Here is a 57671-nt window from a genome sequence, read left to right as displayed (position 1 = left end):
TCGCTCCCCCAGGGCGCGCTGGTCGGCACGCCCTACTACATGTCTCCCGAGGCCTGGGCGGGCGAGGACCTGACGGCCCGCAGTGACGTGTACTCGCTCGGCGTCGTCCTCTACGAACTCTGCGTGGGCCGTGGCCCCTTCCGGGACGTCGTCTGGCGCGAACTCCCGCATGTGGTCCGCACCCAGGACGCGCTCCCCCTGGCGGACGTCGCCCCCCACGTCGACGTCGCCTTCGCCGGGGTCATCGACCGCTGCCTGCGCCGCGAGCCCTCCGAACGCTTCGCCTCCGCCGCGTTGCTCCTGGAGGCCCTTGAGGCCCTGTCGCGCGAGGACGCCCCCACCCACGTGCCCGAGGGCAATCCCTACCGGGGCCTGCGCGCCTTCGAGGCCGAGCATCGCGCCCTCTTCTTCGGCCGCCGCCGCGAGTGCCGCGCCGTGCTGGAGCGGCTGCGCGCCGAGTCCTTCCTGCTCATCACCGGCGACTCCGGCGTGGGCAAGTCCTCCCTGTGTCTGGCCGGCATCCTCCCCTCCGTGGCCGAGGGCGGACTCGAGGATGGACGGCGCTGGCACTCCGTCCGACTGGTGCCGGGCCGCAAGCCCGTCGCCGCGCTGGCCGCGGCGCTCGCGCCCCTCCTGGCCGTGGACGAGGAGCCCCTGGCCGAGGCACTCCGCTCCGAGCCCTCGTGTCTGGTGCGCAGACTCCGGGCGCGCCTGGGTGCCCGCGAGGGACTGCTCGTCTACGTGGACCAGCTCGAGGAACTGGCGACCCTGGCCGAGCCCCTGGAGGCGGCGCTGGCGGGACAGGCCCTGGGCGGGCTCGCGGAGGGCGCCAGTGGCGTGCGCCTGCTGGCCTCCAGTCGCAGCGACTTCCTCACCCGGCTCACGTCCGTGCCGGGCCTGGGCGCGGAAGTCCCTCGCGCGCTGTACCTGCTGCGCGCCCTCACGTCCGAGGAGACACGGGAGGCTGTCACCGGCCCCGCGCGCGTGAAGGGCGTGCGCTTCGAGTCGGAGGCGCTGGTGGACTCGCTCGTCACGGCCGCGGCCGAGGGTGGGCTCCCGCTGCTCCAGTTCGCGCTCGCGGAGCTGTGGGAGGCCCGCGACGCGAAGGCCCAGGTGATTGCCCAGGCCGCGCTGGACTCGCTGGGCGGCGTCGCGGGCGCGCTGGCGAAGCACGCGGACGCGGCGGTGGAACGATTGCTGCCGGACCAGCGCGTGGCGGCGCGGGGCGTGCTGCTGCGCCTGGTCACCGCCGACGGAACCCGGGCGCGCAAGACGGACCGGGAGCTCGCGGGAGAAGACGTGCGCTACCGCGCGGCGCTGGAGGCGCTCGTCCGGGCCCGACTGCTGGTGGCGCGCGAGGCACCAGAGGGGACTTCCTACGAACTGGCCCACGAGGCCCTGCTCTCCGGTTGGAACTCGCTGGCCCGCTGGCTCGCGGAGGCCGCCGAGCGTCGCGAGGTCCAGGCCCTGCTGGAGACCGCCGCGGCGCACTGGGAGAAACACAACCACTCGCGCGAGCTGCTGTGGGGGCCTCGCCAGCTCGCCGAGGCGGCGGTGCTCGACTCGGGTGAGCTGACGCGCCGCGAGCAGGACTTCCTGCGCGCCTCGCGCCGCACCCTTGTGCGCAGCCGCGGCGTCCGCCATGCCCTGGCTGCGGGCTTCATCCTGTCACTCGGCCTGGTGTACGGCGGGCTGAAGCTGCGCGAGCGTTGGAGCCTGGAGCGTCAGGTGCGCGCGGAACTGGACGAGGCCCGGCACTCCCTGGAGACGGTGGTGGAGACGAAGGACCTGCTCCACTCCGAGCGCGCCGAGGCCTTCCGTCTCTACGGCAGTGGCCAGAAGCTCGACGCGGACCGGCTGTGGAGCAAGAGCGTCGCCCGCGCCGCGCAGTTGCGGCATCGCTTCGATGGTGTCTCGGGACGGCTGGAGCGGGCCCTGGCCCTGGCGCCGGAGCGGCCGGACGTGCGCGACGCGCTCGCGGACTTCCTGTTCGAGCGCGCGCTGTGGGCCGAGCAGGACGGCGAGTCCGCGGCGCTGCCCACGCTCCTGCAACGCCTGCGGCTCTATGACACACAAGGCGAGCGCTGGAGGCGGTGGACCGCGCCCGCGCGCCTCACCCTGGATGTCGCCGCGCGCGATGTGGAGGTGGAGCTGCGTCCCGTGACGCGGGATGCGCTCGGCAACGAGCAGCCAGGGCCTGCGCTGCCGTTGGAGTCGGAGCCCTGGATGGACGTCTCCGTCCCACCCGGGCCGTACCAGCTCACGCTGCGCGCGTCACACCACGAGCCGGTGACGCAGCCCTTGTTGTTGCGACGCGGAGAGGCTCGGCGGCTGGAGCTGCGGCTGCCGCGCGCGGGCTCGATTCCCGCGGGCTACGTCTTCGTGCCACCGGGTGAGGTGCGCTTTGGCAGCGCCGCCGATGCCAGCGTCCGTGAGTTCTTCAACGCGGTGCCACAGCACGCGGTGCAGGTGCCGGGCTTCCTCATCGCCCGCCACGAGGTGACGTACGCCGACTGGCTCACCTTCCTCGAGTCGATGTCACCCGAGCTGCGCGCCTCGCGCCTGCCTCACGTGGGCACGGGCGGGTATGCGGGGCACCTCTCGCTCGACCGGGTGGACGACGTCTGGCGACTGCGCTTCCAGCCGGGCAATGTGCCGTACGAAGCGCGTGCGGGAGAGCCGGTGCGCTACGCGAATCGCGCGCGGCGGGGCGAGCAGGACTGGCTGCGCTTCCCGGTGAGCGGCATCTCCTTCGCGGACGCGGAGACGTACGTGTCCTGGCTGTCGTTCAGTGCCCGCGTTCCTGGCGCGCGGCTGTGCTCGGAGCTGGAGTGGGAGCGCGCCGCGCGGGGTGTGGATGGACGCGAGTTCCCGCACGGCGACAGGCTGGGCCCAGACGACGCCAACATCGACGCCACATACGGCAAGCAGCCCGGAGGCTTCGGCCCGGACGAGGTGGGCAGTCATCCCGCGTCGCGCAGCCCCTTCGGTGTGGACGACATGGCTGGCAATGTCTGGGAGTGGACGCGCTCGTGGCTGGAGCCGGGGCGCGCGGTGGCTCGGGGTGGGAGCTTCGCCTTCGCGGCCACCTCCGCGCGCGCGACGAACCGGGAGCTGCCGGAGCCCTCGCTGCGCGACGTGACGATGGGCCTGCGCGTGTGCGCGGACCTGCCCACATCATCACCTTGAGGGATGCTCGGTCGGTCGCTGGGGGAGCACCCTGGCTACCGGACGATGGAACCGCCTGTCAGTCCTGCCCCTGACTGCTTGCTGCCTCCGTTCGGACGATGCGTGTGTCCTGGAATCATCAGTCCGGCTTGCAAGCGGACAGGCTCCTGCGAACCTTGTGTCCAGTCGAGCTGGGCCGGGGAGGTTCGGGGCATGGTGGCGAGGCGGATGGTGGGGGCGATGGTCATCGCCTGTGGGTTGGTGGGGTGTGGGAGCGCCGTGGACGACCGGGAGCCCGAGACGCTGGGAACCCAGGTGGCCGAGCTGTCCGCGCCCAACGGGCGCAACCTGAATGGCCGCAATCTCAACGGGCGCAACCTCAATGGCTCCGAGCTGGGGCAGATGCTGGTGGGGGTGCGCTTCATGGGGGCCGTGCGCGCGGACCTGGGCGCGCTGACGCGGACGTGGCTGGACGGCAGCGTGCTCCGCGGCGAGTCCCATGACGGCACGGTGATGTCCGGGATGGACTTCCTCGGCACGCACTTCGTCGGGGAACTCGGGAGCGGCGACACCGTCGCCCTGCGCGTGGACGACATCCAGCCGGGCACGGGCGCGAGCGAGGACGTCTGGGTCTATCGCGTCTCGTACTACTCCCTGGCGGACAACACGTGGAAGCCCGCGTGTCAGGCCGAGGATGGCTCCGCGCTCGGGGCCATCCCCGTGGAAGGGCGCTGGGACTATCGCCAGGGTGTCGCTGGCGGCGGCGCGAAAATCGAGGACACGCAGGCCTTCACCTTCGCGTGCGAGGGCGCGGCCATCGCCAAGTGCGTCCGCTTTGGCTACCGCCCCTGGGCCTCCACGGTGATGGGGCGAAGCCTGGCTCCCTTGCACCAGGCCTGCACGCGCATGGTTCGCGCGGACTTCTGCGGCGACGGCACTTCGTACACGGTGGATGGGAGCTGGGTGAACCTGTACGACGCCTCGGGCGTGCAGCAGGACTCCGAGGGCTGGAGCGTGGAGGCGGAGTGGGACGCCTCGGGCGCGCGCTGTCGCACGCCGACGACGCGGGCCCGCGAGCGCCAGGTGGCGTGCTCCTCGGGGACGATTCTGCCGACGTGTGGCCTGCCGACGAACTTCCTGCTCGGCACGCTGCTGATGAGCGAAATCCCGGCCGCGGCGACGCAGGGCCCCGTCCTCCTGGCGACTCCGGAGCCGAGCGCCTGGTGAGCCCGGCTGCTGGCCATGTGCATGAGCGGGCGTCCTGCCTGCCTCTGTCTCCTGGGGCGAGGAGCGGAGGCGGGCGACTTCCGGCGGCAAGGGGCCGACACCACGTTTAGCCGGCCCGCCGGGGGCAGGGGAGGGACCGGCGGAGGACGGAGACGCGCGGTGAGACGAGCCCAACGGACGAGACGGATGGCGGCTGGCGGGACGTGGTGCCTGCTGCTGGCGGCGGCTTGTGTGGTGGCCGGCTGCAAGAAGAGCTCGGGCGAGCCAGCGCAGCCCGAGGTGCCCACGGTGACATTGGGGCAGGAGAACGTGGCGCTCGCACAGCCGAGCGAGCTGCGCTCCGGCCCTGGAATCTCGGGCACGCTCCAGGCCCGCACCGCGGCGGATGTTCGCGCACAGGTGGCTGGCACGGTCCTCGATATCGAGGCCCAGCAGGGGCAGGTGGTGAAGAAGGGCCAGGCGCTCGCGCGCATCGACGATGCGACGTTGAGGGCCCAGGTCATCGCCACGCGCACGGCGGTGTCCACTGCGCGCAATGCCTTGCAAGTGGCCGAGGCCGAGGTGGAGCGCAGCGCGAAGCTGGCCAAGGCCGGCGTCATCACCCAGCGCGAGTTCGAGCGGGCGCAGTTGTCGGTGGCGCAGGCGAAGGGGCAGCTCGCGGAGGCGCGCTCCCGTCAATCGCTGGCACAGGAGCAACTGGGGCGCACGCGGGTGGTGGCGCCCTTCGTGGGCGTGGTGAGCGAGCGGCAGGTGAGCGAGGGTGACGTCGTGCAGTTGGGCTCGCCGCTGTTCACCGTGGTGGACCCGCGCACGTTGCGCCTGGAGGCGTCGGTGCCGGCCGCGAATCTGGACCAGGTGAAGGTGCGCACGCCGGTGGAGTTCAAGGTCACCGGCTACGGAGACCGCTCGTTCACGGGACAGGTGGAGCGCATCAATCCGGTGGTGGACCCGAACACGGGGCAGGTGCGCATCTACGTGGCGATTCCCAATACGGACCTCCAGCTCCTCGCGGGGCTGTTCGCCGAAGGGCGCGTGGCCGCGCGGGCCGTGCGAGGGCTGTCGGTTCCGCTGGGCGCGGTGGATGACTCCGAGGGAAAGCCCACGGTGCTGCGCGTGCGAGACGAGCGTGTGGAGCGCGTGCCCATCACGCTGGGGCTGCGCGATGAAGTCGAGAAGCGGGTGGAGGTGCGCCAGGGGTTGCAGGAGGGAGACGTGGTGCTGCTCGGCTCCGCGCGCGACGAGGTGAGCGAGGGCGCGCGCGTGAAGGTGGACGCGCCACGTCCGGGAGCGCCGGTAGCAGGAGACGAAGGCCCTGGTGTCGGTGGTGGCGGCGCCGAGTCCGACACTCGCCAGGGCGGAAATGAAACCGCGCCCGCACGTCCCTCCCCGTCACCGAGCGAGTCCTCGGAGGGCGCGACGCCACGCGCGCCCTGAGTTCGCTGCGTCCCTTCGACTCCTTCCGGGAGAAACCCCGTGTTCATCTCCGACTTCGCCATCAAGCGTCCCATCGTGACCATCACCGCGATGGTGACGCTGGTCATCTTCGGCATCGTCGCCTTGTGGCAACTGGAGACGGATGAGTTCCCGGACGTCCAGGCGCCGGTCATCGCCGTCAGCATCGTCTACCCAGGTGCCGCACCCGACACGGTGGAGCGCGAAATCGTCGAGCCCATCGAGGACGCCATCTTCGCCATCAGTGGCGTGGACCCGAAGGAGACGACCGCCACCGCCACGGACGGCCTGGCCACCTTCACGGTGTTCTTCGAGTTCGAGAAGGACATCCAGGAGGCCTCGCAGGACATCCGCGATGCCATCTCCAGCAAACGCGCCGACCTGCCTCGGGAGATGGAGGAGCCCGTCCTCACGCGGTTCGACCCTGCGGACGCGCCCATCGTCTCGCTGACCCTCACGTCGGAGCGACTCGATGTCGCCGGGCTGTCCCGCGTGGCGGACCCGCTGGTGGTGGGCGAGCTGCGCTCGGTGCCCGGCGTGGCGCAGGCCGACGTCGTCGGCGGCGTGGAGCGGGAGATGACCGTGCAGCTCAAGCCCGAGGCGCTCCAGGCCGCGCGCATCTCCCTGGCGGAAGTCGTGACCGCGCTCCAGGCGCAGAATCTGGCCGCGCCGGTGGGCCGCATCAACTCGAAGCTCGAAGAGGAGTCCATCCGTCTCAAGGGACGCCTGGAGAGCCCCGAGGCCTTTCGCGACATGGTGGTCACCACGCGCAACGGTCAGGTCATCCGACTGGGGCAGTTGGCGGACGTCTTCGTGGGCTCGGAGGAGCCTCGCACGCTGGCGCTCTATGACGGCGCGCAAGCGGTGGGCATCGAAGTGCTGAAGACGAAGGGTTACAGCACCACCGAGGTGGCGGACGCGGTGCGCGAGCGCGTTGCGGCACTGCAGAAAAAGCTCCCGGCGGACGTGAAGCTGGCCATCGTCCGCGACGCGGGTGTGCGGGTGGAGAGCGCGGTGGAGAACGTGCAGTCGGCGCTGGTGGAAGGCGCGCTGCTCACCGTGCTCGTGGTGTTCATCTTCCTCAACTCGTGGCGCTCCACCGTCATCACGGGGCTGGCGCTGCCGGTGAGCGCGCTGGCGGCGTTCATCAGCGTCTGGGCCTTCGGCTTCACGCTCAACACGATGTCGCTGCTCGGCCTGACGCTGGCCATCGGCATCCTCATCGATGACGCCATCGTGGTGCGCGAGAACATCGTCCGCCACATCGAGATGGGGAAGGACCACTACACCGCGTCGAAGGAGGGCACTTCGGAAATCGGGCTCGCGGTGTCGGCGACCACGTTCTCCATCGTCGCCGTCTTCGTGCCCGTCGCCTTCATGTACGGCGTGGCCGGACAGTGGTTCAAGCCCTTCGCACTCACCATCGCCTGCGCGGTGCTGGTGTCGCTGTTCGTGTCCTTCTCCCTGGACCCGATGCTGAGCGCGTACTGGGCGGACCCGCAGGTGGAGAAGGGCGCGCGGCGCGGTTTCATTTCCCGCGTCCTCGCCCGCTTCAACACGTGGTTCGACCGGCAGGCGGACCGCTACAAGGGCGTCATCGCCTGGGCGCTGGACCATCGGCTCGCCATGGTGCTCGTGGCGGTGTGCTCGCTCGTGGGCGCGTTGGTGCTCCAGGGAACGGTGGGTGGCGCGGGCTTCGTGCCGGTGAGTGACCGCTCGGAAGTGGAGTTGCTGGTGGAGACGCCGCCGGGCTCCAGCCTGGAGTACACGCGCCGCAAGGTGGAGGAGGTGGCGCGCGTCGCCAGAGCCCATCCGGAGGTCGCCTATACCTACAGCACCATCGGCGTGCCGCTCCCGCTGAGCGCGCCCGGTGTGGACCAGGCGCTCGTGTACGTGCGGCTCACGCCCAAGGCGGACCGCGACGTGAGTCAGGATGCGCTGGGCAGCACGTTGCGCAAGGAGCTGGCGAGCGTGGGCGGGGCGAAGGTGTCTGTCTTCACGTCGGGCTTTGGCGGCGCCTTCAAGCAGATTCAGCTGGAGCTGAGCGGGCCCGACCAGAAGAAGCTCACTGAACTCGCGCAACAGGTGCAGCGCGAGGTGGAGCAGGTGCCCGGCGCGGTGGACGTGGGGCTCTCCACGCGGGGACAGAAGCCGGAGCTGGAGGTGGACCTGAACCGGGGCCTCGCGGGGCAGCTCGGGGTGACGGTGGGGCAGGTGGCCCAGGTGCTGCGGCCGGCCTTCGCGGGACTGGACGTGGGGGACTGGGTGGACCCGATTGGTGAGACTCGCGACGTCATGGTGCGGCTGGCACCCGAGGCGCGTGACAACCCGGACGACCTGGCGCGAATCCCCATCCGGGTGGGCGCGGCGCCGGGTGGCGCACCCCAGCTCGTGCCGCTGGGGCAGGTGGCGGACATCCGGCAGGCGCTCGGCCCCGCGCAAATCACGCACCTCAACCGGGAGCGGGTCATCAACGTGCAGGCGAACGTGCAGGACCGCTCGTTGACGGAGGTGATGCGAGACATCCAGGAGCGGGTGGGCGCGGTGCGGCTCCCCGCGGGCTACACGCTGACGACGGGCGGTGAGTCCGCCGACCAGGAGGAGGTCTTCTCGCGGGTGTTCCTCGCGTTGGGCGTCGCGGTGCTGTTGATGTACCTCATCCTGGTCATCCAGTTCGGCTCGTTCCTGGACCCGCTGGCCATTCTCATCTCGCTCCCGCTGTCCCTCATCGGCGTGGTGCTGGCGCTGCTCATCACCGGGGACACGCTCAACATCATGAGCCTCATCGGCGTCATCCTGCTGATGGGCATCGTCGCGAAGAACGCCATCCTGCTCATCGACTTCGCGAAGTGGTCCCACGAGAAGGGGATGCCCTTGCGCGAGGCGCTCATCGAGGCGGGCCGCATCCGCTTGCGCCCCATCATCATGACGACCTTCGCGCTGGTGGCGGGCATGATTCCCGTGGCCATCGGCGCGGGCGAGGGTGGTGACTTCCGCGCTCCGCTGGGCCGCGCGGTGATTGGCGGCACGATTACGTCCACGTTGCTGACGCTGCTGGTGATTCCGACGGTGTACGAAATCCTGGTGGATGGGCGGACGTGGATGGGCCGCAAGCTGCGCAAGGTCTTCCACTTCCGAGCACCCGGAACCGGGCACCCCACGGGCGGAGGCGGCGAGCCCCGTCCGGCGCCGCAGTCCCGACAGAAGTGACACCGGGCTGCGGGGAGTGTCCGAGAAGCTTCGCGGAGTGTCCGCCTCGGACGGATGTTGAACGTCGGCCCGAGAAGCGGGTTGGCGTGTCCCTCGGAGGAACCTAGGGTCGGTCGCCATCCACCATGTCCCGAGCCTTGCTGCCTGAAGACCATCGTCGACTCGTCACCCAAGCCCTGGCCGCACTCGATGTCCGCAACCTGGTCCTGAGCATCCACGACCCCAGCTTCCCCAGTCTTCCGCACGAGGACACGGGCCGAGGCTCGCCCTATTCGGAGGGCGCGGCCCGCTTCCTGGACACCGCGCACACGCTGGGCTTCACGGGCATCCAGTTGGGGCCCCAGGGGCAGACGTCGGAGTCGAACGCCTCGCCGTATGACGGCACGCTCTTCTCTCGCAACGTGCTCAACGTGGCGCTCGCGGAGCTGGAGGACGAGGCTTGGGGGGCGTTGCTCCCACGAGGACGTGTGGCCGCGCTCGCGGAGGCCCGCTCACGGTCCTCGAGTCCCGGAGAGCGCTACCGGCGGGCCTTCCGCGCGCAGCTCGAGGCGCTCGATGAGGCGTGGACGTCGTTTCGTCACCAGAGCGCCAGTCCCAACGCTTCCGCCGCCGTGCGCGAAGTGTCCGCGCGCTTCAACACCTTCCGTCAGCGACACCGCGCGTGGCTGCTGCGCGACGCGCTCTTCGACGTGCTGTGCGCGGAGAAAGGTGTCCTGGACTGGAGGCCGTGGGCGGACTCGTTGGATGGACGGTTGTGGAGTCCTCGACCGGGCGCCGAAGGTGTCGCTGCCGCGCGGGTGCAGGCGCTGGAGGCACAGTACGCGGAGACCCTGGAGCGCTATGCCTTCTTCCAGTTCCTGGTGCATGCACAGCATGAAGTGCTGCGCGAGCGCACGGCGTCGTTGAGCCTGAAGCTCTACGGCGACCTGCAGATTGGCTTCTCACCGCGCGATGCGTGGGCGTGGCAGGGCTTGTTCCTGCGGTCGTATCTGATGGGCGCTCCGCCGAGTCGCACCAATCCGGAGGGCCAGCCGTGGAACTATCCGGTGTTGGACCCGGAGCAGTACTTCGCGGAGGGCGGTGAAGGTCCCTTGCTGGGCTTCCGGCCCGGAGCGGTGCTGCGCTTCATGGATGCGCGCATGGACAAGATGCTCGCGGAGTACGACGGGCTGCGGCTGGACCATCCCCATGGGTTGGTGTGTCCGTGGGTCTATCGCGCGGGGGAGTGGGACGCGTTGGGGGCGGTGCAGCACGGCGCGCGCCTCTTCTCCTCGCCGGACCTCACGGACCACCTGGAGCTGGCGCGCTACGCGCTGGTGAGCCCCCAGCAGTTGGACCGTTCGCTGCCGAGGTACGCGGATGGCGAGGTGAAGTCGCTCACGCCCGAGCAGGTGCAGCGCTTCAGCGTCCTCTTCGACACGGTGGTCGCGGCGGCGCGGCGCAACGGCCGGGATTTGGGCGACCTGCTGGGCGAGGTGCTGAGCACGTTGCCGTATCCGTTGGGGCGGGTGATGGCGCGTTATGGGCTGGGCCGCTTCCGCGTCACGCAGAAGGCGGACCTGCGCAATCCTGCGGACGTATATCGCAGCGAGAACGTGGCGCCCGAGGACTGGATGATGGTGGGCAACCACGACACGAAGTCGCTGTGGCGTCTGGTGGGGGACTGGCAGTGGCGCGGCACGCTGCGGGCGCAGGCGGATTATCTGGCGACCCGACTGTGTCCCGAGCCCGAGCGGCGAGAGGACTTCGCACGAGCGCTGGCGGCGGACCCGGGGAAGCTCGCGCAGGCGAAGCTGGCGGACCTGTTCGCCAGTCGCGCGCGCAATGTCATGGTGTTCTTCACGGACTTGCTGGGGATACCGGAGACGTACAACGAGCCGGGCACGGTGGATGAGCGCAACTGGTCGCTGCGCGCGCCGACGGACTGGATGCGGGAGTATCGCGAGCGCCTGCGAGGCGACGCCGCGATGAACCTCCCCGGCGTGCTGGCCCTGGCGCTGCGAGCAGGAGGGGAGCCCGCGCGGGAGAAACACCGTGAGCTGCTCGCGGGGCTCGACCGGCTCGCGGAGGAGCTGAGGGAAGGCCGGTAGCGCGTGTGCCCCGACTGCGCCCGCGCGGCATGAAGTGACGCCTCCGCGAGCGCCCCGACGGCGCCCGCGCGGCATGACGTGACGCCTCCACGAGCGCCCCGACGGCGCCCGCGCGGCATGACGTGACGCCTCCACGAGCGCCCCGACGGCGCACGCGCGGCATGACGTGACGCCTCCGCGAGCGCCCGGGGCTGGCATTGCGCACGTGCGACCGACGGGCAGCGAACCGTGACGTGCCCCCATCATGTGGAGGGCGCCAGCATCGCGCACGTGCGACCGATGGGCCGCGAACCGCGACGTGCCCCATGGGTGTGAAGGGGCTGGCATCGCGCACGTGCGACCGGCGGGCCGCGAAGCGAGGTGTGTCCCACGCTCGCTTCACGTCCGCCCTCAAGTGCTAGTGAAGCGGGACTCCCTGCCCCGCTTCACATCCCCGCTCAGTGCTGCACGTCCACCACGAGGCGCGTGGGCTCGCGCAGCTCCAGGACGCGGAACGCCTGGACGCTCTTGTTGCCCAGCACCCACGTCACCTCGCCTTCGAAATCACAGGTGCGCTCCAGCTCCAGGAGCACGGGCAGCGCCGGCTTCAGCTCGCGCGTGGCCACCGTCGGCTGGCCCGCATCGGTATGTGCTCGCGCGGGAGTGAAGGTCACCTGGAGCTGCCCCTTGCCCGCGAGCGACGCCGGGTCTCCCGAACCACACTGCACCACCGGCTCCTTCGCGTACCCCACGCGGTAGCCGGGCAGCTGCGTCCCCTCGAACTCGAACACCACGCGGTCGAAGTCTGGATGCGCGCCCGCGCGCACCGAGCGCAGTGTGGCCTGGGGTGCATCCTGCCGCTTCATGTCCACGACCCCGGAGGTCCACTCGCGATTCTTCGGGTCCTCGGGCGTGTACCCACCACCACTCGGCGGCGTCTTGCCGGGTGCTTCCTTTCCAGGAGGCTCCGTCGGTTCGGTGGGCTCTCCGGAGGGAACGGGAAGCTCCTCGTCCTGAGCGCCACCGCGGACAGGCACCCCCGTGCTCCCCGTCGTCACGACATGCACGGGAGGCTTCGCGGCGGCCTCGCCCTCGCGAGGAAGCGTCCCCTCGGGCGGGCTCGAGGGCAGGGCGGGGGTGTCATCGGGAGGAGGCAGCTCGGCCGCGGGATGGGGCGGCGCTTCCTCTTTCTTCGAGCAACCGGTGGCCACGAGGCACCCGGCGAGCCACAGCGACGACAGCCATCGTCCGGCACGCTTCATCGTTCCTCCCCTGTCGGCCCACAGTGGCCGTGAGGAACTCCCTCTCTCACGACAGGAGGCGCGGTGCCAGCCTCCCGCCAGGGACTCGATGACGAGAAGACGACAGACCCTCCGCCCGCGCACTCGGGGCGAAGGGTCCTTGGACTCCCGGGACTTCAGTCTGCCGAAGGCGTCGCGCGCACGAAGGCGCCCAGGTCCGCGTCGCGCAGGAAGTGGACCAGCACGCCGTCAATCTTCCGCGTGCCGTTCTCCACCACGGTGGGCTTGAGGAAGAAGAGGTTGTTCCAGTTGAAGTCATACAGCGCCTGCTCGGCGGCGTCGGACCAGCTCCCATCCATGCGGCCGTGGTAGTAGCCGAGCTTGCGCAGCACGCGCTTCACGTCGCTCGCCGTATCGGCATCCAGCGTCACCCGGTCCGCGGGAAACACATCCGCGAGCGTGCCCTGGTAGCGATTCAGCTCCACGCCCAGCTCCTGCAAGGCCCGGGTGCTGCCGTGGACGACCGCCTCCGCGAGCACGTGGGTATAGAACGCGGTCTCGATGGTGGAGTTCCAGACGCGGATGACGCCCGAGCGCTCTCCATTGCGGTCCCCACCCACGCGCGCCCCAGCCTTGAGCGAGGCATACAGTCGCTGCGGCAGACTGCCCCGCGCCTGACGAAAGCCGTCCGCCATGGCCCGGCACATGTCGGGGGTGCTCATGTTGTTGGCCTGCACCACGAACGTGTCGCCCTTGACGGAGCAGGTGTGCTCGCTGTTCTCCGAGCCCGAGCGCTGGCCCACCGTCACGCTGCCATCCGGGTGGAGCTTCACCGCGGCGAGCTGGCGGATGGTGGCATACGGGTCCGAGGCCAGCACCGTGTCGATGGCCTCCTGGGGCGCGGTGCCCGAGTCGATGCGCGCGATGACCGCCTGCGCGTCATCCACCGAGGGCAGCGCCATGGTGGCCACCGCCACGTCCGAGCGGCCGTAGGGCACCAGTCCGCTGACGCCGCTGGGGAAGGAGATGACGGCCATGCCGCACGACTTCTCCACCGGGTCACACGCCACGACGGCGCGCGTGCCGAAGATGCTCGGGTTGAAGGGGCGGTCCGCCGCGGACGCCTGGGTGGAGCCAAGCAACACGGACGCAGCGACGAGCAGGCCACGCTTGAACGGCTTCATGCACGTACCTCGGGGCAGGGCTCCGCCGGGGCCGAGCAACCATCTCTCGACGCGGATGAGACCCTTCATGTCTGGGGTTGGGTGTGCGCGATGAGACACCGAGGCGCGGGTCCGGCCCGCTCCTCGGAACTTCTGGCTCCATGAACGCCACGTCGCTTCAAGGCATATCGGGAAGACTCGGAGACCCGTGCCGGCCGTCAAGCTCCGGATTCAGGGTGAGGACCGACGGCCCGAGGAGGGCCCGCTGGCCCGGGTGCCCCGCGTATCTCGCTTCCGGGAAAATTGTAGCTGTGGCACTCCCCCCAGAAGTTTCAGACGCGCCCCACAAGGGCCCGGGTGGCGGGTATGGTCCGCGCCCGGCCGCAGCCCGCGTCCCCCCCTTACGCGCACGAACCGGAGACAGATTCCCCATGGCTCTCGACCTCACCTCCCTCCCACGTCCCTCGCGGGACGACGCCTCCATTGGCACGATGGCGCGGGGCCTCGTTGGCAGCGAGATTCTCCGCATCGCCGCGGAAGTCCGTGAGCTCGTCGCCAAGGGCCGCAAGGTGTGCAACCTCACCGTGGGCGACTTCAGCCCGCGCGAGTTCCCCATCCCCGACGGCCTGCGCCAGGGCATCGCCACCGCGCTCCAGGCGGGCGAGACGAACTATCCGCCCTCCGACGGCGTGCTGGACCTACGCCAGGCGGTGCAGCGCTTCTATGAGCGCGCCCTGGGCCTGAAGTATCCGCTGGAGGGCATCGTCATCGCGGGCGGCGCCCGGCCCATCATCTACGGCACCTACCGCGCCGTGCTCGATGACGGGGAGACCGTGGTCTACCCGGTGCCGTCGTGGAACAACAACCACTACGTCCACATGATGAACGCCAAGGGCGTCGTCGTGACGACGGACCCGTCGCACGGCTTCATGCCCACGCTGGAGCAGCTCGCGCCGCACCTGGGCACCGCGCGCCTGTTGTGCCTGTGCAGCCCGCTCAACCCCACGGGCACCATGATTTCGTCCGACGTGCTGGGCGCCATCTGCGAGCGCGTCGTCGCGGAGAACCGCCAGCGCGAGAAGCAGGGCAGGAAGCCGCTCATCCTGATGTACGACCAGATTTACTGGGTGCTGAGCTTCGGCGCGGTGAAGCACGTGACGCCGGTGGAGCTGGTGCCGGAAGTCGCCCCGTACACCGTGTTCGTGGACGGCATCTCCAAGGCGTTCGCCGCGACGGGCGTGCGCGTGGGCTGGGGCGTGGGCCCGCCGGCCATCATCGCTCGCATGCGCGACGTGCTCGGCCACGTCGGGGCGTGGGCGCCCAAGGCGGAGCAGGTCGCGGTGGCCCGCTACCTGGATGACGTGCCCGCCACCGAGTCCTTCCTGACGGAGATGCGCCAGCGCGTGGACGCGCGCCTGGAGGCGCTGCACACGGGCCTGACGCGCATGCGCGACGCGGGGCTGCCGGTGCGGCACATCGCGCCCCAGGGCGCCATCTACCTGTCCGTCCAGTTCGACCTGGTGGGCAAGGGCGGCCTGAAGACGAATGACGACATCCGCAAGCTGCTCCTGGAGAAGGCCAGCTTCGCGGTGGTGCCCTTCCAGGCGTTCGGCCTGAGCGAGGACACCGGCTGGTTCCGCCTGTCCGTGGGCGCGACGTCGGTGGCGGAAATCCAGGAGGCCCTGCCCCGCGTGGAGGCCGCCCTGCGCGAGGTGCTCGCCGCGAAGTAGTCGCCGTCGGTGCCGGGCCCCGCGCGGCGTCCTGGATGGGCGCGGGGTTCGGGAATACACGGAAAGGGCTGGAGTTCAGCCGGGTACTTCGTGCCAATGCTCAAGCGATTCGTGGATGTACGTGACGAGGAAGTTCGCGCGGTCCTCGGGTCCTTCGTCTATTTCTTCACGCTGATGTGCGGCTACGCCATCCTCCGTCCCATCCGCAACGAGATGGGGACGGCGGGCAGCGTCAAGGGCCTGCCGTGGCTCTTCACCGCCACGTTCATCGTCATGCTGCTGGCGGTGCCGGCCTTCTCCGCGCTGGTGGCGCGCTGGCCCCGGCGGGTGGTGCTGCCGCGCATCTACCGCTTCTTCCTCGTCAGCCTCCTGGCCTTCTTCGTGCTGCTGAAGCTGGACGTGGCGAGGGAGCCGGTGGCGCGGGTCTTCTACATCTGGCTGAGCGTCTACAACCTGTTCGTGGTCTCCATCTTCTGGAGCTTCATGGCGGACGTGTTCGCCGGCGAGCAGGGCAAGCGGCTGTTCGGCTTCATCGCCGCGGGTGGCACCACGGGCATGCTGGTGGGGCCCTTTCTGGTGGGGCGACTGGCGGAGCCGGTGGGGCCGGTGAACCTCATCCTCGTGTCCGCGGTGCTGCTGGAGGTGAGCGCGCAGTGCGTGCGCTGGCTGAGCCGCTGGGCCCGGGACGTCCAGCATCAGCCCCTGTCGGCGGAAGCGCCCGTGGGTGGCGGGGTGCTGGCCGGGCTGCGGCTCCTGGTGGCGTCGCCCCTCCTGCTCGCGCTCGGGCTCCAGGTGTTGCTCTACGCGGCCACGTCCACCTTCCTGTACTTCCAGGAGGTGAAGCTGGTGGCGGAGGTGGGCAAGGACGCGGCCTCGCGCACCGCGCTGTTCGGCGACATCGACTTCTACGTGCAGCTGTTGACGCTGGCGCTCCAGACGCTTGTCACCGGGCGCATCATCTCCAGACTGGGATTGGGCGCGGCGCTGGCGGTGGCGCCGGTGCTCACGGGGCTGGGCTTCCTGGGGCTGGCGGCGGTGCCGGTGCTCGGGGTGCTCGTGGCGTTCAAGGCGCTGCGGGGTGCCAGCCACTACGCGCTGGAGCGGCCCTCGCGCGAAATCCTCTTCACCACGGTGGACCGGGAGGCGCGCTACAAGTCCAAGAGCTTCATCGACACGGTGGTGTACCGGGGCAGCGACACGGTGAGCGCGTGGTTGCAGGGTGGGCTGACCGCTCTGGGCCTGGGCATGACGGGGTTGTCATTGGCGGCGGTGCCCCTGGCGGGGCTGTGGCTCGGTGTGTCGCTGTACCTGGGGCGGGAGCAGCGGCGACTGTCCCGGGAGGCCGGGGGTGCGCTCGCGCCCGTCGCCGCCGATAATGCCGCCGCCCGCTGAAGTGTGCCTCGCAGTGCTTCCTCGTCGCTCCTCGGGATGGTCGCGGGGAGCGGGGGTTGAGACGAACCTCGCAGCAGGAGACGACACGACATGAAGCTGTCTCGCAGAGACCTGATTCAAGGCGCTGTGACGGTGGGCTCGCTGTGGGCCCTGGGGTGTGCGACGTCGGGCTCGTCGGGTGGCGCGTCCGGTGAGTCGGACTCCCAGGAGAAGGGGGCCTCGGGCGCGAAGGCGAGCAAGCCCTTGAGCATCCTCATCCTGGGCGGCACGAAGTTCCTGGGTCCGGCGCTGGTGGAGTCCGCGCAGGCGCGAGGCCACACCGTCACGCTGTTCAACCGAGGCAAGACGAATCCGGGCCTCTTCCCGAACGTGGAGAAGCTGCAGGGGGACCGGGACCCGACGAAGGCGGAGGGTCTCAAGGCGCTGGAGGGCCGCAAGTGGGACGCGGTGGTGGACACGTCGGGTTACGTGCCGCGCATCGTGAAGGCCTCGGCGGAGTTGCTCGCGCCCAACGTGGGGCACTACACCTTCGTGTCCACCATCTCCGTCTACAAGGACGCGTCGAAGCCCGGCCTCACGGAGACGGCGCCCGTCGCCACGGTGGCGGACGTGACGACGGAGGACGTGGACACGCACTACGGCGCCCTGAAGGCGCTGTGCGAGCAGGCCGCGGAGAAGGCGATGCCCGGCCGCACGTTCAACGTCCGTCCCGGCCTCATCGTCGGGCCGGATGACCCGACGGACCGCTTCACGTACTGGCCGGTGCGAGTGGCGCGAGGGGGCGAGGTGCTCGCGCCCGGCACGGGGCATGACACCACCCAGTTCATCGACGCGAGGGATTTGGCCGCGTTCATCATCCTGGGGGTGGAGCAGAAGCTGTCGGGGCCCTACACCGCGACGGGGCCCTCGAAGCCCCTGGTGATGCGCGACTTCCTGGAGCGCAGCAAGAAGGCGCTGAACAGCGACGCGCGCTTCGTCTGGGCGCATCCGTCCTTCCTGGAGAAGCACAAGGTGGAGCCCTTCGGTGACATGCCGGTCTGGGTGTCGCCCACGGGCGAGGACGCGGGCCTGTTGCGGGTGAACATCGACAAGGCGTTGGCGGCGGGGCTCACCTTCCGCCCGCTGGAGGAGACGGTCCGCGACACGGTGGCCTGGTTCAACGCGGAGCCGCCCGAGCGTCAGGCGAAGCTGCGGTCGGGCATCAAGCCGGAGCGGGAGAAGGAAGTGCTCGCCGCGTGGCACCAGGAGCACGACAAGGGCAACGCCCACGCGGGTTGAGGTGTGTCAGGCGCGGATGACGGTGACGCGCCGACCCGAGGGCGTCCGGGCCTGTTCGGCCCGGGTGCGCTCGGCGATGGAGGGCTGGTTCGAGCGGCGGTCGAAGAGCATCAGCCAGCCGTCATCCAGTCCCAGGCCCTGGAGATAGCCGTCGAGCTGCTCCAGGCCCTCGGTCAGCGGGTCGGACTCGCGGTCCCTCCAAACCTTGATTTCAATGGCGAGGGTGTCCGGCCCATGGCGCACGCACAGGTCCATGCGCCCGCGACCGATGGCGTACTCGCGCTCAATCGTGCCGCCCCCATTCACCACCCGGTGGAGGAAGGCCATGAGCACCAGATGTGGGGCGACCTCGTGGTAGGGCGCGGTGGCCAGCAACGGCTCGCCATGTTGGCGCCAGAATGCGAGGAAGGCGTCTCGCAGCTGTTCGACGTCCAGTCGCCCATCGGGCTTCAACCAGGAGGGCTGGATGGAGGGGAGCGTGTCGCGCGTGCCTGACGCCAGCGAGCGGACGAGAATCTCGCGGTAGATGGGATTGGCCACCTCGAGCGTGCCGGACTCATTCCGGCGCAGCAGCCCCAGGTCGACGGCGAAGCGGCGGTCATCCTCGGGGACGTCGCCCAGGAGCTGCCCCGCGAGCATCGGCTCGAGGATGGCTCGGATGCGAGGCTCGCGCAGCCGCGCCGCGAGGCTGTCCAGGTGGGTCTCCTGGCGGTAGATGAGGATGGCCTTGGCTCGCTCCATGTCCTCGCGGCGGATGGGCTGGGACAGCTCGGGCACCAGCTCCTCGACCGCGACCTTGGCCAGGGCGTTGACGAGCCACGGCTGGCCTTGCGTGAGTTCGAAGGCGAGCGCGAGGGCTTCGGGCTCGAAGCGCTGACCCGTGTCCGTGGTGTGCTGGGAGTAGAGCTCCGTGACTTCATCCTCGGTGAAGTCGCGCAGGGTGAGCGAGCGCACCTTGATGTTGAACGGGCTGGAGGTCGCCAACCTGTCTCCGTCGTCGGAGGACACCTTGTAGTCGCGCACGTCCCGCAGCCCGATGAGTGCCATGGCGGAGGGGAAGTGCCCGGGACGGTTGCGGTGGCCGTCCCGGAGTTGTCGGAGTACGGAGACCAGCACGCCATCACGGAGTGCATCGACTTCATCCAGGAACGTGACGAGCGGCTTGTCGGTGGCCTCGGACCAGGCCGCGAGCGCGGTGGCGACGCGGTTGCCGGGCGGTGCCTCGGGAAACTCTGGAGGCTGGGACGCGGGAGGAAGCTGGGCGCGCGTGGCGAGTCGCCAACTGGAGAGGATGGCGGCCTCCGCCGCGCCGGTGTCCTGTGGGAAACCCGCCCCGGCCTCCATGCTGACGAGGGCCGCCACGTAGCGTCCCTCCGACGTGAGCTCTCGGGCGAACGACAGGAGCGCCGTGGTCTTGCCCACCTGTCGTGGCGCGTGGACGACGAAGTAGCCCTGCTGCTCGACGAGCCGCCGCACTTCGGGCAGCCTCCGCATGGCTGGCAGCATGTAATGGTGGTCCGGATTGCACGGACCGGCGGTGTTGAACCAGCGGGGCATGTCCGGAAGGTACTACGCCTCCTTCGCTGGGGGAGGCATGGACTTGGAGGGGCCTCGATGACGTCCACGTTCCACGGGCACGGCGTCGCCGTGCTGCTCTCGTTGTCGCTCGTGGCCTGTGGCGGCAAGGACATCCGTCCCGAGGGTCCCAGCGAGCCCTCCGCCTGTGCTCCGCTGAACCTGGAGCGGAACGTGGACCTGGAGGGATTCCACACGGACCGCTACACGTGGCGCGATGGAGGCTGCGCGCCGCGCTCGGCCTTCCTGGTGCGCAACGACTCCGCGGACCCCGCGGGTTGGCACGGTGGCTACGTCCGTCGCTACGTCTACGAAGCGGACGGCGCCGCGCGCACCTGTGACGGCGCCAATGACGGTGTCCCCGGCTGGGGCATGGTGACGTGTCACCTCCGCGCCGGCACCACCTGGGGCAACTGGACGGAGGGAGTGACGGGCACCGGCCGCACCCTCTTCGCGGGACGTCACCACGCGCTGCACGAGTTCCGCTGGCCCTTGCCGCTCGGTGGCCACGTCGTCCAGGTGACGGTGCACTATCTCTTCGCCACCGGCAGGGACCATCCGCTCTACGCCATCACCCACGACGTCTCGAGCGTCCCGCCGGATGCGCTGGAGGCCGACGTGCGCTCGCCCTATGGCGACCTGCTCTTCGACGGCAACGCGAACGCCGAAATCGCCGGCCTTGGCTGGGGAGACCGTCACCGCTTCGTGACGCTGTCCTCCCCCGTGACGATGGCCAGCGGCTGGGACTACCGCGAGCCCAACGTCGTCCCCTACACCCGCATGTGGACCTCCGCGCCGGACGCGGAGATGGGCGTGGTGCAGACGCAGCCCTGGCTCCAGAAGCCCGCTGGTGGCTACTGGCTCTACCAACAGGGCTGGGGACAGCGCGACGCGGACGGCCCCCTGCCCGACGACTGGAACTGGACCTACCAGCTCAACCAGTACCAGTTGCCCACGACGACTCGCTCCCATCGCATGGCCTGGGGCAGCAACTATGGTGCGCTCGGCTGGCGCCAGTACGCGCGCTACGGCGATGACGGCATGCTCTCCGGCCACCCCTACCAGAGCTACTCCGTATTCATGGTGCTGGGGCCACATTCGGAGGACCCGGTGCGGCGGCGCGCCTCGGAGGTCGAGTCCTGGCAGGCCGTGCGCCTGTCCGCCACCGAGGGCACCGTGGCCACGCACGGCCCTGGCGGCGTCGGTCGCTCGGACGCCGTGCCCTATGACGTGCCTGGCTACAACCCCGTCTACGCGACGTGGGAAGCCCGCGTGACGGGCAACCGCGCGCGCCTGCGCTTCGACGTGGGCCGTGGTTCCCTGGTGCACTCCGTGGTGGTGCTGCGCGGCTACACCGCCTCCACCCCGCCCGCGCGCGTGCTGCTGGACGACCAGGTCCTCGCCGCCGACGTGGACTGCTTTGCCTCCGTGGACGACGCGGGCGATGCGCTGTGGCTCACCCTGAACCGCACCCTCACCGGCACCGCGACGCTGCGCGTGGAGTGATTCGGGGCCCTGAAAAAGCAACGGGGGATGCCCCGATGAACTCGGAGCACCCCCCGGTATGACCCTTGCTCAGGTTCGCTCTCCCCCTCTGAAGAGCGTCACCCCCGGGTCCCCCTGCCACAGATGGCGCCGCCCCCGCGACGCCATCCTCCTACCCGCCATGCATCTTTTCCGGAGGGCCTTGGACCCCTCCAGCGAAGCGAAAGTGCGCTCCCCCCGGTGCGCATGCTGACTGCACTGCTTTCGGGATGTCTCGAGTGCCCCCAAGCACCCACACCCCTTTGAATCGGGCTTAGGGCCAGTACTCCGCGGGACGCGAGACTGCTCGCAATCGCGCCAGGGTCTGCGCCCAGCCAAACGTCTGCGGGCGCATGGACGCCACCCGCGTGACTGTTTCCATCTCCCCCCGTAGCAACCCCAGCGCGCTCGACTTCGTCAGCACCGCCAACTGCTTGCGCTTCGCCCCCGCGAAGACGGCAAGCTCTGGTACCGCGATGTCCCCCTCTGGTGCTTCAAGCGCGCCCGGACGCTCCCCTCTGATGCGAGCCCCCGTCTTCCGGGCCGTGGCTCCCCGTCCCCTGACCCCTCGCTTCACACCGTCCGGCCGCGCGTTTCCCCCCGGAACCCGCTGGCCCGACTCCTGCGCGACGTGCGACATTCGCCTCTCCCTTCGCACCATCGTTGACTGCCTTCCCCCCGTGACTCGCGCCGTGGCGCGTGTCGACCAGGGCATACTGGCCCAGCCGGTAGAATGAGTTTTCCTCGTTAGCGCCAAACGCTTGCGCGAAAGCGCCAGCTTGTCGGGCGACCTGGCGGCGGGCGGAACGTGCCGGATTCCACCCTCGGTGGTGGCGACCCGGGAGGTCGTCGGGCCGGTGAGGCGCGAGGGGTGGTGGAGTGGGGCGGTTTTCCTCGGCTGGACGGGCGGCGGACGGGCGTGACGGGTAGGGACAGCGAGGGGCTGGGCATGTCAGCCTGACGCGGTAGGGAAGAGGGTTGCGACGTGGGCTCGGGGCTGGCTCCCGGGTGGTGGCGGGTGGGCGGGAGGGGACTGGTTTCATGAGGTGGGAAGCGATGGGCGAGTCGCCCGGCGAGGACAGGCGAGGCGGTACGGAGGGCGCGGCGGGCCGGGCCTCGGGGCGTGCGTCCCTGCTGGCGGTGCTGGCGGAGAAGCCGTCCGTGGCGCGCGACATCGCCCGGGTGTTGGGCGCGCAGGAGCGCGGCGACGGCTTCCTGCGTGGCAACGGCTATGTGGTGACGTGGGCGATTGGCCACCTGGTGGGCCTGGCGCAGCCGCACGAGATTCGGCCGGACTGGAAGAAGTGGAGCCGGTCGCTCCTGCCCATGTTGCCGGGTGACTGGCCGCTGGTGGTCTCCGAGCAGACGCGTTCGCAGTTCGACGTGGTGCGCCGGGTGCTGACCTCGCCGGACGTGGGCGGGGTGGTGTGCGCCACGGACGCGGGCCGCGAGGGCGAGCTCATCTTCCGCTACATCTATGAGGCGGCGGGGTGTCGCAAGCCGGTGCGGCGGCTGTGGGTGTCGTCGCTGACGGAGCGCGCCATCCGGGACGGCTTCCGGCAGCTCAAGGAGGGGCGGGAGTATGACTCGCTCGCCTCGGCGGCCATGGGACGCAGCCGCGCGGACTGGCTGGTGGGGATGAACCTGTCGCGCCTGTACACGCTGGCGCACGGAGGGCAGGGGGAGATGTTGAGCGTGGGGCGGGTGCAGACGCCCACGCTGGCGATGGTGGTGGAGCGGGAGCTGGCCATCCGGAGCTTCGTTCCCCGGGACTACCTGGAGGTGGTGGCCACCTTCGCGCCGCAGGGGAAGGGCGTGGCGGCGGGGGCTCGGTACGACGGGACATGGTTCCGCTCCGGGCCGGATGGCAAGCCCGTGGTGCCACCGGGAATGGAGGGCGTGCGCGAGTCCCGGCGGCTGGACGCGGATGGGGTGGATGCGCAGGCCGTCATCGACCGCGTGAAGCGTGGACGGGCGGCGATTGAATCGCTGGACGCGGAGGAGAAGAAGATGGCTCCTCCGCTGCTCTACGATTTGACGGAGCTGCAGCGTCACGCCAACCGGCTGTATGGCTTCAGCGCGCAGCGCACGCTGGAGGTCGCGCAGGCGCTCTACGAGAAGCACAAGCTCCTGAGCTATCCGCGCACGGCGAGCCGGCACCTGTCCGAGACGGTGGCGGACACTCTGCCGGAAGTGGTGGGTACCGTGCGCGGGCCGTACGAGGAGGACCTGGCGCCGGGGACGGGCGCGCGGCCCCTGGGTCGGCGCTACGTGGATGACGCGAAGGTGACGGACCACCACGCCATCATTCCGACGCCCACGTCACCGCAAGGACTGCGGCTGTCTCCGGACGAGCAGCGCATCTACGACCTCGTGTGCCGGCGGTTGCTCCAGGCATGGCACGAGGACCACGTGTGGCGGGTCACCACGGTGGTGACGGCGGTGATGTCGCCCGGGCCGCAGAGCGCGGTGCCCGTGGTGGACCGCTTCCAGAGCACGGGCACCCAGGTGGAGCGGGTGGGTTGGAAGGTGCTGGATATCGGCGGAGGCAAGAAGGCGCCGAAGCCGAAGGCCGAGTCGCGCAAGGGTGACGAGGACGCGGAGCCGGACGACGAGCCGCAGTCGTTGCCTTCGGGGTTGGAGCGAGGGCAACCGCAGAAGGTGGAGGACGTGAAGGCGGTGAAGAAGCGCACGCGTCCGCCTCCGCGCTTCACGGACGCGTCGCTGCTGACGGCGATGGAGACGGCGGGAAGGGCGCTGGACGAGAAGGAGCTGGCGGATGCGATGCGCGAGACGGGGCTGGGGACGCCCGCCACGCGTGCGTCCATCATCGAGGTGTTGCTGGACCGCGAGTACCTGGTCCGCTCGGGGAAGGTGCTGGAGGCCACGGAGAAGGGGCTGCACCTCATCCAGGTGGTGCACCCGGACGTGAAGACGCCGGCGATGACGGGCCAGTGGGAAGCATGGCTTCAGCGCATCGAGCGAGGGGAAGGACGGCTCGACGAGTTCATCCGGGGCATCGAGAAGTATGTCACCGAGGTGGTGGGCCATGGCCCCACGGGGCCGGCCCAGGCGATGCCGTACGGGGCCTCGACTTCGCGGGTCGTGGGGGCAGGGCGAGGGATGGATGGGGGCGGGGAGGGGACAGTGGCGTTTCGTGAGCGGTCGGGGGCCGGGGGTGGCGGATACGCCGAGGCGAGCACGGGTGCCTCGCGTCGTATGGGCGAGGCCGCTGGTGTCGATGTGAGCGGGGGGCGCGGTGCCCAGCAGATGGCGGGGCCCATCGCTTCGGACTCACTCGGAGGAATGACCCCTCGCGGTGCTCGGAGTGCCGCCTTCTCGGACTCAGGCATGGGCGGTGGGGCAAGGCGCGCGGAGTCCTTGTCGTTCTCCGATTCGAGCGCGAGCGGTGGTGGGCGGCGCGCGGAGTCCTCGTCGTTCTCGGATTCGAGCGCGGGCGGTGGTGCTCGTCGTACAGAGTCTTTGTCGTTCTCGGACTCGAGCGAGGGCGGTGGTGCTCGACGGCCGGACGCCGCGTCGTTCTCGGACTTGAGCGCGAGCGGTGGTGCTCGACGGCCGGACGCCGCGTCGTTCTCGGACTTGAGCGCGAGCGGTGGTGCTCGACGGCCAGACGCCGCGTCGTTTTCGGACTTGAGCGCGAGCGCTGGTGCTCGTCGTACGGAATCGCTGTCGTTCTCGGATTCGAGCGCGCCGCCGGTTTCTCGCCGTGCGCAGAGCACGGCCTTCTCGGACTCGGCCGTGGTGACGACTCCGCGACGTACGGGGACACAGGGCTCTTTGAGTTCGGGCGTGTCTCGAGGAGCGTCGGCCTCGCGGGGCGGGTTCGCTCCACCCCCGGGCCAGCGGCCCGAGCGGGTGAATCGCGCGCCCACTCCGCCGGACAAGCTTCGCCCGCTGCTGAAGGAGGCCTTCGGCTTCTCCGAGTTCCGCCCCTACCAAGAGGCCGTCTGTCGCGCGGCCACCGCGGGCGAGGACCTGCTGCTCGTCATGCCCACGGGCGCGGGCAAGTCGCTCTGCTATCAGCTCCCCGGGCTGGCTCGCGCCGGGACGACCATCGTCGTCAGCCCGCTCATCGCGCTGATGGAGGACCAGGTGTTGCGGCTCCAGTCGCTCGGCTTCGCGGCGGACCGCATCCACTCAGGACGCGACAGGGCCAATTCGCGGCAGGTGTGCTTCGACTACCTGGAGGGGAAGCTCGACTTCCTGTTCATCGCTCCAGAGCGACTCGGTGTGCCGGGCTTCGTGGAGTTGCTGGCGCGCCGCCCTCCCACGCTCATCGCCATCGACGAGGCCCACTGCATCTCCCAGTGGGGCCACGACTTCCGGCCCGACTACCGGTTGCTCGGCGCACGGCTCCCGCTGCTTCGCCCCGCGCCCGTGGTGGCACTCACCGCCACCGCCACGCCCGACGTGCAGCGGGACATCGTGCAGCAGCTCGGACTGCTGGGCGCGGGAGGCCGCGCGCGCACCTTCATCCACGGCTTCCGCCGCACCAACATCGCCATCGAGGTGCGTGAGCTGAACCCTGGTGCTCGCGGTGATGCCATCCACGGGTTGCTCCAGGACGAGGAGAACCGCCCCGCCATCGTCTACGCGGCCACGCGCAAGCACGCCGAACAGCTCGCGGAGACCCTGGCGGGGGACTTCCCCTCGGCCGCGTACCACGCGGGGCTCCCCCCGGAGAACCGAGACAGGGTCCAGGCCGAGTTCCTCCGAGGCTCGCTGGAGGTCATCGTCGCCACCACGGCGTTCGGCATGGGCATCGACAAGGCGGATGTCCGCACCGTCATCCACGCCGCGTTGCCCGCGAGCCTGGAGGGGTACTACCAGGAGCTGGGGCGCGCGGGCCGCGATGGGAAGCCGTCTCGCGCCGTGCTGCTGCACTCGTACATCGACCGGCGCACGCACGAGTTCTTCCACAAGCGCGACTATCCCGAGGCCTACGTCCTGGAGCGACTGTTCCAGTCCACGGCGCTGGAGCCGGAGCCGAAGCAGGCACTCCAGGGCCGCGTGCGAGGAGATCCGGAGGTCTTCGACAAGGCGCTGGAGCAGTTGTGGATTCACGGCGGCGTGGTGATGACGCCCGACGAGACGGTGCGGCGTGGACGGCCCACCTGGTCGGCCGCGTATACGGCGCAGCGCGACCGCAAGCTGCTGCACCTGGAGCAGATGGGGCGCTATGCGGAGGCCCATGGCTGCCGCATGAAGCAACTGGTGGGGCACTTCGGTGACACCCAGGACTCCGGTGAGGCGTGCGGCCTGTGTGACGTGTGCGCGCCGGAGTCGTGCGCCACGCTGCGCTTCGCGGAGCCCTCGGCGTCGGAGCGACACTGGCTGGAGCGCATCCTGGAGTCGCTCCAGGAGCGGGATGGGCAGGCCACCGGACGCCTCCACCGGGAGCTGTTCGGTGATGCACTGCCCCGACGCGACTTCGAGCGGCTCGTTGGAGGCCTCGTGCGCGCCGGGCTGGCGCGGCTGGAGGTCGACTCGTTCGACAAGGACGGACAGGTCATCTCCTTCCAGCGACTCTCCCTGACGGACGAGGGACGGCGCACCCGCGCGGTGGACCCTCGGCACGTCGTCCTTCCGCTCGCGCTGGAGAAGGCGGCCAAGCGCAAGCGCGGGAAGACCCAGGCAAGCAGCGGGAAGGCGACGAAGCGCTCGACCCGGAGTGGCACGCGGAGCACCAGTGGCCGGGCGCGTGGCGCGGGTGAAGAGGCCGGTGCGCGCCAGTGGCGTGCGTCTCCGCCAGCGGAGGACTCCGACCAGCGCTCCTCGTGGAATGCCTCCCGGGGGGGCGCTGGCGAGCGGACCGACTCCGGTGCTTCTCCGGCGGGGCGGGCCGCGTCGTCCGCGAGCGAGGCTCCGTGGGGCGCGACTCGAAGCCGCCGCGTGGAGCTGGACGACTCCGCTCCCGAGGAGGTCGCGGCGCGGGGCAGGGGGAGACGGGGGGCGAGCGCGGTGGAGCAGGTGGAGGCGCCGCCTCCCGCGTTGGTGGATGCGCTGAAGGCGTGGCGGCTGGCGGAGGCGCGCAAGCGCAAGGTGCCCGCGTTCCGCATCCTCACGGACCGGGTGCTGGGCGCCATCGCCGCGGCGCGGCCGGAGAACGGCGCGGCGCTCATGGCCATCCACGGCGTGGGGCCCGCCCTCACCGAGCGCTACGGCTCCCAGATTCTCTCGCTCGTCGCTCGCAAGCGCTGACGACCTGGCGGGCTCTCGCGCGAGGCCCCGTGGCCTCTCGCGGGGCTGGCACGACACACGCCCAGGTCGGCCTTCGCTCCACGCAAGGGAGGACGTGCCGCGGGCTCACTCGCCCGCCTCCCTTCACGCGAGGGCGGCCGAGCAGACCCGCGGCTTCGCGCCATTGACGGGTAACGCGGAGCACTTCCTCGCCTTCACCCCGCCCTCGAAAGAGGGCTGCTTGCGTCCTCGAGGCCGCGCGACCGCCGCGCGCGGACACCCGTGACGGTGCGCCCATGGAAAACTTCTTCTCTCGCTTCCTGCTCGGAGCAACCTGCCGGGCGCGAAGTCCTTTTCCCTGCCCGTGGGGGCACTGTGTCTCCCTCCGTCCCTGCGTCACCTTTCGGCCCAGCTACCGCGATGGCGAGCAACCGCAGCACGAGGGGGGAGCGGAAGATGGAACTCGGATTCGAGACGATCGGAAACGCCACACTCATCTGCCACGACAACGGACCGGTGCTGGTCACCGACCCATGGACTCATGGAGCCGCATACTTCGGGAGCTGGACGCTGTCCCACGAGATTCCCGAGGAGGTGCGTGAGACCATCCAGCGCTGTCAGTACGTCTGGCTGTCCCATGGACACCCGGACCACCTGAGCGCGGAGTCCCTGGAGAAGCTGCGCGAGCAGACCATCCTGGTGCCCAACCACTTCGGCGGGCGCATCCGCGACGACCTGCGCGAGCAGGGCTTCAACGTGCACGTGCTGGTGGACCGCGTGTGGACGCAGCTGTCTCCGCGCATCCGCGTCCTGTGCATCCCCGACATGAATCAGGACGCCGTGCTCCTGGTCGACGTGGACGGACGGCTGCTCGTCAACCTCAATGACGCGGGAGACCGGGGTTGGGGCCGCTTCGTGCGAAGCATGGTGCGCCGGTATGACGAGTCGTACCTGCTGGCCCTGTCCGGTTACGGCGACGCGGACATGATCAACTACTTCACCGAGGACGGGCAGCGCATCATCCCCTACGCCGCGGCGAAGACGCCGGTGGGGCGCACCATCGCCCGGCAGGCGGAGTTCTACGGCGCGCGCTACTTCGTGCCCTTCAGCTCCATGCACAAGTACCAGCGCGCGGACTCCATCTGGGCCTCCGAGTACACGACGACGCTGGAGGACTACAGCCGCGGCTTCGAGTCGGAGTCATGCACGCTCTTGCCAGCCTTCGTCCGCTGCGACTTCGCCAAGGACGACAAGCAGCTCATCCGCCCCAAGGAGCGCGCGCTCCTGCCGGTGGACCCGAAGGAGTTCGGCGACGACTGGGGGGAGATGCTGGAGGCGGACGAGGCCCGGACGCTGCGCGAGTATTTCGGGGCCATCGAGCACCTGGGCTCCGTGCTCGACTTCCTCCGCTTCCGCGTGGGCGGCCAGGACCACGTCATCGAGTTCCATCACCGTCGCTTCCGCCGGGGCATCACCTTCGAGGCCCCGCGCAACTCGCTGATGACGGCCGTGCGCTACCGCGTCTTCGATGACCTGCTCATCGGCAACTTCATGAAGACGACGCTGCACGGCGACTTCGGCGAGGGACGGCTGTACCCGGACTTCAGCCCCTACGTGGCCAAGTACGCGGACAACGGCAAGGCCCGCACGCGCAACGAGCTGAAGACGTACTTCTCCGAATACCGCCGCAGGGACCCGGTGGGCTTCCTGCGCGGCCAGGTGGAGGCGCACTGCGTGAGGCCGCTCCAGACGCAGTCGGCGGAGCTGTTGCGCACGCTGCTGCCGTCGGACTCCACGGCGTTCCGCACCGCCAAGGAGACCTTCTGGAAGGTGCGGCGCGCGCTCCTGTGAGCCGCCGCTTCCGCTAGAGATACGGAGACAGGAGCCGGGCCAGCCCATCCCTCAACCGGATGGGCAGGGGCCGGGCATCCACCTGCTCCCGGGTGAGAGGACGCGAGCGTGACAGTCGCTCCTCCACCACCGCCTCCAGCCGCCCGGCCAGCTCCGCGTCGTAGCACTCCACGTTCAGCTCGAAGTTGAGCCGCAGCGAGCGCGGGTCCCAGTTCGCGGAGCCGATGAGCCCCCACTCGCCGTCCACCACCATCAGTTTGGTGTGGTCGAACGGGGGCTCGGTGAGGAAGACCCGGCACCCCGCCGCCAGCACCTGCCAGAGCTGCGCGGTGCTGGCCCATTGCACCACGGGCAGGTTGCCCTTCCTGGGCAGCACCACGTCCACGCGCACCCCGCGCAGCGCCGCCACGTTGAGCGCGGTGATGAGCGCCGCGTCCGGCAGGAAGTACGGCGTGACGATGCGCACCGACGTGCGCGCCGTGGACAGCGCCCCGAGCAACACCGTGCGCAGCTTCTCGAAGTCCTCGTCCGGCCCGTCCGGAATCCCCCGCGCCAGCACCGCGCCCGCCGGGGCCTGCTCGGGAAACCACACGTCCCCGCTCAGCTTCTCCCGCGTGGTGAAGACCCAGTCCTCGGCGAAGGTCTCCTGCAACTGCGCCACCACCGGGCCCTCCAGGTGGAAGTGCAAGTCGCGCGCGGCGCGCTCGCCCGGCCAGAACTGCTCGCGGATGTTCATCCCTCCCGTGAAGCCCACGCGCCCATCCACCACCAGCACCTTGCGGTGGTTGCGCAGGTTCATGAAGGGCAGCCGGTAGGGCATCAACGAGGGCAGGAAGCGCGCGGCCGTCACCCCCTCGCGCTTGAGCCGGCCCAGAATCGTGGGCCACGTGTAGCGCGCGCCCACCGCGTCCACCAACACCCGCGTCTCCACCCCACGCCGCACCGCCGCGCCCAGCATCCCCGCGAAGTGCCGGCCCGCCACGTCGTTGTCGAAGATGTAGCTGCACAGGGAGATGGACGTGCGCGCGCCCTCAATCGCCTCCAGCATGGCCGGGTACGCGTCCGTCCGGGACTCCAGCACCGTGACGCGATTGCCAGGCAACAGCGGCCGGTGCAGCACTGCGTCCCCCAGCCGCGCCAGCGGTGCCAGGTGCGCGACCTCTGGCTTCACCCGCGACACGCCCTCCGCCACCACGGCCTCCACGCCGCGGATGGGCGGAAACAACCCGTGCTCACGCCGAGGCGACAGCGAGCGAGCGCGACGACGGATGCGGTTGATGCCCAACAACAGATAGAGCACCGCGCCCAGCACCGGCACCAGCCACACCAGGCCCACCCAACCCACCGCCGCGCGCACGTCCCGCTTGCGCAGCACCACGTGCGTGCTGGCCAGCACACTCACCAGCACCGTCAGCACCGCCGCCACATGCGGCCACGCCGCTTCCAGCCAGGTGAGCACCGCGGACATGTCGAACGGGAGAGGGGACACGGACCGCTCCGGCTATACACGGGACGCCCGCCACGGCGCAGCGCGGTGCGGACTCCCCTCGCGGGGCGCGCTGCGTTGGGCCCGCTTGACGCAGCCTGACGGCGGGTGCATCCTCGCTGACCCTTTCCGCTCCCGATGCGAGTGCGAGGCGACCTGTCCAGGTTTGATACGACCCCAGGGTAGCTGACTGATTCGCGGACAGCACTGTCCGATTCCTGAACAGTCCCCGTCGCGAGCGGAAAACCCAATCCAGACAGCAGGTTCCACGGCTGCGTGTCAGGTCCGTTTACGTTCGGGTTTCACGACCTGGAGTGCGGATACTCCAGATTAAACCTTGAGAGCAGCTTTTGCCACTATGGGCCGTTCTTGGCCCGACAGTTGCTCAAGGCCGGGTCGCGTCGGGCCGCGGCTGGTGGAGGAACCAGGCGGACGGCGCATCCCCCGCAGTTGCTCGTTCCGAGGAAATACCGATGCTCAAGTTCCGCTCCATGGCGTTGCTGGCTGGTGTCGCTCTTCTGGGTACCGCGTGTGGTGGCCCCGAGGCCTCCGAGACGCAGGCGCCGAAGATGACGTGGGAGGAGTTCCGCGCGAGTGCCGTGCAGGATCCGGAAGGCAAGTGGATCTTCGACATGGACCAGTCCGTGGACAACGAGGAGGAGCTGCGCGCCTACTTCGACAACAACGTCACCCCGGACCAGGGCAAGAGCCACGAGGGTCTGGCCGTGTACAACGTCGGTGGTGGCGCGGCGAATGACCGCAAGTGGAACGCCACGCAGAAGGGCAACCTGACCTACTGCATCAGCAACACCTTCGGCACGACCAACAAGGCGAAGCTGGTCACCGCGATGAACAGCGCGACGGCGGCCTGGGAGGCCACCGCCAGCGTGAACTTCATCCACAGCACCAGCTACGACGCCAGCTGCACGGCGTCGCAGGCGGGCGTGCTGTTCGACGTGCGTCCGGTGAACTCCGGTGGCCAGTACCTGGCGCGCGCGTTCTTCCCCGGCTCGGCTCGCTCGGGCCGCAACGTCCTCGTCGACAACACGGCCTTCGGCAGCATCGCGCCGTGGACGCTGGCGGGCATCCTGCGCCACGAGCTGGGCCACGTGCTCGGCTTCCGTCACGAGCACACCCGCCAGTCCACTCCCTGCTTCGAGGACAACAACTGGCGCGCGCTGACGGCGTATGACCGTTCGTCGGTCATGCACTACCCCCAGTGCAACGGCACGCAGACGGGCGACCTCATCCTGACCAGCCTGGACAAGACGGGCGCTCGCGCGCTGTACCCGTGATTTGACTTCGACTCACCCGGCCAAGGCTCCCCTCGTCACGTGAGTGGCGGTGGGGGCCGAGGCCCCAGGCCGGAAGGTTCCTTCTCCCGCGGAGGGGGGTGCCTTCCGGCCTTTCTGTGTGGTGTGTAGGACGGGGCTCAGTCCATGTTTCGCGCGCCGGCCGTGAGGGCCTCGCCGAAGTAGATGAGCGTCTTGGTGTTGTCCTCGCTGCTCTCGATGTCGAGGCACTCCAGCTCGCCGCTCTCGCTCTCGTCCGCGTAGATGCGTTCTGGCTTCTGGATGCGGTGGGTGATTTCGCCGCCCGGGCCGCCCACGATGATTTCGACGACGCCCTTGTCGCTGCCCTTCTCCTCGAGGCTGATTTCCACGAGCGGAAGCCCCTCGGCGAGCGGCTGGTCCCCCAGCTCCATGCCCTCCACCTCGATGCGAACCGGGTGCTCCTTCTCCATGGTGGAGAGCAGGGCCAGATAGTCCGCCCAGCCCTCCCGGGGAATCTCTCGCGTGTGGTCCGTGTGCGCCATGTGTGTGGCCCTCCGGTGTTGGCGTTCCCGGTAGACCGTAAGGCGCGTGCGGGCTGGATGAGAGACAGGCCCGCCTTCCTGCTCGCCACACGAGCCGCCGTCGGGCTCCCGGTGGCCCGCTGGCCCCAAGCGCGCTACTCGGTGAGGGAGCGCACCGCGTCGCCTTCCAGCACCAGGCGCACGGTGGAGGCGGTGCCCTGTCGGCCGAAGTGCTCGTAGGCGGTCTGCTCCAGCAGCGGGCCCAGCGTGGTGCGCAGGCCGCGCGCACCCGTCTCGCGCTTGAGCGCGCGCGCCACGATGTGCTCGCGCACGGAGGGCTCCACCAGCAGGCGCAGGCCCTCCTGCTCGAACTCGCGCTCGTAGGAGCGCAGCACGTGGTTCTGGAGGATGTCGCCCAGCGTGGCCGCGTCCAGCGGCGTGAAGGAGACCAGCCGGTTGAAGCGGCCGATGAGCTCCGGGATGAAGCCGTAGCGCGCGAAGGCCGTCGTCTGCTCCAGTTGCTCCTGGGTGACGGCCACGGCGATGGACTCCTCGCGCGCATGTTGGGGCTCACGGCCGAAGCCCAGGTGTTCGGTGCGCGTCATGCCCTCCGCCGTGGCGCGCAGCCCGCTGAAGGCGCCGCAGGCGATGAACGTGAGACAGGACAGCTCCAGGGTGTCCGGCTGGAGCCGGCTGGTGAAGCCGAAGTCCGGGGGGAAGTCCGCGCTGGCGGCGGACAGCAGATGCAGGAGGCTGCGCTGCACGCCGAAGCCGCTGACGTCCTTGGTCGTCTGTTGCCCCGCGAAGCGGCTGTCGGAGCGACTGGTGGCGAGCTTGTCGAACTCGTCCATGCAGATGACGCCGCACGCGGCCCAGTCCGAGTCCTTGTCCGCGACTTCATACAGGCGCGACAGGAGCGTGTTGACGTCGTCGCCCACGTAGCCCGTCTCGGAGAACTGGGTGGCGTCCGCCAGCACCGTGGGCACGGCGAGGATTTCGCGGAACAACAGCTCCACGAGGAACGTCTTGCCGGAGCCGGTGGGCCCCAGGAACATGCAGTTCTCCCGCATGCCCGGCTCGGGCGCGAGCCCCTCCAGGTGCAGCCTGCGGATGCGGCGCAGGTGGCGGTAGGCCAGCACGGAGGCCGCGCGCCGCGCCTCCTCCTGCCCCCGGTAGCCCAGGTCCGTGAGCCGCGCGTCGATTTCGCGGGGGGACAGGACCTCGATGGCCGCGACCCGCTCGCGGACATCCTCACCGCGAGGGACGGGCCGTGACTCCAGGCCATGGCGGGCGACAGTCATTCCAGACGGCTCCAAGGGAGGGTGGACCGGAAGGCTTCCGGGCCGGGCCGCATCATCCTGGCGGCCCGCGGCGTCCACAAGCAGGCCGACGACCTCGTGTCTCACGCGCTCGCGACACCGGCCCGTGGAGCGACTCACGGAGGGCCCCCTCGCGGGACGGGCGAGCGGGCACGGACGACTGCGCGCGCCGGGACAGGCTGCATAGCGTCCGGGGATGAGCCTTTCGACGCCAGTCACCACCCCCCTCGCGCTCGTGACGGAGCGCCGCAAGCTGCGCGAGTGGCGCTTGCTGTTCACCCGCCTCCCCACCCCCACCCGGGACTCGCTGCCGGGCCGCTACCGGGCCGAGCTGTTGGGGCCCGCCTGGTTCCAAGGCTTCGCGCACCGGCTGCTCGGCGTCCTGGGGATGCGCGGCTGGTGGGGCAAGGACATCGCCCCCGGGGGACGCGAGGGGGCCAATCTGGTGAACCGCGTGGGCGGCGTGTGGCGGGCCGTGCCGCTGGTGCTGCGCGAGGGGACGTCGCGGGTGGACGGGCGCACCTCGCTCCAGGTGGAGTACACGCCGGAGGTGGGGTGGCAGTGGCGTCCCTTCGTGGACGAGCTGCGCTGGCTGGAGGGACGCACGCTGCTGGCGATGACCCATCTGGAGTTGCCGGTGCTGCGCCGCCTCACGTTCCCCTTCCTGTTGCACCGCGAGCCCTCGCCCGCTTGAGCGGGCGGCCGACGTGAGGGGCCCCTCATCGCGTGAACGCCCACCCGTGAACATCTCTCATGGGAGAGTGGGCCTCGTCCGCGCACAAGTGCTCCCCTGATGCGTGCGGGCACATTACAGGAACACGAACATGGGTGCTCTGGCGGAGAAGGCGGACGCGAAGCAGGCGAAGGTTCCCTCGCTGGGTGCGTGGGTGGAAGCGGGCCCGAAGGTGCGGTGGCGGGTCTGGGCTCCCGGACACCAACGCGTGGAGGTGGTGCTGCACGACGCGCGCGGCGAGCCGGGGCGCGTGCTGCCGATGACTCCGGAGCGCGATGGCTATTTCGTCGCGGTGCTGGAGGGGCAGGGCGCGGGCGTGCTCTACAAGCTGCGCGTGGACGGCGCGGGGCCGTTCCCGGACCCGTGGTCCCGCTCGCAGCCTGGGGGCGTGCATGGCCCTTCGGAAGTCGTGGTGCCGGACTTCGCGTGGACGGACGCGGGCTGGAAGGGCGTGGAGCCCCAGTCGCTCGTCCTCTACGAGGTCCACGTGGGCACCGCCACGCCCGAGGGGACCTTCGAGGCGCTCATCCCCAAGCTGCCCGGTCTCAAGGAGCTGGGCATCACCGCGCTGGAGCTGCTGCCGGTGGCCAGCTTCCCCGGTACGCGCAACTGGGGCTACGACGGCGTGGACCTCTTCGCGCCCGCGCACGTGTACGGCGGGCCGAGGGGACTGCGCGCGCTGGTGGACGCCGCGCACGCGCAGGGCCTGGGCGTGGTGCTGGACGCCGTCTACAACCACTTCGGTCCGGACGGGAACTACCTGCGCGCGTACTCGCCGCACTACTTCACCGGACGCCACCACACGCCGTGGGGCGACGCGGTGAACTACGACGGCAAGGACAGCCGGCCCGTGCGGGAGATGGTGCTCTCCAACGTGGAGATGTGGATTCGCGACTACCACCTGGACGGCCTGCGGCTGGACGCGGCGCACGCCATCCTCGATGAGACACAGCCCCACCTGCTCACCGAAATCGCCGAGCGCGCCCGGGCCAGCGCGCCGGGGCGGCGAGTCATCCTCATCGCCGAGGATGAGCGCAACGAGCGCCGCCTCATGTTGCCCGCGTCCGACGGAGGCCACGGGCTGGACGGTGTCTGGGCGGATGACTTCCATCACCAGATGCGGCGCGCCTTCGCGGGTGACAGCGAGAGCTACTTCCAGGACTACACGGGCAGCGCGGAGGACCTGGCGCGCACGCTGCGCCAGGGGTGGTTCTACGAGGGCCAGGTGTCGAAGAACCAGGGACATGCGCGGGGCACGCGCGCGGAGGGCCTGGAGCCGTGGCGCTTCGTGCACTGCCTCCAGAATCATGACCAGGTGGGCAACCGCGCGCTGGGCGAGCGCCTGGGACACGACGTGTCCCCCGCGGCCTTCCGCGCGATGAGCACGCTGCTGCTGTCGTCGCCCTACACACCGCTGCTCTTCATGGGGCAGGAGTGGAACGCGAGCACGCCGTTCCTCTACTTCACGGACCACCACGAGGAGCTGGGGCGGCTCGTCACGGAGGGGCGGCGCAAGGAGTTCGCGGGCTTCGCTCGCTTCGCGGGTGAGCAGGTGCCGGACCCGCAGGCCGAGGACACCTTCGCGCGCTCCCGGCTCGACTGGAGCGAGGCCCAGAAGCCGGAGCACGCGGGCATCCGTGTGCTCTACCGCGAGCTGCTCCGCCTGCGCGCGACGGACCCCGTGATGCGGGAGGCTCGGCGCGGCGCATATGACGCGCGGGCCGTGGGGCCTCGGGCGCTGGTGCTGGAGCGGCGAGGGGGCGGGCAGGTGCTCCAGGTGCTGCTCGGCCTGGGCGGGACGGTGGAGCACCGCGTCCCTCCCGACGCCGAAGTGGTGTTGTGGAGCGAGGAGCCGCGCTTTGGCGGCGACACGCGGACGCCGCCGCTTCAGGACGGAGTCGTGCGCCTGGAAGGGCCGTCCGCCGTCGTGTTGCGCTTCAAGAGCCAGCAGTAGCTGCCCTTGCGTGCGGACGACCGCAGGCCCGCCCGAGGGCGTCGATGATGGGAATGACCTGTCGACCCCTCGGGTATTGGCGCTCGCAGTGTCCGAACGTTGAGTCATCAACACCGTGGGCGACGTGCCGCGAGGAGACCCTGAGCTCCCTGGCGCGAGTCGACGGAGGAAAGCCAACGCGCCGCGGGGGGAACGCGGCGTGCCGGGGCGGCGCTGTCCGTCCGGTGGGTCGTGGCCCTCGGTGGCCTCACTCGAGGTAGCAACTTGAATCCACACCACAGGACCTCATCCCGGCTGGGATTTCGCTGGCGCATGCCGTGCGGTGCGCTCGCGCTGATGGCCTTCGCGCTCTCCACGCCCGTGCTGGCCGCCGGCGGCTTCGTCGCTGTCACCGCCAGCGGGCATGACGGCAACGTGCCTGCCAACGCCATCGATGGAAACACCGCCACGCGCTGGTCCAGCGATGGCGTGGGACAGTGGCTTCGTGGCGACCTGGGCGCAGTGAAGTCGGTGAGCGCGGTGGACATCGCCTGGTTCCGAGGCAACGAGCGCGTCAGTCACTACGTCATCTCCACCTCCACGGATGGCTCCTCCTGGACGCAGGTGTCCTCGGGCAGTTCGTCCGGAAAGAGCACGGCGTTCGAGCGCGTCTCCTTCTCGCCGGTGAACGCGCGCTACGTGCGCATCACCGTCAATGGCAGCACGATGAACACCTGGGCGAGCATCTCCGAGCTTTCGGCCATCACCACCGACACCGGGACGCCGCAGCCCACGGGCAAGGACAAGTTCGGTGTGACGATGCTCTACCCCTCGAAGAGCGGGGGCGAGGCGTGGGCGCTGGCGGACAACGCGACGTCCGATGCGCGCTTCAATCCGCAGAAGACCATCACCCGTAACTCGGATGGTTCGTGGAAGATGAAGAACAGCGCGGTGCGGCTGCTCGTCTACACCTCCACCGGCTACGACGACCGGAAGATTCCCACGTATGACCGGGACGTGCTGGCGAGCCGGGGCTACATGCAGGCGGCCAATGACTGGCGCAACGTGGAGATGACGGGCTTCGTGAAGCTCAACGCCACGTCGGATGCGAAGGACAACTTCGACTGGTACGCGCGCGGCGGCAAGCACAACGACGACCACTCCGGCTGCGAGGGCAGCAGCTACAAGGCGGGCCTGCACTATGACGGCCGCGCGCGCTGGCAGAAGGAGACGTGGCACGTCTCCTACGAGCAGGCCTCCTACAAGACGGCGACGTCGGCGTTGAAGGGTCGCTGGGTGGGCTTCAAGGCGGTGATGCGCAACACCACCGTGAGCGGCAAGGAGGCCGTGCGGCTGGAGATGTACGTCAACGAGAACGCCGACAAGGTGACGTGGAAGAAGGTCTACGACATGGTCGACTCGGGCAGTTGGGGCGGTGATGCGCAGCACTGCGGCGGCGCCACCGGGGCCATGCCGATTACGTGGGGAGGTCCCATCGCCACGTTCCGCTGGGACAACGCCACCGACGTGGACTTCAAGTGGTTGACGGTCCGCGAAATCCAGCCGTGACGCCCAGGCGCTGACGCGGTGCTTCCAGGAGGGCGCGAGGGGCGGTGGCTCCTCGCGCCCTTGGTTCGTGGGCTGGCTTTTCGACAGGCCCACAGATGGAGGCCATCAGGACAGGCGCGGGCGGGGCCGGTGGGGCGAGGCGCTACCGGCTTCAGTTGGGGTTTGTCGGTGTCGACAGGGGCGGCGTCCCGTGCTCAGCATCGCGGCCATGAATGTCCAGACCGCCACCGAGTCCTCCGACCGCATCTGGGAGAAGGAAATCCTCCCGGCGCTCGAGCGCTACATCCGCATCCCCAACAAGTCGCCTGCCTTCGACCCGGACTGGGTGAAGGCCGGGCACATGGAAGCCGCCGTGCAGCTCGTCGCGGAGTGGTGCCGCGCGCAGGCGCCGCACCTGCCCGGCCTCACGCTGGAGGTCATCCGCCTCAAGGACGAGCAGGGGAAGGACCGCACGCCGGTCATCTACATGGAAGTGCCCGGCACGCGCGGCGACGACACCGTGCTGATGTACGGCCACCTGGACAAGCAGCCGGAGATGACGGGCTGGCGTGAGGGCCTGACGCCGTGGGCCCCCGTGCGCGAGGGTGACAAGCTCTACGGCCGTGGTGGCGCGGATGATGGTTACTCCGCCTTCGCGTCGCTGACGGCGCTGCGCCTCTTGCGCGAGCAGGGCGTGCCGCACGCGCGCTGCGTGGTGCTCATCGAGGCGTGCGAGGAGAGCGGCAGCTACGACTTGCCGGCCTACATCGAGGCGCTGGCGCCGCGCATCGGCAAGCCGTCGCTGGTGGTGTGCCTGGATTCAGGCTGCGCGAACTACGACCAGCTCTGGATGACGACGTCGCTGCGCGGAATGGTGGCGGGCAACCTGCGCGTGGATGTGCTCACGGAGGGTGTGCACTCCGGAGACGCGAGCGGAATCGTGGCCTCGTCCTTCCGCGTGCTGCGCCAGGTGCTGTCGAGGGTGGAGGAGGAGGGCACGGGCCGTGTGACGGTGCAGGGCCTGCACGTGGAGATTCCGAAGGAGCGGCGCGAGCAGGCGAGCGCGGCGGCGAAGGTGCTGGGCGAAGAGGTCTTCGGCAAGTTCCCGTGGATGCCGGGCATGCGGCCCATGTCGGACGACGGCGGGGAGCTGGTGCTCAACCGCACGTGGCGCCCGGCGCTGTCGGTGACGGGCGTGGACGGCATGCCTCCGCTGCAGAGCGCGGGCAACGTGTTGCGGCCCTTCACCACGGTGAAGCTGTCCATGCGCATTCCTCCGAGGCTGGAGCCGAAGTCGGCGCAGAAGGCGCTCAAGGACGCGCTGGAGAAGGATCCGCCGTACGGCGCGAAGGTGAGCTTCGAGGGTGACAAGGCCAGCGTTGGCTGGGATGCGCCGCCGCTCGCGAGCTGGCTGTCGCGCGCGGTGGAGTCCGCGTCAGGCACGTACTTCGGCCGGCCGGCCATGGCCATGGGCGAGGGTGGCACCATCCCCTTCATGGGCATGCTGGGTGAGCGCTTCCCTGAGGCGCAATTCCTTATCACCGGTCTGTTGGGCCCGGGCAGCAACGCGCACGGCCCCAACGAGTTCCTGCATGTCCCCACCGGCAAGAAGCTGACGTGCTGCGTGGCCAGCGTCATCGCGGACCACTTCAAGCGCTGACGTGGACCCAGGTGGCCTGGGGTACGCCTCGGGTCGCCTGTCAGTGTCGTCTGGTATTGCCGGGGGTGCCCGCCTCGCCGCGGGCCTCTCGCCAGGGCCTACCATGACGCTTCGTTGGGTGGTGTCGCTGCTCCTGTTGATGGCTGTCACTGGGTGCGCGACGGGCCGAGTCGTGCGGCTGGAGACCGGGGAGGACTCCTTCCTCGTCACTCCTCGCGAGGAGCCTGACGCGGAAGTGAGTGCGGCGGTACTCGAAGACGACGAATTCGAGGAGGCCCTCACCGAGCTGGCACGGGATGTTCCTCCCTCTCGCAATCCCATGCAGGTCGCGCGGGAGCGCTTCGGCGTTCCGTCCCGGAGTGGAGTGTATGGGTATGAGCGTGATTCCTCGCGACTCATCCCCCAGCGTGGAGGGGATGTGGATGGCCCCCGCCTGCTGGAGGACTACGCGGATGAAGCGCTGACGCGTGCCTACGGCCAGTGGTGCAAGCGGAAGGACCGACCTGGGGATTGCTTGCGCCTGCTGGACGAGGGCCCCCTGCTGGCCAGCGATGGCAAGTACACGTGGGCCCTGGCCATCGCCATGGACTCGGTGTGGGAGGAGACCTCCGAAGCACTGGAGGGCATGACGGACCCCCAGGCAGTCGTGGCTGGCATCGCCGCCTCCGCGACGATGTACCTGCTCTTGTGGTCGCTGCCCGAGCCGGTGAGTAAAGGCGTAGCGGCCACCTTGACGGCCTGCCTCATCGCCTACCTGGGCGTGGACATGGTGTGGAGCATGCTGGATGGGTGGCTGACGCTGGTGCGCCAGGTGGATAGGGCGACGAGCTTCGAGCAACTCCATGCGGCGGGTGAGGCGTACGGCGAGGTGCTCGGGGAGAACGCGGCGCGCGTCTTCGTCATGCTGGCCACAGTGGCCATTGGGAGCACAGCGGGGCTGGCGGCGAAGTCAGTGGGACTGCCGGGCTCCGCCCAAGCGGCCCTGGCCGTGGAGTCCCAAGCAGGCTTCCAGTACGCGGCCGTGGGCAGCGTGAGTTCGGTCGCCTTGACTGCCGAGGGGTTCACCATCGCGCTGGCCCCGAACGCCGTGGCCATGGCGAGCCGGGGAGGGCGTAGCGAGCGTCATCACATCTCCACGAACAAGAACGACGTCTCCGCCGCGCGCGGAGGACCCTGGACGCCAAGGTTCAGGAAGCTGTTCGCAAGGGCTGGGATGAAGTTGAAGGACCCCGAGAACGTTGTTGAAGTCGTGGGCCACAAGGGGCCGCATCCGCAGCGCTATCACGAGTACGTCCATGATCGACTGAAGGAATCATTGGGAGAGTGCCGCAAGGTGGAAGATTGCCGGAAGGCCCTGTTGGATGCGCTACGCGATCTCGCCAGAGAAGCGCAGACCCAGGGAACTAAAATCCACAGGCTTTTGACTCAAGACCGGTGAGGAATCTAGGAAGTCCGCCATGTCGAATCCGTCGCGGTATTTCAGGCTCAGAGAAGACGTGCGGGGTGGGTATTGGTACCTGGGAGACCCGCTCGATGAGACGGGCACCGAGGTCGAAGACATCTGGCAGTTCGCCCGGGGGCGGCCCATCGAGCTTGCGGGTCGCCTGAAGTTTCCCATCAGTGATCCTGGAAAGTGGTTGGATTTCTGTACCGCGGGAGTTGGCATGGCTCCCATTGTCCATGTCCGAGTGGCCAACCTCTTCGCGGAGCTGGCGCCCGATGATGTGCAATTGATTCCCGTCGATGTCGAAGGTCGCCCGGAACAACATGTCATGCTCGTCGCCACGAAGCTGATCCGGTGCATCGATGACGAAGCCTCGGAAGAGGCATTGTATTGGAAGCCCGAGGATGAGCGGCCGGACAAGCTGGGCCAGTACCGCAGCGTCGACGGGATGCGCATCGACCTCACGAAGCTGGGCGGCGCGAAGGTCTTCCGCACCTGGGGCTGGTCCATCGCCCTCATCGTCTCCGAGGACATCAAGCTCGCCATGGAACGCGCCAAGGTCACAGGGGCGAAGTTCGAGGAAGTCTGAGCGGAGGGTGCGGGCCTCACCGGAAGTGTCACATTCAGACGACACACGCGCCCCACGGGGCACCCTCTCCGCGCTTCTGCCGACAGTCGCCAGGGCCCCCAGGGAGGTGCGTCACACCGGCTCTGTTTCATAACCCGCGCTTGGGCTGAACCTCTCGCCACACGGGTTGCTAGACATTGCGGCGTAATTCTATGTCACGCACCCCACCCGGACGGTGGTCAGGCGATTCGCTCGCGTTGCTCCTCGACAGGTAGTCCCTCTCCCGGCTCCGACCGTGTGCCCCCGCACGTGGACACGTCCCCATTCACCCCCAACGGAGCCAGACAATGAATGTCATCAAGACGCCCCCGGTCACCACCAAGGAAGGCCAGCTGATAGGCAAGGTGGAAGGGAAGGTTTCCGTCTTCAAGGGCATCCCCTACGCGAAGCCGCCCGTGGACAGCCTCCGCTGGCGCGCGCCGGAGCGCATCCCCGCATGGTCCGGCCCCCGCGAGGCGCTCGACTTCGGTCCCTCCGCGCTCCAGTCGCGCGAGGCCTGCATCGCGGGCGGCGGCGGTGACCCCGGGAAGATGGCCGAGGACTGCCTCTACCTCAACGTCTGGACACCCAAGACGGACCCGGGCGCGAAGCTGCCCGTGCTGTTCTGGATTCACGGCGGCGCCTTCATCATCGGCACGGGCCGCGTGCCTCCCTATGACGGCACGCAGCTCGCCGCCCGCGACGTGGTGCTCGTCACCTTCAACTACCGCCTGGGACACCTGGGCTTCTTCATGCACCCGGAGCTGGAGAAGGAGAACCCGGGCGGCCCGGCCAACTTCGGCATCCTGGACCAGATGCTCGCGCTGGAGTGGGTGAGGAACAACATCGCCCAGTTCGGAGGAGACCCCAGCAACATCACCATCATGGGCCAGTCCGCCGGCGCCAAGAGCGTGCTGGCGTTCTTCACCTCGCCGCTCATCCGGGAGAAGAACCCCTTCCGCCGCGGCGTGGCCATGAGCTCCTACGTGCTCCAGGAGAAGTCCGTGGCCGACGCGAAGCTCGCGGGCGTGGCCTTCGCCCACCATCAGGGCGTCCCCTGGCAGCAGGCCACCATGGAGAAGCTGCGCAAGCTGGACCCGGAGAAGTTCTGGGCGCTCCCCTCGGACAGCGGCAACGCGCCCAGCCCCATCTACGGGGACTCGGTGCTCCCCCAGACGATTCGCGCCAGCTTCGAGGCGGGCTCGCAGCTCAAGCTGCCGCTCATCCTCGGCAGCACGAGCGATGACTCGAGCGTGGTGTCCTCGTTCGGCATCGACCCGGCCACCATCATCGAGAAGCTGGGCCCCCTGGGCGAGATGATTCGCCAGCTCTACCCCGACGTGAATGACGACCGGGAGATTGGCCGGCGGATGTGCCGCGACTTCGTCTTCTCCGTCACGCCGCGCCACCTGGCGTCCTTCCACTCCCACCATGGGGCCCACGCCTGGCGCTACTACTTCGAGTACCGCGCGAAGGTGCTCGCGCCCCGGCAGCCCCTGGGCGTGCCCCACGGCGGGGATGTCTCCTTCTTCCTGGAGACGGCGGACCACGTCCCGCCGACGGGAGACCTCTTCGGGGACGAGGACCGGAAGTTCACCAGCAACCTGGTGGACTCCCTTGTCCAGTTCCTGCGCACCGGCACGCCAGGGCCCGTGGGCGGCGTCGCCTGGAACGAGCACACGGCGGAGAGCGACAAGCTCTTGAGGTTGGATACCACCGTCAGGATGGTGGACAACTTCGAGGGGCCCATCCTGGACGTGGCCCAGATGGTCATGCCCCTCATCGACTCCTTCGCCAAGCCGCCTCCGCCCGCGCTGCCGAAGGCGTCTTCGACTTCGTCGACGTCGTCGACGGCCGCGAAGGGCAAGTCGCGTCCGCAGGCCACCCCCTAAGAGGGCCCGCGGACCCGGGCCGCCGCCTCAGCGGCCCGTCTTGATGCCCAGGTTCCCACCCTGCTGGGAATTCCCGGGGCGCTTGGTGCTCGTGGTGCCAGGGGACTTGCCGCCCTGGCGCCGCAGCTCCAGCCGCAGCTCGTCGTCCGCGGCGGAGACCTCGCGCGTCACCGGCTCGTAGCCGTTGAGCGCCAGCGTCACCGCCACCATGGGCGCGCCCTGCTCCAGCTCCAGCTTCATGGGCGTCACGCCGCGCTCCTCGCCGGCGATGCTCACCGTGGCGCCGGGCGGCTCGGTGATGACGGGCAGCTCCACCATCTTCACCGGCTCCGGCGTGGGCTTGGGTGGAGTCGGGGGCAGCTCGCGCTCCACGTGCACCTGCTGCGTCTGCGTCGGCGGTTTCTCCGGCAGCGTCGCCGCGCCCGCCGGTCCGCGCAGGAAGATGACGGCCGCGGCCGCCACCAGCAACCCCGCGCCCGCCGCGACGACGGGCACCCACGGAATGCGACGCACCTCCGCGCTGGGCGCGCGCTCCATGGGCGCGGTGCCGCGCGTGCGGTCCTGCACCACGGGGCCTCCGACGGCGGCCGCCAGCTGCTGCCGCGAGCGCGTCCCCGGCGTGACGTTGCGAGGTTGCTGCCGAGATGCGGACGTGCGCCCTCCCGGGCCCCCCACGCCGCTGAGCGACGAGTTGGAGCGCGAGTCCAGGTCCGCGTCCTCCGCGAGCTGGTCCAGCTTCGCCGGGTCCGTCTCCGTGGAGATGCGGTCCGCGTACAGCTCCCGCAGGTACGCCGACAGGTGCGCGCTGCTGGAGGGCAGCCGCAGGTTGAGCGTGTAGTCCTCCAGCGCCAGCCGGAAGGCGCCGCAGTCCGGGTAGCGCTCGTCCGGCGTGGGCGCCAGCGCCTTGAGCACCACTTCGTCCAGGCCCGGCGGCAACTTGGGGTTGAGCTGCGAGGGGCGCGGAACCTGGCAGTCCTTCACCAGCCGCAGCGTCATCAAGTCCGAGTCACCCTTGAAGAGCCGCTTGCCCGTCAGCATCTCCCACATGACGACGCCCAGCGCGAACAAGTCACTGCGCGCGTCGATGGCCAGGCCGCTCGCCTGCTCGGGGGACATGTAGGGGTATTTGCCCTTGAGGACGCCCGTCGCCGTGTTGGCGCTGCTGGTGGCAGCCTTGGCCACACCGAAGTCGATGACCTTCACGCCTCCGTCGAAGCCGACCAGGATGTTCTGCGGTGACACGTCGCGGTGTACCAGCCGCATGGGCCGGCCCTGGACGTCCCGCGCCTGGTGCGCGTAGTGGAGACCCGCCGCGGCATCCGCGATGACGCGCAGAATCAATCCCACCGACATCGGCTTGTTCTGCGCCCGGGAGAACTTCTCCAGACGACGCACATCGTCACCCTGGACGTACTCCATGGCCAGGCAGTGCCGACCCTCAATCTGGGACAGGTCGAGGATGGTGATGAGGTTGGGGTGGGTGAGGCGGGCCACCAGCCCGGCCTCATCCAGGAACATGGAGAGGAACTCATCATCCTCCGCGAGGTGCGGGAGGATGAGTTTGAGGACCACCAGCCGCTCGAAGCCCGTTCCGTGCTCACGGGCCAGAAACACCTGTCCCATGCCTCCCGAGGCAATCTTCCGCAGCAACTCGTACTTACCGAATGGCACCGCCATGATGTGCTCGGGAGAATATCTCCCTTTCTCACCGTGCGGGAAATGACCGGTCGGCTGTCACCCCACATTGACACGGGACAGTGAAGGTCTGGGTGGGACTCACGCCTTCATCCTGTAACCCGAGCGGAGCACGAAGTACACGACGACGGTGGCCACCACGGCGACGCCGGCGAGGATGCCGCCGCCGAACAGGGGCGAGTACATGCTGCGGCCGAGCATCCCGTAGCGCAGCCCCTCCACCATGTAGACCATGGGGTTGAAGAGGCTGATGGTGTTCCAGGGCGCGGGCAGCTCGCGCACGGAATAGAAGACGCCGCCGAGGAACGTGAGCGGCAGCATGACGAAGGTGGGGAAGAAGTTGATCTGCTCGAACTTCTCCGCCCACACGGCGGCGAGCATGCCCAGCACGCTGAAGACGTAGGAGGCGATGAGCAGGAAGTACACGGCCACCCACGCGTGCTCCAGGCTGAAGCCGGTGAAGGCGCCCGCCACGGCCCACGTCAGGCCGCCGACGACGAGGCCGCGCACCATGGCGCCGCCGATGAAGCCCGCCATCAGCTCCCCGGGCCCCAGGGGCGCCACCAGCAGGTCCACCACCGTGCCCTGAATCTTGGTGATGAACAGGGACGAGGAGCTGTTGAGGAATGCGTTGTTGGCGATGCCCAGGAAGACGAGGCCCGGCACGATGAAGTGCAGGTAGGGCGAGCCCTCCACCTCGTGGACGCGGCCGGAGATGCTGTAGCCGAAGACGATGAAGTACAGCGTGGTGCTGATGAGCGGTGAGAGGACGGTCTGCCCCGGCACTCGCATGAAGCGCCGGACCTCCTTCACGAACAGCGTCTGCATCCCGAGGACGTTCATGGTGGTGTCTTTGCGTGGCGCACGCCGCCTTCGCGCGCCCGTGACGGGCCTCGCGGTGGGGCGGGGGCGCGGAAGAAGGGAAGGGGGTCAGGCGGCCTGGGGCGAGGGACGTCCCCGGAGGACTTCCAGCAGCACGTCCTCCAGGCGGGAGCGACGCGTCTCCACGTCGGCGATGGGCAGCCCTTCCGCGTACAGCACGCGCAGCAGGTCTCCGGCGGGGGCCACGCCCTCGCGCTCCACGTAGGTGAGCGAGCGGCCGTCCTCGGACAGGCGCGGCGTGAAGCGGCGCGTGGCCTCCGACAGCGTCGTCTGCGGCTCCTGGAAGGTGACGACCACGCGCTTCTCGCCGAAGCGGCGCAAGAGCGTGGCCTTGTTCTCCACCATCAGCAGGCGGCCCTCGTTGATGATGCCCACCCGGTCCGCCAGCTCCTCGGCCTCTTCCAGGTAGTGGGTGGTGAGAAGGATGGTGGTGCCCTCCGAGGCGAGCTTGCGCACGTACGTCCAGAGGTCGCGGCGCAGCTCCACGTCCACGCCCGCGGTGGGCTCGTCCAGGAAGACGAGCTTGGGCTTGTGCACCAGCGCCTTGGCGATGAGCAGCCGGCGCTTCATGCCGCCGGAGAGCGCGCGCGTGAGCGAGTCCTTCTTGGTGTGCAGGTTGAGGGCGGTGAGCACCTCGTCCACCCGGGCCTCGTCCTGGCGCTGCCCGTAGAAGCCCAGTTGGATGCGCAAGGACTCCGCGACGGTGAAGAACGGGTCGAAGTTGATCTCCTGTGGCACCAGGCCCAACTGGTAGCGGGGGCCCACCGGGTCCTGGTCCAAATCCTTCCCGAAGACGCGGATGGTGCCGGCCGTCTTGCGGACCAGGCCGCACACACTGCCAATCATCGTCGTCTTGCCCGCGCCGTTGGGCCCCAGCAACGCGAAGATTTCTCCGGGCTGGATGGTGAGGTCCATCTGCTGCAACGCGGTGAAGTCACCGTAGCGCTTGGTGAGCCCCGTGAGCTCGAGGGCGGGAGTGGGCGTCGACATGGCGCGCTTCTCCTAACACCTCGGACCTTCGCCGTCAGAACTCCCTGCCCCGCCGTGAGACGCGTCCGCCGCGGGTCGCGCCGGGTCACACTCCGCGTGGCGGCTCGCGTCATGAAATAGTGGCTTTCCACAATGTTCTTGTTTTGACACGGTTGAGCCTCCACGCCGGCCCGGAGGTGGGGAGGCGCGGGAGTCCCCCGAGGGACGCGGCGCCCGAAACCGGGAGTCTTCCAACGGAAGCTGGGGGTACCTCATGCCAGGTCTGCAACGCGCGAGTGCGCGGGCGTTCTTCACTTTGAGTGCGATGGTGGTCGCGGTGGCGTGCAGTCGGGAGCCGGCCGCGCCTGTTCGCGCGGACACGACACGCGGTGTGGCGCAGGCGGCGCAGAACGATGGAGCGGAGGTGCACAACCACGTCTACACGCAGGCCTTCGGGTCGGGCTGGGCGGGGCGGGTGTACCTGCCCAACGTGGAGCTGTGGGTGCGCAATGTCGCGACCAGCGTGGACAGCGTGCACGTGTTCTCGGACGTGCATGGCTTCTTCGGGGTGCCGCGTCAGCCGGCGGGAACGTACCGGCTGTGCTGGAGCGCGCCGGGCTTCGTGAGCGGATGCCAGACGACGAACTTCAGCCTGGCGGACGAGACGTTCGTCATGCCCATCCACCTGCCGCTGGTGCCGGTGCGGCCGCTGGTGTGGGGACGGGCGCTCCTGCGCGATGGCTCGGTGCCCCTGTCGCGCAACAACTTCCTGGGCGTGAATGTCGCGGCGCGGGTGCGGCTGGTGAATCCGGCCACCAACGCCACGGTGTCCTCGGAGGTGCAGGTCAACGCCCTGGGCCAGTACGCGGTGGGTGATGCGCCGGCGGGAAGCTGGAACGTGGTGGCGCGGGTGGAGGCGGAGCTTGCGGCGGCGTCGGTGCAGGTGGGCAGCGTCGTGGTGCGGCGGGACCTGACGTTCCGCAACGCGCGGCCGGTGCTGCGCGCGCCGGTGGCGTGGCGGGGCACGCAGGCGCTGCGCAACGCGCAGCCGGGTGAAACGCTGCGACTGACGGCGCTGGCGAGCGATTCGGATGGTGACGCGCTCACGTGGCGCTGGGTGGCGTCCGCGGGCTCGGGCGCGGTGTCGGCGCAGCCCAACGCGGACGTGCTGTGGACACTGCCCTCGGCGCAGGGGCGCTTCAGCGTCTGGGCGGTGGCCTCCGACGGACGTGGTGGCGTGGCGACGAGCGAGGTGCGCGTGAGCACGCAGGGGCCGGTGGCGTACTTCGGTGGGCAGGTGCTCAACGCGCTGAACCAGCCGGTGGCCGGTGCGCGGGTGACGGTGGGAAACAAGGAGGCCATCACCAACGCTCGGGGCGGCTTCCAGCTCATGGTGGAGGAGTCGGCGCGGTACGTGCTCAACGTGCGCGCCACCGGCTTCCAGCTCCTGTCTCGCGTGCTGCTGGACCAGGCGCCGGACGGGCAGTACCGGCTGGTGCCCGCGCAGCGCTTCACGCTGATTCCGCAAGAGGAGATGACGCTGGAGGCGAGCGTGTCGGGCGACCAGCGCCCCGTGGTGCTCAGGCTCCAGGCCAACTCGCTGGTGGATGCGGAAGGCAATCCGGCGAACCAGCCGCTCACGGCGTGGCTCGCGCCGGTGGACCTGAGGGACCCGGAGGGCCGCATGCCCGGAGACCTGTCGGCGGTGACCCAAGAGGGCAACGTGGTGACGCTGACGAGCTTCGGCGCGCTGGACGTCAACATCTTCGATGACGAGGGCCGTCGCTTCAACCTGCGCAAGGAGACGCCCGCGCAGGTGTTCTTCCCCGTGGACCCGAGGCAGGCGGAGCTGCCCGCGGGCCTGCCCGAGTCCATGCCGCTGTGGTTCTACGACGAGAGCAAGGGCGTATGGGGCGAGGAGGGCACGCTGTTCCTGCAGGGGGACTCGTACGTGGGCGCGGTGCCGCACTTCTCCGTGTTCAACGCGGACATCGTCTCCACGGGCGCGGACTGCATGCGCGTGCACATCGACACCGGGCGGCTGCCGGTGCCGCTGACGGTGCGCCTCACCATCCCCAACGGGACCATCACCCCCACCGTGTACACCACCACCCTGGATGCGGCGCTCAACGCCGTCACCCGACTGCCGGCCAGCACCGTCATCAAAATCGAGGTGCTCGACTCCAACGGGCTGGTCATCAGCACCGCGACGGTGAACCCGACCACGGGGCCGGGCAACGCGGGCACCAACGACTTGACGGTGCCCTATCCGTACTCCGTCTGCACGTCGGACGTGACGCTGACCTTGGGCGTGCCCACCGGCACGGACTTCCTCAACAACTACGGCGATGGCTCCGCGGTGACGGCGGCGGCCTACTACGCGGCCATCGACCCGGGCAGCGCGAAGCTGACGCTGGCCACGTGGAAGACGCTCAACGGCTTCGGCGCGGACGACGCCACGGCCTACTACTTCAACAACGGGGACCTGGGCTTCGGGCGCAGCATGCACATGAAGCGCGCGGGAGCGAACCGGGCCTTCTATGTGACGAACCACGCCAGCGTGGACTTCGCCACCGCCAACGTGGCGCCCATCGCCACGGTGGCCATGGAGTACAGCCCTCATCCGACGCTGCCGGGCGCGCAGTACACGAAGTTCTACGTCTTCGACGCCGTGGGCAACCGCGTGGACCGCGCGGACCTGGACGGCAACGGCGACAAGTACGTGCCCCATCTGTGCAACGTCTGCCATGGCGGAGACCCGTTCTCCGCGGACCCGCGCGGGGACCTCAACGCCCGCTTCATCCCGTTCGACTTGGAGAGCTATCGCTACTCCACCATCGAATCGCCGCCCGTCAGCGGCATCTTCCCGTTCTCCCGCGCGAGCCAGGAGGCGCAGTTCCGGGAGCTGAACAAGGCGGTGCTGGAGACCAACGTGACGACGACCATCCAGGAGCTGGTGCAGGGCTGGTACGGCGGGGCCACGCTGCCCTCCGCGACGCAGAACTCCACCTACGTGCAGCCCAACTGGGCGCTGGCTGGCAAGACGAACGAGTACCTCCAGGTGCAGGGGCCGTCATGCCGCGCCTGCCACAGCACGCGTGAGAACCAGTTGAGCTGGCGGTACTGGAGCCTGGCGGGCACGAACAACGACTTCCAGGAGCGGGGCAGCATCTACTTCGCGGTGTGCTCGCCGTTCCGGCGCATGCCCCACGCCAAGCGCACGTACCAGAACTTCTGGCTGAGCACGACGCCGCACCAGCCCAACGTCCTGGGCAACGCGGGCATCTCCGGGTGGACGCCCGCCGACCCGTGCCCGTTCTGAGTCTCGGGTGAGGTGAAGCGGACCGACACCGCCTCCGGGGGTTACACCTCGGGGGCGGTGCGCGGTGTGCGCGTCAGGGCACGACGACGAAGCAGAAGAAGGACCGGGTGGCGGAGGCCGTGGCGCCCAGCGAGTCGGTGACGGTGAACTCCACCCGGGCCGTGACGTCCGGGTCGCAGAGCCCGCTGACCCGCGAGCTCGTCGCGTTGGTGGTCCACGAGGTGACGAGGCTGTGCGTGACGCCCGTCCACGAATAGCTGTACGGGGGCGTGCCGCCGCTGGCGTTTCCGAGACACCGGAACGACGGGAAGGCGGTGGGGCTGGTGGCGCCCTGCGGGGTGCACAACGAGATGCTCGAGGCCAGCGGCGCCAGGGCCTGCTCACCCTGGGCAATGGCCGTCTCCTCCACCTCGTCGGGCCCCTCTTCCAGCGCGCCTCCACAGGCCACCGACAGCATGGCCGCGGCCAGGACCAGGGGGAGATGGACGCTCGGCGAAACCTTCATGACTGCCTCCAGGGCAACGGGATGAAGGCGGGAGGCTAAGTGTGTAATTCAAACAATTCAATGAAGACTGGATATTGATGGAATCGTTCAGTGCGGACCGAAGGCGCGGTTGACGAGGGCCCGGGTGCTTCGCGGCGGACGTCCGGTGCAGAGAGGGTGGGTGACCGCGGGACTCTCTCGCCTTGAGTGCGCTGTTCCACCCTGGTATCCGCGAGCCCCCACCCGCTCCAGAGCAGGAAGCCCCAGATGGCCCAGAATTTCATCTTCACGATGCAGGACCTGCGCAAGGTCAAGAATGGCAAGGAGATCCTCAAGGGCATCTACCTGTCGTTCTTCCCGGGCGCGAAGATTGGCGTCATCGGCCCGAACGGCTCCGGCAAGTCGACGCTGCTGCGCATCATGGCTGGCGTGGACACGGAGTTCTTCGGCGTGGCGAAGCCGGACCCGACCGCGAAGGTCGGCTATCTGGCGCAGGAGCCGCAGCTCGACACCTCGCTGGACGTGAAGGGCAACGTGGAGCTGGGGCTGAAGGAGATTCGCGCCTCGCTGGACCGCTTCAACGAGGTGAGCGCGAAGTTCGCCGAGCCCATGAGCGACGCGGAGATGGAGAAGCTGCTCGCCGAGCAGGGTCGGCTCCAGGACGCCATCGACGCGGCGAACGGGTGGGAGCTGGACCGCACGATTGAGATGGCCATGGACGCGCTGCGCCTGCCCCCGGGCGACGCGGACGTGACGAAGCTGTCCGGCGGTGAGAAGCGCCGCGTGGCGCTGTGCCGAATCCTGCTGGAGAAGCCGGACCTGCTCCTCCTCGACGAGCCCACCAACCACCTGGACGCGGAGAGCGTCGCGTGGCTGGAGGTCGCGCTCAAGGAGTACAAGGGCACCATCGTCTGCATCACCCACGACCGGTACTTCCTGGACAACGCGGCCGAGTGGATTCTGGAGCTGGACCGCGGCGAGGGCGTGCCCTGGAAGGGCAACTACTCCAGCTGGCTGGAGCAGAAGCAGAAGCGGTTGGAGCTGGAGGAGAAGTCGGAGAGCCAGCGGCAGAAGACGCTCAAGCGCGAGCTGGAGTGGGTGCGCCAGTCGCCCAAGGCCCGTCAGGCCAAGAGCAAGGCGCGCATCTCCGCGTACGAGGAGATGCTCAACCAGACGCAGGACAAGCGCGAGGCCACCGGCGAGGTCATCATCCCTCCCGGCCCCCGGCTGGGCGGCCTGGTGGTGGAGGCCAAGGGGCTGCGCAAGGCGTACGGTGACCGGCTGCTCATCGACGATTTGAACTTCAAGCTGCCGCCGGGCGGAATCGTGGGCGTCATCGGCCCCAACGGCGCGGGCAAGACGACGCTGTTCCGGATGATGACGGGCACGGAGAAGCCGGACGCGGGCGAGCTGAAGATTGGCGAGACGGTGGTGATGGCCTACGTGGACCAGAGCCGCGACGCGCTCAACGGCGACAACAGCGTGTTCCAGGAGGTCAGCGGCGGACTGGACCACCTGGACCTGGGCCGCGCGGGGCAGGTGCCCAGCCGCGCGTACCTGGCGGGCTTCGCCTTCAAGGGTCAGGACCAGCAGAAGCGCGTGAAGGACTTGTCCGGCGGCGAGCGCAACCGCGTGCACCTGGCGAAGATGCTCAAGAGCGGCGGCAACCTGCTCCTGCTCGACGAGCCCACCAACGATTTGGACGTGGAGACGCTGCGCAGCCTCGAGGACTCGCTCTTGAGCTTCGCCGGATGCGCGGTGGTCATCAGCCACGACCGCTGGTTCCTGGACCGCATCGCCACGCACATCCTCGCCTTCGAGGGCGACAGCAAGGCGTTCTTCTTCGAGGGCAACTTCCAGGACTACGAGGCGGACAAGAAGAAGCGCCTGGGCCCCGACGCCCTGGAGCCGCACCGCATCCGCTACCGCCCCATTTCAAAGAACTAGTCAGACGGGAATCTCTCCGCTCTCTCCCAGAGGGAGCGGAGGCCCGGTTTTTCGGGGGTTGATGAAGGTTCACTGGCGGTTCTACCGTTGGGGAATGAACCTTCGACTCGGATGGATGTGGAGTGGAGTGATTGCCGTGGCGCTGGGCCTGGCGGCCTGCAACGCGGGGGACGTGAGCGGCGAGGAGAATGGCTCGCTGGAGACGTCCGAGGCCGCGCTCTGCAGTGTGGAGCAGACGTGTCCGAGCGGGACGCCGGTGACGTGCTCCTCTCCGACGACAGGCTGTACTTCGGGCCCTGACAACGGTGGCTGGGTGGAGTGCGACGGCGTGCGCACCTACTGTCCGCCGGCGTGTACCTGCGGCACGACGCGCTACACGGCGACCCGGTCCGGTGAAGGGGCCACCTGTGGCGCCGCGGCCACCCAGGCGCGCAGCCTGCTGACCTCCACCGTGGCCGCGAGGTGCCCGGCGGGTGGCTGCGCCATCTCTGACTCCCTGGGCACCTGCGTCCCGCTGGGTCCCAACCGCACGGATGGTTTCCGCATGAGCATCACCCGCACGTACTCCTGCAAGGAGCCCGCGAACTGCCAGTAGCCGGAAGCCCCGCGGATTCCCACGTCCGAAGCCGCGCTGACGTGAGTACCGCAGTACGGAATCTTTTCAATCACAGTGCCCTGCTGGCTCCGGCCGGCGGGGCATTGTTGTCTTCAGGACAGACACCCTCGTGGTCAGCCCAGACTCCCGGCCCGCAATTGATTGCATCAGTTTGATCAAAAAATAGTCGTGAGGTTGAACGCGAATTGTGACGGATTGGTCACGGGCTCTCCGGGTCTACTGGATTAACGCGTTGCATTAACAGGCGGACAGCCCGTGCGGGGTTGTAGCGCTCCCTCTGGGGCAGGGCGAAGTTCGGTGGGTTCGCAACTTTTCGCGGATGATCTTGAAAATCCGGGAGGTGTCTGTGGATGCCCTCCCGGGTGGCAGCAATTGGGGAGGGGCGCCTCGGACCTCATAGGGAGCCATCCACATGACTGTCAGGAACAACGTCAGCAACAGGGACAACAGCAACAGCTACCGCATCCGGGAGCGCGACACGCTCAGCAAGATCGCCGCCCGGAACGGCACCACCGTGGATGCGCTGGCCCAGCTCAACAACATCGCCGACCCGAACCGGATTCGGGCGGGGACGACCATCCAGCTTCCCTCGGCCCGCGACGGGTTCGAGGGCACGACGGCCAACCCCACGCAGACCAACGTGGGCGCGCGGCAGAATCCCGGCGACACCTTTGACGCGGGCACCACCGCGGCGGCGGGCCTGACGTCCCCCAACGCGTCGGGGACGAACAACGGCTACCGCAACATCCAGGACCTGGGCGCCTTCACCCGCGGCGGCTCCAACTCCGAGGCGGCCATCGTCGTCGGCACCTCCGAGGGCAACCGCCGTCCGGACGGCTCCTTCACGGCCAGCTACGGCGGCCACACGGACCCGGGCAACGCGGCGCACAACCGTGGCTCGTTCTCCTACCAGGGCACGGGCGCCAACACCCCGCAGCAGGCCGACCAGATCTGGAACCGCGAGCTGACCAACGCCACGCCGCGCTACGAGGCCGCCGCCCGCGCCGCGGGTCTGGACCCGAACAACGCGCTGCTGGCGTCCACGTACTTCGATTTGCACACCCAGTCGCCTCGCGCCGCGCAGAACTTCATCAACCGTGAGATGCCCCGGCTGGCGCAGGACCCGCGCGGCGTCACCCGCGACTCGCTCATCGATGCGCGCGTGAACGCGTACCGCAACGACCAGGGCGTCCTGCGCGCCGCTGGCTTCAACCACAGCGAGTCCCGCCTGCGCGCCGACCAGACGCGCCGCGAGACGGCGCTCGTCACGGCGCTGGATGCGCGTGGCTATCGCTCCGGTACGACGCAGGCCGACGGCGTTCCTCAGGGCCAGGTCCCGGTGCCCACGCCGCGCCCCGTCTCGGAGAACCCCACGGTCGCCCCGACGCCGCGCCCGGCCTCCGAGCGCCCCACGGCCGCGCCCACGCCGCGCCCGGCCTCCGAGCGCCCCGCCACCACGACCAACGGCGCGACGCCGACGAACCTCAACGACACCGAGCGCGTCGCGGCGACGACGGACCGCGCGGCCGTGCAGACGCGCACCCCGTGGATCAGCCAGTACGACGCCAGCCAGGTGGAGCGCGCTGGTGACAAGGCGTGCTTCCGCGCGGCGACGGCGATGGCTCGGCAGAGCGGCGCCAACGTGACGGACGTCACCCGCCGCATCCAGGTCGCGACGGGCGAGGGCCCCAACGGCATCACCGTGGACCGCCAGGCGGCGGAGCGCGGCCGGAACTACATCGACCAGCAGCTGGCCGCGGGCAAGCCGGTCGTCGTGGGCGTCAACCACAAGTCGACCGCCAACGTGGGCAACGCCGACGGCATCACCGACCACTTCGTCGTCATCACCGGTCGTGGCGTGGACCAGCAGGGCCGCACCTACTACACGTTCAACGACCCGGCGACGCGCAACCAGAGCCGTGGCGCGGACACCAACCCGAACAACCGCTTCTACGTCGACGAGAACACCGGCGGCCTCACCCGCCCGGGGCCCCGCACGGGCTACGTCGTCGGCCGCCAGTTCGACGTGTCGATGATTCGCCCCAACGCGTAGTCGTCGCCTGACGCGCGGAAGGACAGAAGCCCGGCGGCCCAGGTGGCCGACCGGGCTTCTTCATGTCCACGAACTGGAGCGGAGTGGCTCGTCGGCACCGCTCACGAGTTCCGAGGAGTCGAGCGAGGCGAGAGGGCGGTCCCGCCAGCACACTGGCCAAGGTTGCTGCTCACGAGGCGCGAGGCGTCGCGCGCGCCGCTGGCTCCGTTGGGCAGGGGTAACGCACACGAGGCCCGAGGAGTCGTGCGCGGCGAGAAGGCGGCCCCGCCGGCGCAATGGCCAATCGAGCCGCTCACGAGGCCCGAGGAGTCGCGCGCGCCGCCGGTCGCTCCGCCAGCGTGCCTCGCAGCGCGCGGACCTCGGCAAGCACCTCGTGCGCCGCCTCCAGTGTCGACGGAGCCGGCGCGACTGTGGGCTCCGGACTCGTGGCCAGCTCCGAGGGCTCGCCCAGGCCGGTGTCCCGGTGTTGCCGCACGCACTCCATGATGGCGTCGCGAATCGCCTCGGGGTTGCTCACGCCCCGGAAGCGGGCCTCGTGCAGGTGCTCCTGCATGTCCGTGTCCGACTCGCGGGAGCGCGAGCCGCTGCCTCCGCCCGCCGTCTCCACCTTCACGTCGGCGATGCCCAGCACCCGCTGGACGGGGTTCTGCTGGATGGAGATCTGCTGGATGTTGGCGAAGGTCATCGTCTTCTCCCGCAGCGACATGACGCCCTCGCGGACGCGCAGGCTCCGGTCCGTCAGCGCATACCAGCGCAGCTCGTAGTCGAGCCGGACCACGAAGAAGCTCAAGGGCAGCACCAGCACCAGGAAGCCCAGCCACGCGACGACCTCCACCGCGTAGATGAGCGTCGTCACGAGCGTCGTGGCGGGAAGGCCGCGAAGCATGGGCGTGAGCATCTGGTTCAGGAAGGCCCATGCCACCACCGCGCCCACGACGGCCACCACATGCTTGAACCCCAGCAGCACCCGTCGATAGAGCAGGTACTGCGGCGCCGCGCGGAACACGCGCACCGTGCCCTCGGGAAGCTGGGGCTCGGGGTCCACCTTCAAGAACCGCAGGAGCCATGCATGGGGCACGTCACTCATCCGCCTGCTCCTTCGCGGTGCGCGCGCCCAGTTCCTGACGGAGCGCGCGGACCTCGGCGGCGACCTCGCGCAGCGCGGCCGTCAGCGCCTCCGACTCACCTGTCGCCAGCGCGGAAGACTTCGCCACGGCGGAGCCCCGGTCCCGGGTGCCGCGCATCTTCGAGTAGAGCAGGTCGCGCATCGCCTCGAAGTCCTGGATGCCCTCGATGGTGATTTCCGCCTGGGCGCTGCCGCTCGCCGTCTGAATCTGGATGCGCGCGAGTCCCAGCCACCGCTCCACGACATGGCTGGACAGGTGGATGTCCTGGATGCGCGCATAGGTGAGGGACACCTCGCGTCGGAAGAGGATGCCCCACCGCATGGTGATGCCCTCCTCGTCCAGCTCGTAGCGCAGCGTGCGGAACTTGAAGTAGCGCAAGAGCGCGAGGATGGGGAACCCAGGTCCCGCCAGCAGCGAGCCGAGCAGGTAGTTGGTGAGCAGGCTCGAGTGTGGCTGCAGCACCGTGGGCAGCTTCCACGGCGAGGCGGGCCGCGCGGGCACGAGCGCGGGCTGGGGTCCGGGCGGGGATGTCACGGGACCGCCGAGAGTCATGAAGGGCTCACCTGGGTGCTCCTCCGGAAATCGCTGTCTGTTCTCAACGTGTGGGCGCGACACCCATTTCATACGCTGGTCCACCTGTGCCGTCATGTCCCCCGGGATGAGGCTGCGTCCACCAGGCCACCGCGCCCGAGACTCGCGTGCGGCGCCTTGCGAGGCGTGGGCTCGTCGGCTCATGGACAGCGGTCCTTGAGAAGTCGAGAGGCCGCTTCGGCGGTGCCCCACTCCGAGACGTGTTGCCTGTGGGGCACGTCACGGTTGCGGGCCAGGGCTGATTCATCAAAAACAGACCCGCGAGGATTCCGGCCCGCGGGTCTTTGCTCCGCATCCGCGCACCCTACCGTGGCGCGCATGAACCTGATGCGCTGGCTGAGTCTCGAGGAGATGTTGTCGGGGATTGAAACACCGGAGGGCTGCTCCGCGGAGCAGCTCGCGCGGGAGGACCTCCCTCGACTGACGGCCCTGCTGGAGAGCTGGTATCCGGACATCCGGGTCGGCACGGAGAGTCGTCACCTGGAGC

The 57671-nt window shown here is 69.4% G+C and carries 37 protein-coding genes (2 of these 37 only partly in view); 24 read left to right on the top strand and 13 right to left on the bottom strand.

The genetic code is table 11. The features are described 5' to 3' along the window. The 5 genes from HUA76_RS04095 to HUA76_RS04075 all read left to right on the top strand — a co-directional run. On the top strand, positions 1 to 3189 hold the 3' portion of the coding sequence (locus tag HUA76_RS04095) for an SUMF1/EgtB/PvdO family nonheme iron enzyme (RefSeq protein ID WP_371823441.1). Its footprint begins 621 nt before the window's first position; the window shows 3189 of its 3810 coding nt (coding positions 622-3810); its start codon lies beyond the left edge, outside the window; the stop codon is at positions 3187 to 3189. A gap of 192 nt (positions 3190 to 3381) precedes the next feature. Further along, positions 3382 to 4395: an ADYC domain-containing protein gene (locus HUA76_RS04090; RefSeq protein WP_174460050.1), complete on the top strand. Its 1014-nt coding sequence runs from the start codon at positions 3382 to 3384 to the stop codon at positions 4393 to 4395. 186 nt (positions 4396 to 4581) lie between these two features. Beyond that, complete coding sequence (locus HUA76_RS04085; RefSeq protein ID WP_141646724.1) at positions 4582 to 5829, top strand: efflux RND transporter periplasmic adaptor subunit; 1248 nt, start codon at positions 4582 to 4584, stop codon at positions 5827 to 5829. 39 nt (positions 5830 to 5868) lie between these two features. Next, positions 5869 to 9057, top strand: coding sequence for an efflux RND transporter permease subunit (locus HUA76_RS04080; RefSeq protein WP_174460049.1), 3189 nt, complete (start codon positions 5869 to 5871; stop codon positions 9055 to 9057). A gap of 125 nt (positions 9058 to 9182) precedes the next feature. After that, the gene (locus tag HUA76_RS04075) at positions 9183 to 11147 is read left to right on the top strand and encodes a 4-alpha-glucanotransferase (RefSeq protein WP_174460048.1); all 1965 of its coding nucleotides are present in this window, start codon (positions 9183 to 9185) and stop codon (positions 11145 to 11147) included. A gap of 437 nt (positions 11148 to 11584) precedes the next feature. Here HUA76_RS04075 and HUA76_RS04070 read toward each other — a convergent pair whose 3' ends face one another. Both HUA76_RS04070 and HUA76_RS04065 read right to left on the bottom strand, forming a co-directional pair. Beyond that, positions 11585 to 12388, bottom strand: coding sequence for a hypothetical protein (locus HUA76_RS04070; protein ID WP_174460047.1), 804 nt, complete (start codon positions 12386 to 12388; stop codon positions 11585 to 11587). 155 nt (positions 12389 to 12543) lie between these two features. Further along, positions 12544 to 13551: a DUF1028 domain-containing protein gene (locus HUA76_RS04065; protein ID WP_174460046.1), complete on the bottom strand. Its 1008-nt coding sequence runs from the start codon at positions 13549 to 13551 to the stop codon at positions 12544 to 12546. Between the two features lie 410 nt (positions 13552 to 13961). On the opposite strand from HUA76_RS04065, the gene HUA76_RS04060 reads away from it, so the two are divergent. From HUA76_RS04060 to HUA76_RS04050, 3 genes are all read left to right on the top strand, one after another. Beyond that, positions 13962 to 15260 carry a pyridoxal phosphate-dependent aminotransferase gene (locus tag HUA76_RS04060; protein ID WP_141649003.1) on the top strand — a complete coding sequence of 433 codons (1299 nt, stop codon included), beginning with the start codon at positions 13962 to 13964 and terminating at the stop codon, positions 15258 to 15260. Between the two features lie 96 nt (positions 15261 to 15356). Next, positions 15357 to 16652 (top strand): NTP/NDP exchange transporter, encoded by a 1296-nt coding sequence (locus tag HUA76_RS04055; RefSeq protein ID WP_141649002.1) that lies wholly within the window; start codon positions 15357 to 15359, stop codon positions 16650 to 16652. Between the two features lie 90 nt (positions 16653 to 16742). After that, positions 16743 to 17930, top strand: a complete 1188-nt coding sequence (locus tag HUA76_RS04050) for an NAD-dependent epimerase/dehydratase family protein (protein ID WP_141649001.1) — start codon at positions 16743 to 16745, stop codon at positions 17928 to 17930. A 6-nt stretch (positions 17931 to 17936) separates the two neighbouring features. Here HUA76_RS04050 and HUA76_RS04045 read toward each other — a convergent pair whose 3' ends face one another. Further along, complete coding sequence (locus HUA76_RS04045) at positions 17937 to 19487, bottom strand: ATP-binding protein (protein WP_174460045.1); 1551 nt, start codon at positions 19485 to 19487, stop codon at positions 17937 to 17939. Positions 19488 to 19544: 57 nt separating this feature from the next. Between HUA76_RS04045 and HUA76_RS04040 the strand changes: the two genes are divergently transcribed. Continuing rightward, positions 19545 to 21011, top strand: coding sequence for a hypothetical protein (locus HUA76_RS04040; RefSeq protein WP_174460044.1), 1467 nt, complete (start codon positions 19545 to 19547; stop codon positions 21009 to 21011). Positions 21012 to 21303: 292 nt separating this feature from the next. Here HUA76_RS04040 and HUA76_RS04035 read toward each other — a convergent pair whose 3' ends face one another. After that, on the bottom strand, positions 21304 to 21669 hold the full coding sequence (locus HUA76_RS04035) for a hypothetical protein (RefSeq protein ID WP_174456936.1): 366 nt from the start codon (positions 21667 to 21669) through the stop codon (positions 21304 to 21306). Positions 21670 to 22070: 401 nt separating this feature from the next. Here HUA76_RS04035 and HUA76_RS04030 point away from each other — a divergent pair, with 401 nt between their 5' ends. Together HUA76_RS04030 and HUA76_RS04025 are read left to right on the top strand one after the other, a co-directional pair. Then, complete coding sequence (locus tag HUA76_RS04030; protein ID WP_254613979.1) at positions 22071 to 27251, top strand: DNA topoisomerase 3; 5181 nt, start codon at positions 22071 to 22073, stop codon at positions 27249 to 27251. Between the two features lie 435 nt (positions 27252 to 27686). Then, the gene (locus HUA76_RS04025) at positions 27687 to 29081 is read left to right on the top strand and encodes an MBL fold metallo-hydrolase (protein ID WP_174460043.1); all 1395 of its coding nucleotides are present in this window, start codon (positions 27687 to 27689) and stop codon (positions 29079 to 29081) included. Between the two features lie 13 nt (positions 29082 to 29094). Here HUA76_RS04025 and cls read toward each other — a convergent pair whose 3' ends face one another. Beyond that, on the bottom strand, positions 29095 to 30549 hold the full coding sequence (gene cls, locus HUA76_RS04020) for a cardiolipin synthase (protein ID WP_141648850.1): 1455 nt from the start codon (positions 30547 to 30549) through the stop codon (positions 29095 to 29097). 491 nt (positions 30550 to 31040) lie between these two features. Between cls and HUA76_RS04015 the strand changes: the two genes are divergently transcribed. Further along, on the top strand, positions 31041 to 31862 hold the full coding sequence (locus HUA76_RS04015; protein WP_174460042.1) for a matrixin family metalloprotease: 822 nt from the start codon (positions 31041 to 31043) through the stop codon (positions 31860 to 31862). Positions 31863 to 31999: 137 nt separating this feature from the next. On the opposite strand, the gene HUA76_RS04010 is transcribed toward HUA76_RS04015, so the two are convergent. Beyond that, on the bottom strand, positions 32000 to 32383 hold the full coding sequence (locus tag HUA76_RS04010) for a DUF5335 family protein (RefSeq protein ID WP_141648847.1): 384 nt from the start codon (positions 32381 to 32383) through the stop codon (positions 32000 to 32002). Positions 32384 to 32517: 134 nt separating this feature from the next. Continuing rightward, on the bottom strand, positions 32518 to 33663 hold the full coding sequence (locus HUA76_RS04005; protein ID WP_141648846.1) for an AAA family ATPase: 1146 nt from the start codon (positions 33661 to 33663) through the stop codon (positions 32518 to 32520). 214 nt (positions 33664 to 33877) lie between these two features. Here HUA76_RS04005 and HUA76_RS04000 point away from each other — a divergent pair, with 214 nt between their 5' ends. The 7 genes from HUA76_RS04000 to HUA76_RS03970 all read left to right on the top strand — a co-directional run bounded on the left by HUA76_RS04000 (position 33878) and on the right by HUA76_RS03970 (position 43498). Beyond that, positions 33878 to 34375, top strand: a complete 498-nt coding sequence (locus tag HUA76_RS04000) for a hypothetical protein (protein WP_174456933.1) — start codon at positions 33878 to 33880, stop codon at positions 34373 to 34375. Between the two features lie 130 nt (positions 34376 to 34505). Next, entirely contained in the window at positions 34506 to 36368 is a 1863-nt protein-coding gene (treZ, locus tag HUA76_RS03995) for a malto-oligosyltrehalose trehalohydrolase (RefSeq protein WP_174460041.1), read from the top strand. Between the two features lie 312 nt (positions 36369 to 36680). After that, positions 36681 to 37916, top strand: coding sequence for a discoidin domain-containing protein (locus tag HUA76_RS03990; protein ID WP_174460040.1), 1236 nt, complete (start codon positions 36681 to 36683; stop codon positions 37914 to 37916). 208 nt (positions 37917 to 38124) lie between these two features. After that, positions 38125 to 39555, top strand: coding sequence for a M20 family metallopeptidase (locus tag HUA76_RS03985; RefSeq protein WP_141648488.1), 1431 nt, complete (start codon positions 38125 to 38127; stop codon positions 39553 to 39555). A 103-nt stretch (positions 39556 to 39658) separates the two neighbouring features. After that, entirely contained in the window at positions 39659 to 40993 is a 1335-nt protein-coding gene (locus HUA76_RS03980) for an AHH domain-containing protein (protein WP_174460039.1), read from the top strand. Positions 40994 to 41012: 19 nt separating this feature from the next. Beyond that, complete coding sequence (locus HUA76_RS03975; RefSeq protein ID WP_174456929.1) at positions 41013 to 41588, top strand: imm11 family protein; 576 nt, start codon at positions 41013 to 41015, stop codon at positions 41586 to 41588. A gap of 326 nt (positions 41589 to 41914) precedes the next feature. Then, positions 41915 to 43498 carry a carboxylesterase/lipase family protein gene (locus HUA76_RS03970; RefSeq protein ID WP_174456928.1) on the top strand — a complete coding sequence of 528 codons (1584 nt, stop codon included), beginning with the start codon at positions 41915 to 41917 and terminating at the stop codon, positions 43496 to 43498. A gap of 27 nt (positions 43499 to 43525) precedes the next feature. Here the strand turns inward: HUA76_RS03970 and HUA76_RS03965 are convergent, their stop codons facing one another. From HUA76_RS03965 to HUA76_RS03955, 3 genes are all read right to left on the bottom strand, one after another. Next, positions 43526 to 45175, bottom strand: coding sequence for a serine/threonine-protein kinase (locus HUA76_RS03965; RefSeq protein ID WP_174456927.1), 1650 nt, complete (start codon positions 45173 to 45175; stop codon positions 43526 to 43528). A 99-nt stretch (positions 45176 to 45274) separates the two neighbouring features. After that, entirely contained in the window at positions 45275 to 46036 is a 762-nt protein-coding gene (locus tag HUA76_RS03960; protein ID WP_141648493.1) for an ABC transporter permease, read from the bottom strand. Between the two features lie 87 nt (positions 46037 to 46123). Beyond that, positions 46124 to 47065, bottom strand: a complete 942-nt coding sequence (locus HUA76_RS03955; protein WP_141649503.1) for an ABC transporter ATP-binding protein — start codon at positions 47063 to 47065, stop codon at positions 46124 to 46126. Between the two features lie 304 nt (positions 47066 to 47369). On the opposite strand from HUA76_RS03955, the gene HUA76_RS03950 reads away from it, so the two are divergent. Further along, the gene (locus HUA76_RS03950) at positions 47370 to 50366 is read left to right on the top strand and encodes a carboxypeptidase-like regulatory domain-containing protein (RefSeq protein ID WP_174460038.1); all 2997 of its coding nucleotides are present in this window, start codon (positions 47370 to 47372) and stop codon (positions 50364 to 50366) included. 73 nt (positions 50367 to 50439) lie between these two features. Here HUA76_RS03950 and HUA76_RS03945 read toward each other — a convergent pair whose 3' ends face one another. Beyond that, positions 50440 to 50871: a SprB repeat-containing protein gene (locus tag HUA76_RS03945; RefSeq protein WP_174456925.1), complete on the bottom strand. Its 432-nt coding sequence runs from the start codon at positions 50869 to 50871 to the stop codon at positions 50440 to 50442. A gap of 246 nt (positions 50872 to 51117) precedes the next feature. Between HUA76_RS03945 and ettA the strand changes: the two genes are divergently transcribed. The 3 genes from ettA (at position 51118) to HUA76_RS03930 (ending at position 55466) form a co-directional block, all read left to right on the top strand. Beyond that, positions 51118 to 52797 carry an energy-dependent translational throttle protein EttA gene (gene ettA, locus HUA76_RS03940; RefSeq protein WP_141648596.1) on the top strand — a complete coding sequence of 560 codons (1680 nt, stop codon included), beginning with the start codon at positions 51118 to 51120 and terminating at the stop codon, positions 52795 to 52797. Between the two features lie 94 nt (positions 52798 to 52891). Next, complete coding sequence (locus HUA76_RS03935) at positions 52892 to 53392, top strand: hypothetical protein (RefSeq protein ID WP_174460037.1); 501 nt, start codon at positions 52892 to 52894, stop codon at positions 53390 to 53392. 433 nt (positions 53393 to 53825) lie between these two features. Further along, positions 53826 to 55466 carry a LysM peptidoglycan-binding domain-containing protein gene (locus HUA76_RS03930; protein ID WP_174456923.1) on the top strand — a complete coding sequence of 547 codons (1641 nt, stop codon included), beginning with the start codon at positions 53826 to 53828 and terminating at the stop codon, positions 55464 to 55466. Positions 55467 to 55758: 292 nt separating this feature from the next. Here HUA76_RS03930 and HUA76_RS03925 read toward each other — a convergent pair whose 3' ends face one another. Together HUA76_RS03925 and HUA76_RS03920 are read right to left on the bottom strand one after the other, a co-directional pair. Continuing rightward, positions 55759 to 56553 (bottom strand): PH domain-containing protein, encoded by a 795-nt coding sequence (locus tag HUA76_RS03925; protein WP_174460036.1) that lies wholly within the window; start codon positions 56551 to 56553, stop codon positions 55759 to 55761. Then, positions 56546 to 57145, bottom strand: a complete 600-nt coding sequence (locus HUA76_RS03920) for a PH domain-containing protein (protein WP_174456921.1) — start codon at positions 57143 to 57145, stop codon at positions 56546 to 56548. The genes HUA76_RS03925 and HUA76_RS03920 overlap by 8 nt, the downstream gene beginning before the upstream one ends. 357 nt (positions 57146 to 57502) lie before the next feature. Here HUA76_RS03920 and HUA76_RS03915 point away from each other — a divergent pair, with 357 nt between their 5' ends. Beyond that, on the top strand, positions 57503 to 57671 hold the 5' end (the start) of the coding sequence (locus HUA76_RS03915; RefSeq protein ID WP_246137801.1) for a hypothetical protein. It continues 539 nt past the right edge of the window; only the first 169 of its 708 coding nucleotides appear in the window; its start codon is at positions 57503 to 57505; its stop codon lies beyond the right edge, outside the window.

This window comes from Myxococcus sp. CA056 (genome assembly GCF_013336715.1).
In the GTDB taxonomy this organism is placed as follows: domain Bacteria; phylum Myxococcota; class Myxococcia; order Myxococcales; family Myxococcaceae; genus Myxococcus; species Myxococcus llanfairpwllgwyngyllgogerychwyrndrobwllllantysiliogogogochensis.
The sequence above is the reverse complement of the archived record's forward strand: the minus strand, read 5'-3'. Positions and strand labels throughout refer to the sequence as shown.

Excerpts from the sequence above, each read along its gene's own strand:
- HUA76_RS04090 (WP_174460050.1), top strand. The coding sequence starts at position 3,382 with ATGGTGGCGAGGCGGATGGTGGGGGCGATGGTCATCGCCTGTGGGTTG.
- HUA76_RS04040 (WP_174460044.1), top strand. The coding sequence starts at position 19,545 with ATGACGTCCACGTTCCACGGGCACGGCGTCGCCGTGCTGCTCTCGTTG.
- ettA (WP_141648596.1), top strand. The coding sequence starts at position 51,118 with ATGGCCCAGAATTTCATCTTCACGATGCAGGACCTGCGCAAGGTCAAG.
- HUA76_RS03980 (WP_174460039.1), top strand. The coding sequence starts at position 39,659 with ATGACGCTTCGTTGGGTGGTGTCGCTGCTCCTGTTGATGGCTGTCACT.
- HUA76_RS03930 (WP_174456923.1), top strand. The coding sequence starts at position 53,826 with ATGACTGTCAGGAACAACGTCAGCAACAGGGACAACAGCAACAGCTAC.
- HUA76_RS04030 (WP_254613979.1), top strand. The coding sequence starts at position 22,071 with ATGAGGTGGGAAGCGATGGGCGAGTCGCCCGGCGAGGACAGGCGAGGC.
- HUA76_RS04055 (WP_141649002.1), top strand. The coding sequence starts at position 15,357 with ATGCTCAAGCGATTCGTGGATGTACGTGACGAGGAAGTTCGCGCGGTC.
- HUA76_RS04005 (WP_141648846.1), bottom strand. The coding sequence starts at position 33,663 with ATGACTGTCGCCCGCCATGGCCTGGAGTCACGGCCCGTCCCTCGCGGT.
- cls (WP_141648850.1), bottom strand. The coding sequence starts at position 30,549 with ATGTCCGCGGTGCTCACCTGGCTGGAAGCGGCGTGGCCGCATGTGGCG.
- HUA76_RS03925 (WP_174460036.1), bottom strand. The coding sequence starts at position 56,553 with ATGAGTGACGTGCCCCATGCATGGCTCCTGCGGTTCTTGAAGGTGGAC.
- HUA76_RS04000 (WP_174456933.1), top strand. The coding sequence starts at position 33,878 with ATGAGCCTTTCGACGCCAGTCACCACCCCCCTCGCGCTCGTGACGGAG.
- treZ (WP_174460041.1), top strand. The coding sequence starts at position 34,506 with ATGGGTGCTCTGGCGGAGAAGGCGGACGCGAAGCAGGCGAAGGTTCCC.
- HUA76_RS03920 (WP_174456921.1), bottom strand. The coding sequence starts at position 57,145 with ATGACTCTCGGCGGTCCCGTGACATCCCCGCCCGGACCCCAGCCCGCG.
- HUA76_RS04035 (WP_174456936.1), bottom strand. The coding sequence starts at position 21,669 with ATGTCGCACGTCGCGCAGGAGTCGGGCCAGCGGGTTCCGGGGGGAAAC.
- HUA76_RS03960 (WP_141648493.1), bottom strand. The coding sequence starts at position 46,036 with ATGAACGTCCTCGGGATGCAGACGCTGTTCGTGAAGGAGGTCCGGCGC.
- HUA76_RS04050 (WP_141649001.1), top strand. The coding sequence starts at position 16,743 with ATGAAGCTGTCTCGCAGAGACCTGATTCAAGGCGCTGTGACGGTGGGC.
- HUA76_RS04065 (WP_174460046.1), bottom strand. The coding sequence starts at position 13,551 with ATGAAGCCGTTCAAGCGTGGCCTGCTCGTCGCTGCGTCCGTGTTGCTT.
- HUA76_RS03965 (WP_174456927.1), bottom strand. The coding sequence starts at position 45,175 with ATGGCGGTGCCATTCGGTAAGTACGAGTTGCTGCGGAAGATTGCCTCG.
- HUA76_RS04085 (WP_141646724.1), top strand. The coding sequence starts at position 4,582 with ATGGCGGCTGGCGGGACGTGGTGCCTGCTGCTGGCGGCGGCTTGTGTG.
- HUA76_RS03975 (WP_174456929.1), top strand. The coding sequence starts at position 41,013 with ATGTCGAATCCGTCGCGGTATTTCAGGCTCAGAGAAGACGTGCGGGGT.
- HUA76_RS03990 (WP_174460040.1), top strand. The coding sequence starts at position 36,681 with ATGCCGTGCGGTGCGCTCGCGCTGATGGCCTTCGCGCTCTCCACGCCC.
- HUA76_RS03970 (WP_174456928.1), top strand. The coding sequence starts at position 41,915 with ATGAATGTCATCAAGACGCCCCCGGTCACCACCAAGGAAGGCCAGCTG.
- HUA76_RS03955 (WP_141649503.1), bottom strand. The coding sequence starts at position 47,065 with ATGTCGACGCCCACTCCCGCCCTCGAGCTCACGGGGCTCACCAAGCGC.
- HUA76_RS03945 (WP_174456925.1), bottom strand. The coding sequence starts at position 50,871 with ATGAAGGTTTCGCCGAGCGTCCATCTCCCCCTGGTCCTGGCCGCGGCC.
- HUA76_RS04015 (WP_174460042.1), top strand. The coding sequence starts at position 31,041 with ATGCTCAAGTTCCGCTCCATGGCGTTGCTGGCTGGTGTCGCTCTTCTG.
- HUA76_RS04025 (WP_174460043.1), top strand. The coding sequence starts at position 27,687 with ATGGAACTCGGATTCGAGACGATCGGAAACGCCACACTCATCTGCCAC.
- HUA76_RS04075 (WP_174460048.1), top strand. The coding sequence starts at position 9,183 with ATGTCCCGAGCCTTGCTGCCTGAAGACCATCGTCGACTCGTCACCCAA.
- HUA76_RS04070 (WP_174460047.1), bottom strand. The coding sequence starts at position 12,388 with ATGAAGCGTGCCGGACGATGGCTGTCGTCGCTGTGGCTCGCCGGGTGC.
- HUA76_RS04010 (WP_141648847.1), bottom strand. The coding sequence starts at position 32,383 with ATGGCGCACACGGACCACACGCGAGAGATTCCCCGGGAGGGCTGGGCG.
- HUA76_RS03935 (WP_174460037.1), top strand. The coding sequence starts at position 52,892 with ATGAACCTTCGACTCGGATGGATGTGGAGTGGAGTGATTGCCGTGGCG.
- HUA76_RS04060 (WP_141649003.1), top strand. The coding sequence starts at position 13,962 with ATGGCTCTCGACCTCACCTCCCTCCCACGTCCCTCGCGGGACGACGCC.
- HUA76_RS03985 (WP_141648488.1), top strand. The coding sequence starts at position 38,125 with ATGAATGTCCAGACCGCCACCGAGTCCTCCGACCGCATCTGGGAGAAG.
- HUA76_RS03950 (WP_174460038.1), top strand. The coding sequence starts at position 47,370 with ATGGTGGTCGCGGTGGCGTGCAGTCGGGAGCCGGCCGCGCCTGTTCGC.
- HUA76_RS04045 (WP_174460045.1), bottom strand. The coding sequence starts at position 19,487 with ATGCCCCGCTGGTTCAACACCGCCGGTCCGTGCAATCCGGACCACCAT.